Source organism: Metabacillus idriensis (genome assembly GCF_009674765.1).
Classification (GTDB): domain Bacteria; phylum Bacillota; class Bacilli; order Bacillales; family Bacillaceae; genus Bacillus_P; species Bacillus_P idriensis.
The window spans coordinates 1-57,671 of the sequence record NZ_WKKF01000009.1; the positions used below are offsets into that span (position 1 = coordinate 1).

Below are 57,671 nucleotides of genomic sequence, written 5' to 3' on the forward strand. Positions count from 1 at the left end.
TAACGTAGGAAAAATCGGCTTTCTCCATGTCGAAATTTGCTTAGCGTATGTTTTCCGCGTTTTGTTGGTAGGACCCCTAGATTAAGTCATAAGTTAGATTTTAAATTTACCGAGAATACTTACAAGGAGATTTATGACAGTTTGAGTAAGGATATTTTAAAAGAATCCAAGAAAGACTTGGAAGTGCATAGTTGGCTTAATAAAAATCCAAACTTCGTTGACAAGACAAAAATATTACTGGCTGGCATATGGACTTCCGTCAAGGCTGAGGTATTAATCTCGATTATTCGAAAGAAAGAACTAGCGAACGAATACGAAGAACAAATAAATAAAGAACTAATTGAATTTAAAAAGAATCAAAAGCACCCCTAATAGGGTGCTTTTGATTTTATGTAAAACTAACATGGATCTAATGTTCAATAAAACAAACTCTAAAATGATCAAACTTTTTTATAAAAATTCCATCTATATTCAAAGCTTTAGTATCTATTTTGATCGATCTTTTTTATAAATGGATTCTTTCCATTTGCCATAAAAATGCAGGTTTATGCGTTATTTTTGATCAAACTTTTTTCCAATGCTACAGAATACTGTATACAAATCTAGTTAACATAATGCTTGTTTAATTAACGTATTTTAGTTCAGCAAAGACAAAATAATTATTTTTTTCATTTATGTTCCAAAACACTATATAATAACGAATCACGCCAACCATCTTTAATTAATAGGTTTTCACGAAGCCTACCTTCCATAGTCATCCCGACTTTTTCTATTACTTTTTTTGAACCAATATTTCTAGGGTCACAATAGGCAAATATACGATGAAGATTAAATGTACTAAATCCAAATTCAATTAATAGTTTAGCAACATCGGTTGCGATACCACGCCCCCAATAATCTGGATTTATAATATAGCCTATTTCTCCGTTCTTATGATTGAAATCCCTAATATTAATCTCTCCAGCACCAATCATTTTTTCTTCTTTTTTTAGAACAATGGCAAACATATATCGCGTTCTTGGTTTTTTAGCTGCATCAACGAGAACTTGTTTCACAAATGCTTGAGATTCCTCTTCAGAATTTGGTCCCCAATCCTGATATTGACAAACTTTCTCCTTAGATGCATACTTATGTACACCTATCCAATCACTTTCAGTGAATTCCCTTAATAAAAGCCTTTCATTTGATAGATTTTTTTTAATAGATTCTATTTTAATCCACCTCCAAATTTCTATATTTATATTCTCACCCTTGTTAAATTATCCTGCCACGTAGTTGAAGATGATCCAGAAGGATCGAATGAATATTCTATACAAAACTAGTTTACATAAGCTAATTATAGGCATGAAAAAAGAATCTTCGATTGAAGATCCTTGGTAGTATTTTATAATAGTTAATCAAAATAGACAGGTTCTTGTGGATTATGTAAATGTTTAAAAGCCAATTTAATTTGTGATTCTGTATTTCGAGCTATTGATAATGATGGCAGTTCATTTTCAGCGAAAAACTCAACTGCACTAGTTTCTATTCCTTTTTTGGCTTGTCCACCGATTATTTCACATTGGATAAACATTTTATAAACGTGATAAGGAGAAGGAGGATGCGGATGACACTTCTTATCTAGTACCCCTAACAATTTAATCGCTTTTACATCAAATCCTGATTCTTCTTTCACTTCTTTGACTGCAACTTCACTTGGGGTTAATCCAATATCACCCCAACCACCTGGTAACGACCAATCTCCGTCAGTATTTTCTCTAACCATTAAGATTTTATTATCTTTAAAAACAACAGACCTAATATCTACCTTAGGCGTTGCATAACCGGTTTCATTGGCAAACAAATCCCTTATAATTGTCTTATCCATATCTGTATGTTGCGACAATATTTCTACGCTTATATTTCTTATTAATTCAAACCGTTCTAAATCATAAACGTCTTTAGAATAAGTTAATCCTGCTTGAGCAATCGATTGAAGTTGTTTCGCCCATTCAAGCCATCTATGTTCCATGATTATCACCACCCACTTATTAATAACCTAATATTACCACAAAGAAGAAGTAGTAGTTTTATTGTCATTTAATATGTATACCATATACAAATCTAGTTAACATAATCGTTCCTAGAGGAAGTTAACAAAACAAAAACCCCTTGATTACCAAGGGGTTTTTCGCTGTCCAAATTTATGGGTTATGCACGTTTTTATACAAGCCTGCCAGATCAACGTTTTCAGCTGCGGAAGAAGCCGGTTGGCTGCATAAAAAAGAGGGTGTTTATGCAAGGGGTTAAGTAACAATAAAATTGTTTAAAAAATGCCATCATGCTATTCAAGAATCTGGCCATTTAATGGAGTAAGACTCCCAAAAATAATGGATATTTATGTTATTATTGTTGGAGATTGTGAATAAGATTAACGGTGCAGAAATAGGGGGGTGAATGGATATGTTACAACAAGTAATAGATAAATTTAAGTTGAATGTGTTAACAATTGAGGATGTTCCGCAGTCTTTTAGTTCTGCAGTTTATAAAATCCAATTAATCGACCATCGTACAGTCTATATAAAAATTCCTTATTCCAAACCAAAGCTTGAACGTGAGTATACTGTACTTAAACGATTACGCCATGAGCTACCTGTACCACAAATGTTAGACTATTGGGAAGGTAATGAGGATGTCACTGGTGCTTTATTATTATCCGCAATCAACGGTGTGCCGATAACAGAGAAGGTGGATACAGATTTAGCTTATGATATCGGAGTACACCACGCAATACTGCATGCAATCGTTCCAAATGAACAGGATTTCAAAAGTCCTGTTTCCAATGTTTATGGTCAATGGTCTGAGTTTATTGAGCGACAATTCTATTCCTTTGCAGAAGATGTAAAAGAAGTTATAGATCCCTGTTTATACGAACAATCATTGAAGCATTTTGTTCGTCAACTGAAATTACTTCCTTCTCCAGACGGACCTAGTTTTATACATATGGATTTTCGACCAGGCAATATATTAGTTCATGAAAATCAAGTGGCCGGCATTATTGATTTTGAAAGTGTCAGAATTGGCGCAACCGAAATGGACTTTACAAAAATTAATCGTGATATTTTCATGAAATATCCTGGAACGAGGGATGCGTATCAAAAAGGCTATGAGTCCATTCGTCCACTTATTAACTTACAAGAAGTACTACCGTTTTATCGCTTTACTGATGCGTTTAATTCAATTGGTTGGTGTAAAAGAAGAGGTATCGAAAAGCATCAAACATTTTTACAGGAGAATTTAGCATATTTAAACGTTTTTTTATGAACGCGGGATAGTTGAAAGAGAATTATCAATCATTAATAACTGAGAATCCATTTATATGCTCTTTCTCATATTTCATTATTCAATAATCGGGCGCACTTCTTGAATAAGAAGGCGTCCTTTTTGAATTGGGCCATATTCTGGAGTAAGAAAGGAAATTTGATGATTCATCTTGAATTTGTAAGTTGTTCCAGAAAAGGGGAAGTTTAGTGGGATAAGTGACTAACATTTCTTACTAAAGAAAATAAAAAAACCAAGACAATGGGTGGGAGATATCGCTTGAATTACGTTAAAGAATTAAGAAACCTAGTTGGAAATAGACCTTTAATATTAACTGGTTCGGTTGTTTTGGTTCTTAATGATAAAAATGATTTGTTATTGCAGCACAGAAATGATGGTGGCTGGGGCTTACCTGGTGGTTTGATGGAATTAGGAGAAAGTCTGGAAGATACTGCCATAAGAGAAGTGAAAGAAGAAACAGGTCTTCTAATTTTTGATTTAAAACTTCTAGGGGTTTTTTCTGGTCCAGATTATTACTTTAAGGTTTCTAATGGGGATGAATTGTATTCTGTAACTGCCGTTTATTTAACCAAGGGTTTTAAAGGCGAAATAAATATAGATAAAGAGGAATCTTTGGATATACAGTTCTTTAATTTGAATAAATTACCTAAGGGATTAACCGAAGAGTATCGAAGTTACATAACTCCATTCCTTGAAAAAATAACTAAATAAAGATTGATTTTGTTTCTCAACAATCGGGCGCTTTTCTTTAGCATGAATTGCACTCTTCCTTGACCTTTTACTATCCATATTTTAGAATTAATCTAATATACTTTGAGAGCGATGAAGAAGAAGAGTAAGCTTTAAGAACACTTCAGAGAGCTGATGGTTGGTGAAAATCAGTGCGGGATTATTGTTGAATGGGCTTCTGAGCTACTAGACTGAAACAAGTAGTAGGTTTAGCGGACTGTCTTACCGTTAAAAGAGACTAAGTATCGAAACAAATTTACTGTTTCAGTACGGATAAGTGCGTTTACATTTGTAAACGAATAAAGGTGGCACCACGGGTTACTCGTCCTTGTTTTTGGGGATGGGTAGCCCTTTTTGTATTTAATTTTAATCTATACGAGGAGGTTATTATGAAAAAAACTATTTTAACTGGAATAAAACCTACGGGACAAATTCATTTGGGTAATTATATTGGAGCGATAAAGCCTGCCTTGGAATTAGCTGAGATACAAGATTATAAACCAGCATACTTTGTTGCAGATTATCATGGTCTAACAAAAGTTCATAATGCTGAAGAATTTCGACATTTATCATATGGAATAGCAGCAACATGGTTAGCATTGGGGCTTGATCCTGATAAGGTCATCTTTTATAGACAATCTGATGTTCCTGAGATATTTGAATTGAACTGGATTTTTAGCTGTTTTGCATCCAAGGGATTAATGAATAGGGCTCATGCATATAAAGCTATTGTTGATAGCAATAAAAACTCGCAAAAGGATTTAGATTTTGGTGTCAATATGGGATTATTCAACTACCCGATTCTAATGGCAGCAGATATTTTGATGTTTAAAACGGAAGTTGTCCCTGTTGGAAAAGACCAAGTACAACATGTAGAAATCGCTAGGGACATTGCTGAAAGTTTTAATAATAATTATGGGGAGACATTCTTGTTACCAGAGTACAAAATACAAGAAGATACAGCTGTTTTGCCTGGATTAGATGGTCGGAAAATGAGTAAAAGTTATAATAATACAATTCCTCTTTTTGAAGAACCAAATAAATTACAAAAACTAATTAATAAGATCAAAACTGATTCATTGCCACCAGAGGCACCGAAAGACCCTGATACTTCAGTTCTATTTATGTTATATAAAGAATTTGCTTCTCCAACTGAAGTAGAAAAAATGAAAGAACAATATTTAAATGGCATTGGCTGGGGTGAAGCAAAAAAGGAGTTGTTTAAAGTTATGGATAGATTTATAAAACAACCACGTGAGAAATATAATGAGCTTATGGCATCCCCTGAAACATTAGATGGAATTTTGAAAAATGGAGCAGAGAAAGCAAGATCAATTAGTGTTCCGTTCTTAAAAGAAATTAAGCGTAAAATCGGGTTTTATGCATAGTATATTGCGAACTAACGAGAATAATATAACTATTGTGGGAATTGTAAATTAAACAGATGGAATATTAGTAAAAAATGAGGTGCCATTTTTGCAGTACTTTCTTATTTATTCAATCTTCAGTTCCACAATTATGCTATTTAATGGAATATTACTGCCAAACAAAACTGGATATTTATGTTTATTTTGAAGTGGGATTGTGAAGGGATTTAATTAAACTATATAGCGAGTTTACTTTAATAAAGATGCTATAATTTTTTATAATTGCATTACATATGTATAATTTCTTAATAAGGATGGGAGATAATATTTGGAAATTTTGTTAATCAGGCACGGCCAATCAGAAGCGGATATATTAAAAGTACACGAAGGAAGAGCAGACTTTCCTTTAACAGAGATAGGTCGTAAACAAGTACAATTAATGGCAGAAAGAGTGAAAAATGAGTTTCCACCTGAAATTGTTTGGTCTAGCACCCTTCAAAGAGCAAAGGAAACTGCATCCTTACTTTCAAACAAAGTAGGTTGTCCTATACAATTTAAAGAAGAATTAATGGAATTTAATAATGGTATTCAAGCTGGTCTAACTTTCGAGGAAGCTAAAAAGTATCCTAATCCAAAATATCTTCATGATAGATTTGAAGAAGGTGAAACTCATATAGAATTTAGAATGCGAATAGAATCTATCTTCTCAAAAATTCTATCCTCTTCTCTACATAATAGAATTGCAATTGTTGCTCATGGTGGGGTTATAAACTGCCTCCTTCGTTCATTTTTTCATATGCCCGTAACTAAGGACTTTTATTTTAAAAATGGGGATACTGGAATTAGTTTTATTGAAATAACGGAGCAAGGAAAAGTAATTCATTTTTTAAATAATACTTCTCATTTAGATAAACTAGAATAAATTATATTTGGATCTCATGGAAGAATAAGGTTGTTAATGAATTTTTTATGAAAATTGATTCTGCAAGAACTTTAATCTAAAGTCACTTTTTATTAAACTAACCCAGCTAATAGAAGTTTTAGTGATCTTTAGCAATCGGGCGCCTTTCTTGAATAATAAGGCGTCTTTTTGTATTGGTCCATTTAATCGATATGGTTTATTGAGCTAACGAAGGCAGGATAATTGATGATATTATTAAATAAATCTGATTTTATTTAATTTGGATGCAAAATGATTCTATGAATTTTGTAGTCGCCAAGACGCTATTATGAATGGTGCGAATAGGGAAAGACCATGAATGATTGATTGGACAAAACCAAATAACCGTAAAGCGAGGTGCAGGAATTGACTTTTAGGCTGACTCAAGAGGAAGAGGATTGGTTTACCTCGTTTTTTAAATCAGACGAATTTTCTGAAGTACTGGCCACATTATGGGCTTTAGGTTCTTATTCAGACAATGGCTTTACCATTCGGCATGCGAATAGGGGATTGATTGAACGATTTTCTGAGATGGTTATGAAAACCCGGCCCATTCGTTCTCAAATAGCCTATATTCGAAGTGATAAAGATAGACCTTACGAGCAATGGGTTTGCTCAATGCATCCTCATCATCCTCTTGTCAGCAAAATGAAAGATATGGGGTGGCTGCCTGTTCAGGCTGAGAACCGCCCTTTTCCTTCAGGCGATTTGGATGAAGATGTTTTTTGTAAGGCTTACATCCGTCTTCGGCATACCCTGACCACAAGTTATTCGAAAGAAAAAAACTATCTACGGCCGCAGCTCTATATATACGGTTCACAAGAAGTGCTTCTTCGCCTGACATCGTTTTTATGTAAGCGTATAGGGACAAAGGAAAAGAAAGTCCAACATCATTCACAAACCAGCATCACGAAGACGATCATCTATAGTTCTAAAGTGGAGGTTCCACAGATACTGGAATACATAGAGGCAAATGGAACGTTAGAGAAATTTAGAAGCCTTAACTTTGGTTATCAATAGGCGTCTCTTTTTTTCATTTCTAACAAAATGTATAAATTTCATTCTACCTGTCAATAACAATACCAAGTTATTAGACAAGGGGAGTTGGATAAATATGAAATGCAGAGATTGTGGTAAAAATACCAGAGCAAGAGATAAAAAGAAACATGAAGAAAGATGGGGCTTGTGCTCCAATTGCTACAAGAAAGATAAGGATATGTTTAAAGTGGGTTTACGAATAGCAGCCAACCGATAGAAATTCATCGAAATTAGATTCGATGAATTTCAATACACTACTGTTTGTTTTCCTTTTTCCTTAATAAGAGTAGGGGATACCCAATATTCTTCAAAAGCTCCACCATGTTTTTTTTGTAAAAACTCAATTACATTTGGGGAATCAAGTGCAATTTTTAATAACTCATCGGATAAACGTGATTTAGACATACCTCCACACGCCAATGAGAGCTTATGAAGTTTGCGGTCGTATTCACTTGTCATGCTAACAGAAACTCTGCATACCCGCTTTCCACCTAATCCTCTGGTTTTAGCTTGTTCACTGACGCTTTTATATTCGTTCAAATTAAAACCCTCCATTGCGTCACTGACGCAGTATTTAAACTATATATATGAGGGCAGGGTAATTTTATAGAACACCCATTTAAATATTGAATGTTAAAAAACGACACGGAAACACAAAACTTAACTTTAATTTATTTGAATGAAATTTGGAACGCACCACAGTAAAATACGAACATTAGCAGCCATGAGTCATCCTTTGATTTGTTTTTTCCTTGTTGCTTATGACTTGATGAATACATAAGATTGACTAAAATAAAAAATATTTTCGTATTTAAGGAGATTGGTATAAACATTTTTTTCTAATCTAAGAGACTCTCTCTGCCTTTAAAAAAAATAATAACAGCCTCTCTTCCATAGATTTTTAATTACCTGAGACTGCGCCAGTGAGTAATTGCGTAACTGCGCACAAACAAGATAAATAGGGCATAGGGGATGAATAAACCTTATTGTTCGAGTCATATGATAGCGAGAAGGCAGCAATATACTATCCTACAAGCTGCCTTCTTGTTGAGAAGTATTCCTAAGGAAAACCGAATATTTTAGACAAAACAAAAAGCCCTTATTCGTAGTGAATATGGGTTTTTTATATAGGCTTTGTAATTGGTTACTGGTTTAAATCAATGGTTAAAGCAAAAGCAACAAGAGCATGATGAATTTTGGTCTGTTCCAAATTCGTAGGAATAGTGGACAAGCAGTGCCTAATATCCTCTATTAAAGACGTCAGGAAATGGCGTTACATAAGGAGGAGTTAAAATGACAAAAGAATTGGCTATTTATCTACTCGAGAGTAAGGACGTCTATTTATCGGATGAAGGTAAAAAAATCTTACTTGAGGTAAGGGAAGAAATTCCCTTACCTGAAATGAGGGGAAAATAAACTATGGTTTATCGTCCTACTGTTCGTTATCCCGATGTTTTTAAAGAATATGTGGATGATCTTTTTCGAGCAACAACTCTTGATCGTAACCAAATCATACGTGCAGCACTTTTTGCAGCAGCCATTTCACCATCGTTCGAATCAATTTTGCTGAAGCATAAAAAGAAAGACGTCCTTTTCCCCTCTAGTCCATGGTTAATGGATCACCACTGGGTATGGATGGAGCAGAACCCAAAACGGAAGGGAGGTAAGGACGTCAATGTTAACAATTCACGAACAAAAGAAATTGAAAGACAACTTAATTCAAATAAAGAAATTGGAATCCAGGAACATAACAGACGTGGAACAAAGGTTAAGAGACGAGAAGGGCAGATTCCTACCGAACGAATTAGAATTGCCAATCAAGGAGGTATCTTCATTAGAATCGGATAGATCAAGAAAAGTGATTAAGCTAAAAGATAGCTACAATTCATATTTAATAAAAGATCGTTGGTTTACTGACGAGGAAATTGATACCCGTATAGTAATATCCCATTTAGGGATATTGGCCATATTATTTTGAATACAAATTCTAAGTACATAATGATTTATTATGTAGCAAGATTTTAACAGAAAAACCATTCATCACTTTAACTGATGAATTGGTTTTTTTGTTCAGGACCTAATTCAAAAGTCTATCGTTATCATGCTCTGCATCACGAGGCTCAATGGCTTTTAAAATTCATAAGAAATCAGGATTAATCCTGATATTGATTCTCATGGCTACTGTAAAATAAACTAAACAAAACTTTATTTTAATTAACCTTAGGAAAGAAAAAACTGGTAATAAAGGAATAATTGAAAAGATAAATGAAAACTCGGTGATCATCAATATTACAGAAAATCACTCGCAGCAAGAGTTTGAAGGGAATAGAACTGAAGTTGCTCATAAAAATTATAGAATCCTAAAAATCCAATAATAAGATACTTATCACTAAGATAAAAAAGGACTCAACCTTAAGCCTTCAAGCTAAGGATTGGAGTACTTTTCTTGTTTTACTGATTACCCTTTGGAACCAAACGCCCCATTTAATTTGGAGCGTTTTTTATTTACCTACCGATCATACAAGGAAAAGAAATTTCCTGAATGATTATCAATTTTTTTTGAAAAAAATAGTGAAAGTAATCCTACAATCAGTACACAAATACCAATATAAACTGCGCTTACTTCAATAAAAGTCCACAAAAATAAATAAATGCTAAAGGCTAAGAAAAGCCATCCTACAACTAATAGGATATTCGAATATATTTTAAGCATTAGATTCAACCCTTCTATTTAAATTTTTTTATTTCATATTAACTATTATTCTATAAATTGAGAAGTTTTTCCCTAAAACTATTTTGTTCATTTTGAGTATACGAGGTTCGAATCTTCCCTCTTTATTTTTTCCAATAATAAACTGTTTTGTTATTTGTAATTTGTTGATAAAATCCTTTCTGTAAGAAAAAAGATAGAACACACAGGGGGATAATAATGTTTATAGCAAACAAAATGGAGGGAAAAAGGGCATTTTTGGCCATTCTTCTCATTTTCTTCGTAATATCAGGTCTTTTTGGTGTAGCGCCAGCCCAGGCTGCAACAATATCATCGGCTAATATTTCTGTTGATGGGAAGCTCATCAAGACAAGCTACTATATGCAAAATGGCCATCTAATGGTCCCAGATCTATTCTTCAAGCATACAGGTGCTAATGTTGATAAGAATGAAAAATATAATTCTATTGCTGTTGAGAGAAATAATATTGTTGCTCTGCCATTGGACAAGGCGTATATGGACTATTATGTGAAAGAAAAAAACAAATGGAACCGTGAGTACCTGGCTACGACAACAACTGTTATTAATGGCCGTCCTTACATTCCATTATTGGTAACAGCACAGAAATTGGGAATGACCGTTACCTATGATTCGAAAATTTCTAGAACTTTTATTCAAACAAACACCCCAGAAGAGAGCAAGCCGATCGCATATGAAAAGGCCGAAATTACTGAAAAGAAAATTGCTTTAACTTTCGATGACGGCCCAGACAAAATTATTACACCTCAGATTCTGGATATATTAAAAGAAAAAGGTGTACCAGCCACGTTTTTTGTAGTCGGAGAGCAAGTTTCCTATTATCCGCAGTTGGCTAAAAGGATGGTAGAGGAAGGTCATGCCATTGCAAACCATACATGGGATCACCCTGAATTATCCAAACTCTATACTGCCCAAGTTATCCAACAGATTACATCAACTAATGAAATCGTTGAAAGAGTAACGGGAGTAAAAGCTACTTTATTAAGACCGCCTTATGGCGACTTTACAGCTGCTGATGCAATGGTATTTGAAAAACTAGGATTTAAAAACATTCTCTGGTCCGTAGATACACTCGATTGGAGCGGTAAATCAGCGGATGAGATTTTGACGATTGTGAATAGGGACAAATCACCAGGAGGGATTGTCCTTCAGCACAACTTCCAAAATACCAAATTACAAGGCACAGTCGATGCGTTGCCGCAGATGATTAACCAATTAAGAGCAGAAGGCTATGAATTTGTAACAATTGACAGCTTATTAGCAAAATAATAGATTAAGATTTTTATATTAAATATAAATAGGTTGTATGGTTTACTCCTACGTCTGAAGATGCCCGATAAATGATGTTCTATGGTAATTCCAACCCTCGTTGACTTGAAATTAAAGTCCGAGGGTTTTTCTATTTGTGCATGTAAACATGGTGTAATTTCATCAAAAGATTTAAAGAATTAGGATTTGGGTTTGTAATACTTTTTTACCAAAAATTTATATATATCCAATATTTTTCATTCTAGATATAATTATCTGGACTATTCCGGATAGTACATAATTTAGAGAGGAAGAAAAACAGAATATGCCTTCATCGTTCAGGACCTTTTATCGCTATTTTGCGATAATCATTTCATTTTGCCTTCTTGTTAGTTTAGTAGGGCCAAGTTTCACAGAAGCAGCACCAGGGGAAGCGAAAAGGGCTCCTAAAAAGGAAACTTTAACTGCGGAAATTGGAGAAATACCTAATAAGCTTCCAAAACAAAAACTGGAGTTAACAAATAAACGCACTCCCTTTTCAACTAGGTATTTAAATCCTGACGGAAGTTTTACCGAAGAGATCTTTATGGAACAACAGTTTTATCAAGATCCTTCAGATAAAAAGTGGAAAAAGATCGATAATAAACTCAAAACCAGTACAAAAAAAGCGGGGAAATTTGAAAACATCGCAAATGATCAAAAGGCATGGTTTACGCAAGTAACTGGAAATGGAGAACTTGTTACTGTTGAAAAGAAAGATAAAAGTGTTAGCTTAGTTCCAGTGAAAGCTAAAAAAGTACAGGGGGCAGTTAAAGAAAATGAAATTAGCTATAAAGGGATTTTCGATAATGTCGATGTTCGTTACCGTGTACAAGGCAGCGCTGTAAAAGAAGATATTATTCTCAATCAATATCAAAACGAAAATACATTCAGTTTTGAGTTGAAGATGAAAGGTGTTATACCTCATAAAGAAAAAAACGGCACCATCGTTTTCAAAGATTTAAAGGGAAAAACAGTATGGTTCTTTGAAAATCCTTATATGACGGATGCAAAAGGAAAATACTCGGAAAAAGTCTCTCTTGATCTTCGTGAAGAAAATGGGAAAACGTTTGTAGATGTAATTGCCGATCAGGCATTCTTGAAAGATCTAGAAACCCAATATCCAGTCACGATTGATCCGACGATCAACAGCTGGGATGTGCTCCGTGATAATTTTGTTGCAAGCAGCTTCCCTGATTCTATTTACTCCAGCAATACCTATATGCATACCGGTTACAACAGCTACTTTGGAACGACCCGTGCCCTCGTAAGATTTTTTCTTCCGGCACTTCCAAGCGATAGTGTAATTGACAGTGCGACATTTAATGCCTATCAAACGAGAAATGATAGTCAACAAGTATCTGTCGATTTACACCGCGTTACAAGTGATTGGCCGTCATCTGTGACATGGAACACACAGCCAACTAATGCAAGCACTAAGGAATCAACTGTTACAAGCAGTTCATATAATGAATACTGGGGCTGGGATATTACAAAGCTTGCAAAAGACTGGTATAACGGTGTACAAGCCAATTATGGTTTGATGCTAAAACAGCAGAATGAAACTACTTCACCATACCGTACGTTTACCTCTGTAAACAATGGTTCAAACACACCTCGTTTAAGTATTAACTACCGCGTTGAATCAATTGGTTTGGAATCATTCTGGACGAATACGGAAGATGGTGTAAACCCTGCAAACGGAAACCTTGTTTATCAGGAAACCGATGTAGAGATTCAGGGACTTGGGCCAGTAGTAAGCCTAACCCGAACTTTCAATAGTCGAAAATCTTCTTTTAAAGGTTTATTCGGATATGGATGGATTACTAATCTTGAACGATTAATCGTTGATTCAGGAAGTGGACCAATCACTTTAATTGATGAAGATAATACGCGTCACATTTTTGGAGAAAAAGTTGGAGGCGGATATGAAGCAGCTGGCGGTATTTATCTTGATTTAGTCAAGAATATTGACGGAACGTATACGATTACCGAAACTGACGGCAATAAAACGAACTTTAACAGTAATGGAAAAATCAGCTCGATTGTTGACACAAATGCTAACACAACAACTTTCGTGTATGACACTTCTGGAAAATTAACAAAAGTTCGAGATGCGTCCGGACGGGAAACGACTATTACTTACGGCACAAACGGATATGTTTCAAGTGTAACTGATCCGGCAGGCAGGGCAACAAGTTATGAATACGATGCTTCTGGTAACCCCATAAAAGTGACTGATCCTGATGGAAAAGCAACAACTTTTACTTATGATGCGGATCATAACATCACAGGAATTACGGATGCTCGAAGCATTAAAACTACAATTGATTATGACACATCTGACCGAATCTCAAGCATTAGCCTTCCGATTACGATCGACGGTGTTCAGCAAACAAGTACGAGCACTTATTCTTATGATACGACCAATTTGGTTACTTCTGTGACCGATGGAGAAGGTCGTCGAGTGGATTACACGTATAATGCCAATGGCAATGTTGTACAGTTAACGGAAAATCCATTAGATACCTCCAATAAAGCGATAACTACTTTTACGTATGACAACAACAATAATTTGACACAGGTAAAAGATGCCAATATCAATAAAGCGAATGGAACAGCAACATGGGTATACACCTATGATACTAATGGAAACATTACCAGCATGAAGCTTCCGGAAAACCAAACGTCTTCTTACACTTACGATAGTCAAAACAACTTAGTAAAGGAACAGGACTTTAACAGTAACGTTAGTACGTCCGATTACGATACGAAAAACAATAATACGGAATCGACTGACGCGAACGTACAGACCTCTGCAAGCAGATATACAGCAAATGGAAATGTAGAATATGATACACATCCAATGTCTGCTACTGATAATCAGATAACAAACTCCAGTTTTGAAATTGATAGCAATACGGATAACTGGGCGGATAACTGGACGAAGGCAATAGAATCTGGAAAAACGGCTAACTTTGCTTGGTCGACTACAGCGAAATTTGGATCGAAAGCAATCAGTATTTCGAACCCGACAGGATGGGCGATCGCTAAAACAGATAAGTTGATCCCTTACGTTGAAGGAAATAAATATATTGTCAGTGGATATGTAAAAACAACAAGTACGACCAATACGGCAATCGTAAAGGTAGAATTTTTAGATTCTGCTGGAGGGTGGATTAGTGAAAAACCGGCTTATCAGTTAAAAGGAACGCATGATTGGACTCGTATTCAGGCTGTTGTCGATAATGTACCAGCGAATACGGCTAACATTCGAGTATCTGTTGGTCTTAATGCTGGAACTGGTACAGCTTATTTTGATGGCATCCAGTTAGAAAAAGGAACGGTTCTCAGCGCATACAACCACGTAGAAAATTCCAGCTTTGAACGGAATACCGGTACTGGCGATAAGGTTCCTTTCGGCTGGACAAACAGCACCAACCTATCTGCCAATGATGGAGTCTATCAAAATGGTACAGGCGAAGATAATGTTTATGTTGGAACATACTCATTTAAACTTACTGGTGAAAAAACAAAAAACAAATTTATCAAGCAACGCATTAATCTTTCCGGAGATGCCACTACGCCATTGACACTGTCTGGTTGGTCTAAACAAGTAGGTGCTGACGTCAACGGTGGAAGTTATAATCTTCAAGTCCAAATCAATTATACCGATGGAACAGTAGGGAATTTTGCTAATGATTTTAGCAAAACAACAGCAGATTGGCAGCATGTGGCTGCACAAGTAAAACCAACGAAAGCTTTCAATTCCGTTGATGTACTTTATCTCTACAATGATCAGTATGGTACTGCTTGGTTTGATGCGATGCGTTTAGAAAAAGGAGCTTCTCACACCTTTAACACCTATGACGCAGGTGGAAACTATCTCACCGAAGTGGACAATCCAGTTGGAAATAACGTGAAATTCAGTTATGACGCAGGTGGAAATAAAACAAGTGTTACCGATGGAAAAGGAAAAACCACGTCGTTTGCCTATGATAAACGTAATTTGCTTACTAGCATGACAGATGCTAATTTGAAAACAACGTCTTATGGGTATGACGCGGTTGGAAATAGAACTACAATAACAGATGCGAAAAACAATGTTAACACTTATGAATACAACGAATTTAATCAGGTTTCAAAGATCACTAACCCATTAAATCAAGTGATTCAATTAGGGTATGACAAGAATGGAAATACAAAAAAACTGATCTTCCCGAAGGGTGACACCGTATCCTACACCTATAACGGATTGAATCGGATGGACGGTATCTACCATAATGGCGTTAAACAGTGGGGATTGGGCTACGATGCCAATGGAAATATCGCATGGTATGCCGATAATACGGGTAAAACAACAAGCTTCACATATGATAAAAACAACCTTGTCACCCAACAGTCTGAAGGGGCGTCAAACAAGATTGATTATGCCTATGACAATAACGGTAATCCTACTTCATTAACAGTTACTTCAGGAGCGACTATAATTACCAATGGATATAGCTATAATTCATTGAATCAGGTGGCGGAAGTAACCCGAGACGGTGTAAACCAAGCGAAATTCATTTACGACGAGCGTGGAAATGTCATTTCTACCAGAAAAGGTAATGGTACGTATACTGCTTTCGAATATGATGATGCTAACCGTTTGAAGTCTATGAAAAATTACAATGTTGCAGGAGCATTATTAGATACCTATACGTACTCCTATGATGCTAATAATAACCACACTAGTGTGATAACAAATGCCGGAACGGTTTCTTATCAATACGATTCGTTAAATCAGTTGATACAGGAAACATTGGCAGATGGATCTTCGAATTCTTACGAGTATGATGCAGTTGGTAACCGTACGAAGAAGGTTGTAACTCAAGGTGGAAATATAACGACAACCAATTACACGTACGACGATGCTAACCAACTTATTTCTGTCAAAGGTCAAGCCTATACGTACGATGCGAATGGAAACATGAAAAATAACGGAGCAAGAACGTTTATCTATGACGTAGAAAACCGTCTTATTGAAGTGAAGAATTCTGGTGGAACATCTTTGGCAAGCTTTACCTATGATAAAGATGGAAAACGATTAAGTATGACTACTACGAGTGGAACGATCTACTACCACTACAGTGGGGATAAAGTGATTTATGAGACAGATGCTAATAACAACATTGTAGCTTCCTATACATGGGATGCCCAAGGTAATCCGGTTAGTATGACGAAAAGTGGTGCAACCTACTATTACCATGTAAATGGACACGGTGATGTCACAGCACTTACGGATGCAAATGGTGTTACAGTAGCTCAGTACCAATATGATGCTTGGGGAAACATTACGTCTCAAACAGGAACGATGGCTTCGTCTAATCCATATAGATATGCTGGTTACCGATACGATGAAGCTACTGGGTTATATTATCTAATGGCTCGCTATTATGATGCAAAAGATGGTAGATTTATTACAAGAGATACTTTCCATGGGTTTGAGGATGATCCACAATCCCTAAATTTATACACCTATACTAAGAATAATCCAGTAATGTATGTAGACCCAGATGGACATAATCCAATTGCTATAATTGGTCTTATTCTTAGATTTGCGACGCCTTTAATAAAAAAATACGGTACAAAATATGCTGCAAAAATAAGAAATTATGCGGCAAAGTTATTTAAAAATTTAACTGATCGATATAGAATTACTTCCAGTACAAATGCAATAGTGGTAATTCTCGACAAAAAAGATAATAATAAAAGAATATTTAGTTTAGATTATCATAAAAATATACCTTTGAGAAATAAAAGAACTAGAAAAAAGGAACAAGATATACCAGTTTGGCATTATCATATGAAAGATCCAAGGGTTCATTATGTATTTAGGTGGTCTATACGATCAGGGTATGAATTGTATTATAATAATTATTATTATCGATATGTTTGGTAAAGGGGATGGGAATGGGATTAATAAGTGTTCAATTAATTAACGATAAGCCAAATATTGATTATCTTTTATTAAATCATAAAGGAAATGAAAGAATTTATAGGATATCTCCTTTTTTAAATCCAGATCCGGAGATTTCAAAAAGTATACTAATTGACTTTCTAGATGAAATAGGTCATTTCCCCGTATACTTATATATAGAAGGTTTCCATGATTTAATAGATAAATTTCAATATAACAATTTTGACTATAAAATATTTTATGTAAATAATTACCAAAAAAGTGAAAATGATTATATATATAGTCCACCTATCATTAGAATAAAACTTGCAAATAAGGAAGATTTGCAAAAAGTTATTTCCCAAACATATAACTTAGCAATTGCAAATTTCCCATATATTCTTACTTTTACTGAATTTTTAAATTTTGATCTTAAAAAGCAGGATTTTTCAGATCAGATAATTGTCCCAAACTTTGATTTTAAAGCGTCGACCTCGTATATTTGGATAGGTTACGATGGATTATTTTGGGATTTTGTCACAAATCAACCTTTTTATGTAGATTTAAATAATTTCATCAAACAAATCCCTAAAAATTTTAAAATAGGTGAGATAATCACGGACTGAAATAGAAAATGTAAAACTTTAGTTAAAAAATATAAAAAGCCTAACTTTTTCTTTAAAGAGAAAGTTAGGCTTTTTTCATTTTTCTTTATGTAGGTAAAGGAAACTCGATAGTATTATCATTTGGTTAATTTTTTTATATTTTTTAATTATTCGCTTAATAAAAACCTAATTAGAATTTTTGTTCATTATAAGTATACCCTTTTACAACAGTTTAGAGTTCAGGAAATACATGCATGAAATTGTTCGATTAGGGTTGTTCAAGAAAGATGTTCTATAACCGTTCGCAAAAGTACAATTAGATGACCCATAGGTTTAGTTTGCATGAACACTTAAAAAAGACGGTTCCCTTAACGTAAATTTGCTAAGCGTACAATATTTCCGAAAAGTTGGAGTACCCCATAAAGAATTAGAAGTTCAATATCCAATATGTTAATAATACCATTACATTTTACCTGGTAAAAAAGTATAATATAGAAGTCTATTAGGTTATTATTAGGGGGATAATATGAAGAAGTCACTTGCATTATCTGTCTTATTTGCGCTATGCCTTCCATTTGGGATAGCAAGCGCTGCTGAAACACCACCTACTTACCGCATTTCAGGTATGGACCGCTTTGAAACATCTGCTAAAATTGCCTTTGAGGGCTGGGAGTCTTCAGATGTAGCTGTTCTTGCTACAGGACGCGATTATCCGGATGCACTTAGTGCAACACCACTTGCTTACAAACATGATGCACCACTATTGTTAACAGATAAACATACATTAACAAAGAGTGTTGCTGCTGAACTGAAAGAGTTGGGTGTAACGAAAGTTTACCTAATTGGGGGTACTGGTGTTATTTCTGCAGAGGTTGAGAAAGAACTAAAAGCAATTGGAGTTAAGACGATTACAAGAATTGCTGGAACTGACCGCTACGGTACTTCTGTTAAAATAGCTAAAGAAGTCGGCATTACAGATAGCATTGTAGTAGCATCAGGCGAAAACTATCCAGATGCGCTCTCTATTGCACCGCTTGCTGCTATTGGGCAATACCCGATTTTACTAACAAGAAGTGCTGATCTTCCTGGATCAGTTAAAACCTATTTGAAATCGTTGAATACTAAGGGAGCACTTGTTGCAGGTGGCAATTCAGTTGTTTCGGACAATGTACTAAAATCTCTTCCAGACCCATTAAGGCTTGGAGGATCGACCCGATATTCAACAAATAGCCAAATTATTGATTTTGGAGTCGAAAATGGCTACTTTGATATGGATTATCCTTTTGTTGTAACAGGCACAAACTTCCCAGATGCTCTACCAGCATCTGCACTTGCAGCTTCATGGTTTAACGGCGTTATCTTAACAGATCCTGTTGAACCTAAAAATGTAACGAAAGAAACTGTAAAAGGTTATGCAGATCTAGTTGAGGAATATCAAATTATCGGTGGAGAAAAGGCGCTACCTAACGGAACGGTTGAGAAACTGTTCCAATAATGAAGAGTGATTTTGAGGCCCTGATACAAAGTATCAGGGCCTCAAAACGTAAATTCTATTTTGTTCAGCAAATTGTCCGTTTAATGGATTAAGAGATGATATATTAGGAAGTAATACAAATGCAAGTAGAACTGAACTATTCTATCTACATGCTTTTATTACAAATGAATTAATTTGATTGGATTAGGAAGCTCTTCAGGCAGTTTTAATCAATGTAGTTCGGTAAATGATAAAGACTTTTTGGATTCTTTTCTAGGTTGATAAATAAAGGACTAGCTGATTTCCAACCAATTGCATACGATCCTAACCGTGGATAGTAAGTTTTGTATGCTTTAATTCCATTCATCAGTTCTTCCTTGTATGATTCCTTGTAGGGCTCTTCAATACCCTTTGTTTCATACTTCCCATAGTTAATATAAAATTTTACGTCTTTATTTAATCTCTCTTCGTTGTATAATTCATTTAGCGCTTCTCCAGCAACTCTATGATCATTGTGAAGATCATAATAGCTATATGCTCTATGTACAGCGTTAGGATATAAATTTTCATAGTCCATTATGATCTTTCTCATATCTTCCTTTGTAACCTTGCTATCAGGTATGTTAAGATAGTGAATATTTTTGCTCAAAACACCCAAGGCCTTAGTTGATCTTCGAAACTCTCTATCTCTTTTCTCGCCGAATTCCTCTGGAGTCATCTTCAATTGATTTAATACACTTGAACCTTGTCCATCCGTATATAGAACCACTATCACATTGTATCCTACCTCAAGGTGATGAAGGATCCCAACGCCCATAGATAATAATTCGTCATCTTGATGAGGTACATAGAAAATAGCAGTTGGTTTTCCGTCTGTGTTTCCTTGAATTCGAGTCTTTTCCCGTGCCTGTACTTGTACAGCTAATGCCATTGAAAAGACAAATACCATTAATAGCATAATAGAAACATATTTACTCATTTTATTCTCCTCATGTCGCCGCCGATGGTTGGTTTGAAGAGAAATTCTTATTATAACTATTTTATTAAAAAAACATTTTTTAAATAAAAATTCCTTCACCTTCTAACCCCTTAATAAGTTAACCACAATTAATGTGATACTTTCAATAATGAATTTTTGCCAATGTCATTTTAATATTTGCTAATATGAATCAATTAAATCCCAGAATAATAAAGATGTTTACTTTTAAATAATTACAAGCAGTGATAAGGAGTCTGACGAGAGTGACTATTTTAAAACTAAGTTATTTCAGAGTCGTAAGCACCTTTATTTAAAAGATAAAATAAACAACCCAAAATAGCTCCTAGAATTAGTTTGTTAATTATCGGAAGTAATTGTAACTTAGTATGAAAATATGTTATAAATTTGTAATGATTTGATATTTGAGAGGAGAACACCATGTACCAAGTTCGAATACTAGAAGGCTTACTCAACCCAATTACACATTTTGAAAAGCTGCATCAATCAGAAAAAGTAAAAGGGCTTTCGCTTAGAATAGCCACACTGATTGGATTAAGTCTGTTCCTTGCAGCAGGCAGCGCTTATTTAGGCATACATACGGAAGAAATTATGAAATTGATGGATACGATTGGAAGGGAGAAGCTGGAATTCGCTAAGCTCTTATTTGGAATTGGCGGGCTTTTATCAGGGCTGCTATCCCCTGTGTTTACTATTCTATTTTTTACGTTAGTATATAGAGTGTTTTTTTATGATATTGGGTGGATAAAGCTTTTTACTATTGGATTGTTTCCGGCATTTCTTTTATTCATAGAAAAAGTGCTGAACTTTCCGCTATTCTATTTTTTGGGCATCGATTCTGAATCCTCTCCATTCGGTTTTGGAGTTCTTATTCAGTTGATTTCTGAACAGGCATTCCTTGTGAATGCGCTGAGTCATATCACGATTTTTATAATATGGAGTGCCTGGATCCAAATTATAGCTCTTAAGAAGATGTCGGATAAAATGATGAAATCAATCGTAGGCATTGTGATATTTGCCTATTTTATCTATATATTGGTCACAGCTTCATTTGTTTTATTGACGCAAAACCTGGGAATTTCGCTGTAGGGGGACATATGAAAAAGCAAACGTTAATCGGTATCATTACTACTATAAGTCTAGTATTCGTCATTATAAATGTAAGCATCATCTTGAACAAAGATCACATAAAGCGTTCAAAAGCATTAAATTCGTATTCCAATACTGAAAGCGGAGACTTAAAAAAACTGCTTTCTACTAAAGGTGTAGTGATTCCTTCCACACATTATTCGATTCAATATGATAAAACGTTAGGTACGATTAATGAAGTGATGGTGTCTGAGGGAGATGCGATTTTGGCAGGGGACATTCTAATTAAATATCAAACTGGCCACATTGAAGCTGAAATTGAGGGGCTAGAACAGCAGATCAGCAGATTGACTGAACGGCTGAGTTCAGCTGAATCTGATTTGTCTTCTCTAGAGCAGCAGCTGAGTGAGGCGCAGTTTGACTCCAACCCTGATCTCTTTGATGCTGAAAATAATAATGATAATAGTGAGAATGAAAATAGTAATAGTGAAGAAGTGATAAACATTCAAATTGGCGACAAACAGGATCAAATTGAGGATCTCAATTTGCAGGTGGACGTGGTGAATCAGAAAATCACCCAGCTGCAGGGGGAGAAAGCGAAATATACGATTACCAGCAAGATGGATGGAACTGTAACTGATATAAATCAATATGCACAAAATGAAAATGACACCGTAGTCTCAATTAATTCGAACCAGCCTTATCTCATTGAAGGAAAGCTTTCAGAAAAACAAGCGGTCAAAGTGAAAGAGGGACAAAAAGTAATCGCATCCGTAAACGTTTTGCCTGATCTGAAAAAAGAGGGTACTGTAAAAGAATTGAAAATGGATCCAATCGGAGTGCCATCCGTTGAAGAAAAAGAAAGCTTTTATCCATTTCGAGCTGAAATGATCGAAGCTGACGAAACCTGGCATCACGGCTATCACATCAGTCTTGATATCGTTCTTGATGAGCGAAATGGAGTTGTTGTCATACCTGATTCCGTTATTCAAAAAAAGGCAGGAAAAACCTATGTTTATGTTGTTAAAAATGGAAGACTGGAAAAAAGAGAAATAAATCTTGGACTAGAGGTAAATAACCGAAATGAGGTGCTGCAAGGATTAGAACAAGGTGAGAGAATCGTCAGCCATCCAACAAAAGATTTAAAAGATAAGATGGAGATATTCATGCCGATTAATCATCGTTATGTTGAGAAGAAAACACTGAAAACATTTACTAGTGAACAGAGAATTCGGCTTGTTTTAAGAGGGATTATTCATTAGGCATAAATAGATAAAAAGAATCATGAATAAATATAATTAGATGTGTACCCTTTGGGTAATTTGTTATAACTATATACATTGTACGCGAGACCTAATGTTAACTAGGTCTCTTTTTCTTTTATATTTGAATATTCCATATAATTTTAATGGGTGAAATTAGTATAATTTCATATTTTTATAGAAAATTTATAGATTAATATCACATAACTTCTAATTAATGTTTATTTAATTCCACTTTATTCTATATGTCGCTTTTTGTCGAATGATAGTTATGTGATTTAATAGTCCTAGCGATTAAAATCATCTAGAAGTGAAAATTTCACTATATAAAAAAAGGGAGCAAGTCGATGAAGAAAACGAAAAGGGCCTCAAAGATTATTATTCAGCTCATGGTATTTGTTTTACTGTTTACATCTGTTGATGTAACAGTTTTTTCGAAAACAAATGATCAAGTAGTTGAAAATACAGAAAAAGCAGAAAAGAGTAAGGCGTCACAGGACGATAAGAAAAGTGTAAAGATAACTAAAGAGAGAAATGAGGAACTGAGGACTGAGATTCCTTCTCTTCGTACCGAAACAGCTAAAGTTTATGAAAATCCAGATGGTACTCTTACATCAGAAATTATGTTAGAACCGATTCATTATAAAGATGGAAAAGAGTGGAAGGAGATTGATAATACAGTCGTGCCTTCCTCTAGTGGAACAGAAGTTGAAAATAAACAAAACAACTTTAAGGTAAAGTTCCCTAAGAATCCTGTCAAAAAAGGGTATACTCAGTTATTTTCTTATAAAGTTCTAAACAATGAGATCCTTTTTGGCATCGATCAAGTAGGGGAGAGTGCAAAAGAACATACAAAACCTCAAAATGTTCAACTCAATAGCAGTGAAAATCAAGTGAGTTATAAAGACCTCTTTAAAGACGTTGATTTTGACTATGTCGTAGATGGTTCAAAGGTTAAAGAGAATATAGTGTTGAAATCCTACCAAGGAAAAAACACTTTTGACTTTCACATTAAAGGGAAAAATATTTCCGCTAAGAAACGAGCAGACGGGCTCATCGAGTTTTCTGAATCTAAAACAGGTAAGTTCTTGTTTGTGATTCAACGGCCTTATATGTTTGATTCAAGTGGTGAAAAAGGTTCTGAAGGAGCATTAACCCATAACGTCACTCAAGATATTACACAAGTCAATGACGGATATGTTCTGACTGTTACAGCAGATGAAAACTACTTAAAAGATCCAAAACGGGTTTTCCCGGTAACCATCGATCCTTGGATTGATGTATTTGATGCAAAGGATACATATGTATCTGATAAAAACCCAACAACAAACACAAGTAATGAAACATTAATCTATGTTGGGAATGATGCTGCTAGAGGAAAAACAAGATCTTTATTAAAGTGGACTTTGCCTACCATTTCAAATGCCGTTGTAACAGGTGGAGAAATTGGACTTAGGCAATACAGTTCATATTCAGATGAAACTGTCTATGCACATAAGTTACTTGCACCATATGTTCCAACAACCGTGACATGGAACACACAGCCAAATTATGATAAAACACCTGCCCAATTCAGAAGCAATTTTGAATGGGGGAAATATAATTACTTTCCTATCGATGATATGGTGAAAGAATGGAACGCTAATTCTTCATCTAACCATGGTGTCATGCTAAAATATTCCGATGCGACGGAAGGGACCTCGGGAAGGAAGGCATTTCACTCACAAGAAAGTGTTGAACACACCGAAACAACGTTCACAAAACCTAAGCTTGTCGTTTATTACCGTGCGAAAGAATTACTTGGTATTACGGATTATTGGGAATATACCCCTGATTTATTCCAGGGCGAAGGGACAGCAGTTGTAAATGTCATAAATGGAAATATGGTCTATGACATTGGATTACTATCACTCCCAGGAAAAACATCAGCATTTGATTTAAAAATGGTATATAACAGTCGTTCTACCTATCAAGATGCCTATGGTTATGGTTGGACGTTTAATGCTGGGCGAAGGCTGATTCCTTCTCTTGATAAAAAGATCGTAGAGTATATTGACGAAGAAGGAACAAGACTACATTTTGGAAAACAGCAGCACGACAGTGCAACTTCATATACTCCACCTGAAGGAGTCTTTTTAGAGTTAAACAGCACAAGTGATGGTGGATATACCATCAAGGAAACCGATGAATCGGTTCTTACGTTTGATTCTTTAGGGCGAAATACTAAAATCGTCGATGAAAAAGGCAACACCATCCTGTATACCTATGATGGGACGTCTAATCGCATCACGAAAATTAGTGAGCGATATGGTACGGAAACAACAGGAAGAGATCTGGTGTTAACGTACAATGCATCTGGACTTTTGGAGAAAATCGTTGATTTTAAAGGAACAGCCACAACGATCCTTTATAACAATCTTAATGGAAAAAGCAGATTGGAAAGCATTACCTACGCTTCCAACCGGACAGAAAAGAAGAAAATTACATTCACTTACAATGATGCGAGTCAACTCGTAGGGGTTGAGGATGCGAATGGCAATAAAGGGTCTGTGGAATACGATGTTTCTAATCGAGTGCAAAAAATCATTGATCCAAGATCTGCAGACATCTTTGCGCAACTATCCTATCCTTCCGTAACAGAAACGATCTTTACGGATGCGAAAAATCTTAAAACCTATTATAAAAATAGTGGAATCGATAATCAAACCGTAAATGTTATCGAAAAAAGTGAAGATTACCAAGGACCTACTCAAGCGACAACGCAATATGAATGGAAGAAAAACAGTATTGTAAAAGAGGTAGAACCTAATAAAGTGACAGGTGCTCCAGATCCTTCAATTGCGAATACAGCGACTTATGATGAAAAAGGGAATTTGACGAGCTCCCAATCACCAAATAACTTATCTACCGATAGTACGTACGATAGCAAATCTAATATCACAAAGGATACTGAGAACGGAACTACGTATGAATATGTCTACGATTCAAAGAGTAATCTCATTTCAACCTCGGACCATTACCGCGTCGTGGATTATAATGACTATGATAAATATGGGAATGACGTGATGTCGGTATCAGGTACACGTATTACCCATAACCGTATCCAAAACTCCAACTTTGAAGGTGTTGCGACCAACGGAGAAGCTGAAAGCTGGAGCCGACGCTCGATCGGAACTTATCAGGTTGATGGCAGTACAGCCAAACATGGAAAAAAATCAGCAAAAATCACCCTTTCTGCATCAGACAGTGCAGGGTACTTTACCCAAACCATCCCTGTGCAAAAGGATGAACCAAGCAAGTATTACACCGTGGGAGCAAACGTGAAAACGTCTAATCTAACAGGTACAGGCGCGCAAATTCGAGTCTACCCTCTTAATGCGTCAAAACAAACCATGTCAGATGAAACAGGTAAGACCATTATTTTCACAACGTCAGCCTTAAAAGGAACGAATGACTGGACAAGGATTTCGGATTTCTTCCAGCTACCAAAAGATACAGCTTACATTCGAATGGATCTATTGGTCACTGGAACAGGAACGGCTCATTTTGACAGTACGCAGTTTTTATATGGTGCGACGCTTGATAATTATTACAGCAATGAATACGGCAGCATGGAATGGGACTATGATAAGTCAACCGATTACAGCAAGCTGTTTGCCCTTGGGACAGGGGACGGACTAACAACGGAAATGTCTCGTAGAGGTGACTCTTCTTTTAAATTAAATGGCGTAAGTACAATTGGTCGCTATTTTGGTCAATATGTAGACGTGCAAGGAAAAAAAGGAGATCCTCTCACAGTTTCTGGTTGGTCCTATGGCACGGATGTGAATCTAACAGGTGAATATGAATTACGATTATGGTTTATGTATACTGATGGAACAGAAGAAATGGTCAGTCTGCCGTTCAAAAAAGATATACTGGATCAATGGCAATTTGTGAAGCAAACGTTTCGAGCTACAAAAGATTTTAATCGAGTAAAAGTATATGGTGTTTTCAATAAACAAAACGGAGCTGCCTTTTTCGACAACATAAAAGTAGAAGAGAATGGATCAACTACTATGGATGAGTATTCACCAGACGGAAACTTCAAAGTGAAAAGCATTGATGCATTAAATCAGCAAGTAACATCGGCATATGATAATAATGGGAACGAAGTGTTATCTACAGATGAAGTGGGTCGGAAAACATCCTATCAGTATGACTATTTAGATCGACTAAAGGCGACAATCCTTGTGAAAAGTTCAGAAAGTGATCCTGAAAGTATTAAAGTATCGTATGAACATGATGCACAAGGAAACATTAAAACAAGAACTGAACCACGTGGAAATCAAACAACATTTGAATACAATAAAGTGAATCAAGTCATAAAAGAAACGGACCCTTTAAATAAGTTTATTCGATATGATTATGATGAAAATGGCAACCTCTTAAAGGTGGAAAAAGGTAAGGGATCAGGTACCACTGAAACGGTTGTAGTAAAAGAAGAATTTAAATATGATCGTAAGAACCGCATTATAGAAAATTCAGTTGGCGGTAACACTCTATATACCTATGGATATGACCGTGCGGACAATCAAACGACTATAAAAGTTGCAACAGATTCTCTGCCATACGCATTTGCGTACGATGAAAATAAGCGTTTAATTGCTGCAGAAGAGCCTGGCGGTTACAAACTTACTAATGGATATGAAAACAATACAAGTTCACCAAATCATGGACAACGAAAATCTCTTTCTGAAACGATAAATGGTGTACAAGAAACAACAACCTATCAATATGATATTCTAAAACGATTGACAAAAATTGAAGGACCACAAAAAAGAACGACAGAATTCTTTTATGATGAGAGCAATCAGCCTATTCGTATTAAAAATGGATCTTTAAATAGTTATTATGACTACGATGAAGAGGGTAATTTAAAGCGCCAATCTTCACTAGGAAATAAGCCATTGACACTTGTGCATTCCTATTTCGCTGATGGGGATCTAAAGGACATAGAAGTGAATGGGAAAGCACAGTCTTACACGTACGATTTTGCGGAAAGGCTAGAATCATGGAAACATGATGGAACGACCACTTATTACTCGTATGATAAGTCTGGGAACTTATTAAATCCCAACGAGAAATCCCTTACATTTAATGGTGCAAATGAAGTCGAAGGATATACGTATGATGAGTCAGGAAATCTATTAAGAGATAGTAAGTATCAATATGAATGGAATCAAGAAGGAAACCTTAAGAATGTTAAAGATCTGACTGGTTCCGTTATTTCATCGTATACCTACCATCCAGATGGTTTACGTAAGTCAAAAACAGTCAGTAATATGACCTATCACTATCATTACGATGATACAGAATTGGTAAGAATTACAGATGATCAAAAGAAAACAATTTGGTCCTTTACGTGGGTAAATGGAAAACCTGTAAGCTTAACAAATAAAAATGGTAATACATTCTATTATGTAACAAATTATCATGGAGACGTATTGCAAATTGTGGATGGTAACGGTGTTGAGGTTGCAAGCTACAGTTACGATCCATGGGGAAATGTTCTATCGAAAAATGAAAATTCCGAATTAGATCAACAACCTTTAGGCTATGCAGGGTACTATATGGACAAAGAGACTAGCTTGTACTATCTCCAAGCTCGTTATTATGATCCTGAAACAGCGCGATTCATTTCAAGAGATCAAGATCCAGGAGATGGGGATGACCCAATCACTCAAAATGGGTATACGTATGCAGATAGCAATCCGATAATGTTGGTAGATCCAGATGGTAATAGAGCCAAACATCCATATGACTTGGTTAAAGTATATATTTTTGTATATACTGGCAGTAAATATGTAAGAACTGCTATATATATTTACGCTAAAAATGCTACAAAAAAATATATAGGTAAAATATCAAAAAAACTTGCATTAGAATACAAGGAGAAGTACAAGAAAAAAAAGAAAGATAAGAAAAAAAATGGTACACCAGGCAATAACCAAGCTCAAAACAAACAGTTTAAAGCAGTGGTTAATAAATATAAGCTTTCGAAATCAAAGGCAAGAGAGCTGCATGACGCAATAACAAAGAGAAACTACAGCTATAAAGAAATAGATGAAATTGCTAAAGAAATAAAACGAGGAACTTGGTAAAATGGAATAGGAGTTGAAGAAATGAAATTAGAAATTGAAAATACTTTTCAGAATATAATTGGTTTTCCATTAAATGGATCATCAAGATCATTAGATATGGCTAAATTTAATTTTGGTAAGTTAATTCAAGGGTTTGATAAATGGGGCAATGTAACTATAGAGGCAGAATATTCATTGCACGTTCAGTGTAGTTGGAGACTATCAAATCAAAATAAAATAATAACTGCTTCAAAAGATATATATATACCGAGGTCCGATATAGATTTTGAAGATGATGATTTTGAATGGGAAGAAGAAGGTATGAATAGGTTTGATGAATTAATTGAATCTTTCTTAGCTGAAAAAAAGTCAAAAATATACGTTAGTGATACAACAGCAGATAATCTAGGTGGAATTAAAGTGTTTTTTTCAGATGGAACTGTTTTGGAAATTTTTCCGGATGAATCTACAGAAGATGAATTTTGGAGACTTTTCAAACCTGGTAAACTAGATTCACACTTTGTTGTTACTGGTCTTGGTATAGAAAAAGATTGTTAATATCTCTATCTAAATTATAAAAGATTATTGAAATAAGCCCCTGTAAAGTTACTTGGAGGGGATATAAGTATCCCATAGGGATAATGCCAAAATCGAGAGAAAATTTTCAATAAAGAGATCCCGTTCGAAAAAGTACACTTTTTCGAACGGGTTATTTTTTTATTTTTTCATTTCTTTTTTTCGTTCGTTTAAGTATAAAATAATTATTCGAACGTTCTCTATTTTACATACACTTTTTTGAACGGATTTGATAGAATTAGAGATAGAAAAGGGAAGAGGAGTAAAAAAATGGATATTAGAAAATTTGGTTACATACGAGTCAGCAGCAAAGATCAAAATGAAGGACGTCAGTTGCAGGCAATGTTAGAAAATGGATTAAATGAACGAGATATCTTCTTAGATAAACAAAGTGGAAAAAATTTCAATCGAGAACAGTATCAGCTGCTGAAAAGAATGATTCGTAAGGGGGATGTTCTTTACATTCATTCTTTAGATCGCTTTGGACGGAACAAAGAGGAGATTCTTCAAGAATGGAATGACATTACTAAAAATATTCAAGCAGATATTGTAGTGATGGATATGCCGTTACTAGACACTACTCAATATAAAGATAGCCTAGGTACATTTATTGCTGACTTGGTTTTACAAATACTTTCCTGGATGGCTCAAGAAGAAAGAGACCGTATTCGAAAACGGCAGCGTGAGGGAATTGATGTTGCATTGCAGAAAGGTGTTGTGTTTGGGCGACCAAAAATACAGGCTACAGAAGACTTTTATGAAATCTATACCAGATGGAAGGCCGGAGAGATGACAGCTGTAAAAGCTATGGATGCAATAGGTGTTAAAAAGACTACTTTTTATAAGTTGATTAAGGAATATGAAATCACATTATAGCAGTTCACTATATAATAGAAGAAACTCGACAAAGTATCAGCCTTTGCTAATTGAAAGGCTTGGTTTATTCTTTTGAATATATCTCTATACAATGGAATCTGGTAAAATGAAAATAAATGTCAAAGGAGAAAATGTTCGCACAATAGGCAGAAGTTGTTCAAAGATGTACTTTTATAAATTGAGAATAGAGGCGTTAAATATAATGGAATACAAAGGTGTCTTAGAAACAACCATAAAAGAAACTTATCCCAAATATCTTCAAGAGAAAGTTAAAAAAAAGCTAGAAGCTAATCATATAGCTTCTTCTACTGATGATTTATTTACCTCCTCTGGTGAGAGTACTAAGCTGTCTGAGCAGTCCCTTACACAGCAGCTAATTACTGTTTTAAATGAAAAACCAGAAGAAACTATAAGTTGTATTCAGGATTTAGAGTATTTTAATTCCTATAAGTATTCCACTTTATTCAATTTAAATAATTATAATGAGACATTATTGGAGAGAATGATTGAAAACAACTTAATTCTTCGCTATGATGAAGGACAGTGCGATTTTTGTACAGATTTCCAAGGATCTGATAGTATAAAACCAACTTTTAGAGTAATAAATGAAGAATTGGTTTGTTTAAAATTCAGTAATCAAGTAACAGGTTATCTTCCTATTAGCGATAATAATAGCAGGACGATAAAATATCCCATTATGGTATTGATTCATAAGAGTCTAAATACAGTTGAAATTCGTTTAGATAAGATTAAAGGTTTTTTGAAAAACGGCGACGAATTCTTCTATAAGAAACAGATCACATTTATAAAAGAGTGGTTAGAGAGCTACCTTAAATTAGAAATAAATCCGGTTAACTTACCTCCCGTAATAGAGTTTATGAGGCCAAAACTAACTGGTAATGGCGAAGTTAAAGTTACTGCTCAAGCAATGGACTTAGCTACTGGTGCCAAAGCTATTCTAGATACAGGAGTTAACGATGAGTTTGTATTGCCTTTACTAGGGGAATTAAAGAATTTAATACAAGAAAATTTTGACCTGTTTGATTCCAATGAACAGACACAACAGATTAAGGTTTTATTAAATAACTTCATTCTAGAAACCGAAGAAACAGCATTACTTCCATGGATATCATTAACTTGGACAAACGAAATTAAGTCTAAAGCTGTAAAAGTAAAGTTTTCTTTCAACCCTGAATATACTTTGCTCCAATACTATGGCAATAATGCCGAAATGGAGAGAATGAATAATGTTACAAAATACATTATCGATAATCAAACAGAATATCTTAAACAACAAGTTAACTCCGAATAAAGCGGATATATTTATTAAATTACTATCAAGATATGATAATAAACGAAATAAATATATTTATCCTGGTGTTATTATAAGGCATCTAGGAATTACCATGAGAGAAGCATATTTAATTCTTAATGAAATAGAGCAATTGAAAATAATTGAGAAGGTTTATGAAGTGTTCTGTCCAAAATGCAAATATTCTACAGGTAATATATATAATAGTATTAGTGAAATACCTGATGAATACAATTGCGATGAATGTGAAACAGAATTCCAAACGCTAGACGGGGTTATAATTCTTTATAAGGTGATTACTGAATGATAGAAGGTAAGGGTTACCATCTCAAAGAATTTATTTTAGCATTTGCAGACGAAAAAATAAATGATGTTGCTCAAATCCTGACTTTTACTGGGGAAGATCAGAAAAAATACATAAAGCTTCTTGAAACCTTTAAAGAAACTAATAGCTCACAATCATCTACAAAAGAAAAGGGAAAGGCATTAGAAGAGATTGTTCAGTTTATTTTAGATAAATCAGCAGTTTTTGAAGTATACTCTAATGTGCGCACAAGCTCTAATGAAATAGACATCCTAGCAAGACTTAATGCTAAAGGGAAATATTTCAAGGGGCAAGGCCTGCTAGACTTTCATGATTCATTCCTATCTGAATGTAAAAACTATAACAAAAAAGTTGATGTAACTTGGGTTGGGAAATTTTATTCTCTAGTAAAGTATACTAAGAATAATTTAGGTATACTTTTCAGCTATAAAGGTCTTTCTGGGGATAAATGGCATAACGCAGTCGGCCTCACAAAAAAAATTTATCTTTTAGAAGAAGATGAACGTTATATAATCGATTTTAACTATAATGATTTTAAAAAACTTTCCGAAGGGAAAAGTTTTATTGAACTTATTACAGAAAAAATCTTCAATTTAAAGAATGATACCTCTATTCAAAGCTTTATTTCTGAACATCCTAATCAAAAACTTTTTCCAAAATAAAAGGCAGATTATTTATTAACGGGTTAGGTTGATGATTACAATAAATTAAATAGCATACAAAAAGAGGTCTAACTCACATATGAATTAGATCTCTTAGTTGATGTTTAAGGGATATTAGGCATTCTGAAGATATAGACCTCACGCTATAATTATTTAGATAATGAAAAATAAAAAACAAACAGGCACAATAAAAATAGCTAAGAAAGAAATCTTAGCTATATCGGGGGAGGAAGGTTCTTTTAATATCGGTACTTAATAGTGAATTCAGGATCAACTTGATAATAGAAGCTTACTACAGATAAGCCATTACTAAAGGAATGTGAATCATCATCTACAATTACCGTTCCTGAAATATCTTTACCATTGGTTTGATCGTAATCGCAAACTGCTCCAGCAGGTAATACAGCTGTTAAACGAACTGTCCCTCTTGGCATATTAAAGCCTTTAAAAGGTATGGTCTGATAGATGTAATAATGACCGTCCAAATCATCTGGATAAATAGAATAAGTATAACTGAGGTGATATACACCTGAAGAAATTTCCTCTAATTTAACAGGATCCATATACATTGCAGATAGTCCTAATAAGGCATCTGATCTGACTCCTTCAATGGAACCATTTGCAACTTGAAGAGCATAATCCTGTACTTCCTGAACTACTACTGACTTTGGAATTGGTGCAAATTGGACTTTTCCCGCCTTGAAAAATTCCAAATCTTGCTCTGGAATTTTCTTCAATCCAGGTACAAGAAATTCTTCGTTTTCAGGTAAGGAACTCTCGAGTTGAAAGTAAGTTTCTACCCTGACCGTATCATATTGCTTCCCGTATCTTGATGTAGGGGTAATAGTTAACACTGTATCTTGCATTAAACAATTATACATATTCCATTCTCCTCTCCTTTACTCCCCATTCAATTATATAACATAATAGTAAAATAATCCCTTTAATTGTAAAATATTTATAATTGGTATGTCTTATCATTTCAATTTTATTTATTAGGTGATTTGTAACTTAATCGGTCGTTTTTGTTACATGATAAGTAACTTTATAAAAACATCCATAAACTCAGGAAATTGATGTAACAAAAATATGTAACAAAACAAAATGTAACATTATGATATTTTTATAGTTTTTGATACAATAGAATAAAAAAAGGAGACATTAAACTGTGAAATTTGGATATATGCGTGTGTCAACCATAGATCAGAATCTCGACAGGCAAAAAAGTCAGTTGGAAGATTCAGGATGTCAGAGGATTTTCTTTGAAAAAGTTACGGGAACGAAAAGAGACCGACCTGAACTAAATCGTATGCTCGAGTTCTTAAGAACGGGTGATGAAGTGGTGGTTACAGATCTTACCAGGTTATCAAGATCTACAAAGGACCTTATTGAAATCACTGAAAAAATTTCCCAAAGAGGTGCTCATTTAAAAAGTCTTAAAGAAGCATGGCTGGATACAACAACGGCTCATGGAAAAATGCTTTTTACAATTTTTGCAGGAATTGCTCAGTTTGAACGAGACCTGACTTCAGAACGTACGAAAGAAGGAATTCTTGCAGCAAGAAAAAGAGGAAAGTATCCGGGAAGACCTAAAGCCGATATTGAAAAAATTCAGTATGCTCTCTATTTAATTGAGCAGGGTCATACTCAAATGGAAGCTGCTGAAAAGGCTGGTATTTCACGTATGACACTCTATAGAAAAATGCAGGAATTACAACTTAGATAAATGCACTATATAATAGTAGAAACTCATCATTTTTCAAATAATAAAATGCTAGATAATTATTCTCTGTTTAAAATTTGAAAATTCAAAAGGATTGTTCTTAAATCTTGACGTTGCACATAGGTTGTAATAAACAACTAGAAAGTGCGGTGTTATATGTTTACTGTTGAAATGATTAAACGTGAATCGGAAAAGGGCTTATGTAAACTCACAATAACTGGAATATTTCATGCTATTAAAGACTTGAATGTTACCAGTCCAAACTTTTAATTATTACAAAAAGAAAAACTAAAGAAATAGTGCTAGAGGATATGTATTTGTTTAATGACTTTAAAAATTCTTACGAATCCGTTAAAGGAATGTATAGCTCTAAAATTGAAAAATCTGTTGTTCAAGCCGCTATGAATGTAATATATCATGGGAATTTAGATTAAATATACTCTTATCTACTAGTGCTAAGGTGATTACGGATCTGTACAGTTTAATTAACACTTAAATAAATAACCTGCAGCATTACAAACGTTAAAAATACCTTTAAAAAACATCAGTAGGGAGGGGATGTTTTTTAAAGGTGCGTCCTATTAAATTTTTTCACTTTTTTACTACTGAGAGTTTAACAACATATTAGAAAGATTTTCAACAAACCTGTGATAGGTTTAAACTGGTTCTCTTAATACTGGAAGAGTTAAACATCGAATACCACCGGCACCATTTTGGAGATTATTAATATTTACACCTATGAAATTCATATTCTTAAAGGTTTCTCTATAAAACTCCAGAATCTCCTGACTAACTAAAGCAGTTGTTTTGTCTAAATTAATAAAATTTGTATAGTCAATTAAGTATTCTTTATTAGGCAACCAATAAATTGAGTACCCATGGCGATGAACAAAATTATCAATAGTAGTAAATTGAACTTCAGGAAGCTGATTTACAGCATTATTTTTATAGATAGAAACGGGAATGAATTTTAGAAACGGAGCTGCTAAAAATTGGTTTTTTCCGAGAATATTACAAACTACATCTAAATGAAGAGATTCAATAGTCTTTGGTAGAGAAATAAATGCTACTTCTTCTAATCCTAAATCAAATAAAAACTTTGCTAAAATGTATTGATTTACATTGGATCTGTGTCCAACATTTATTATTACGCAATTTTCGTTCAAAATCATAAAGTCACCAAATTCAAGTGAAACTTCTTCTGGAAGGTGACAAACATCTTTAGAATCAAAAAGGTCAGAAAAAAAATCTTGTGAATACATAAAATCTGGACGTCTAATTTCGCTGTCTGATCTACCTAGAATCAACTTGTCACCAAAAACTCCAGCGACATCTCTGACAAAGATACGATTTACTAGACGATTCCATAAATCGTTGTTACTTTCTGTACTAATATCGTGAACTGTACAACCAAAATTCATAATTTTCGACTTCAATGTGAAATGTTCCTCAATAGCTGCTAAACTATCAAAATTATTCTTAAATCCTACTGCAGACACTTCAGAACCACTTACATCTATTTTATTGGGAGAACATAAAATTACTTCTCTCAATGTTCCTATCTCAGAATTACAGAATGGTTTTAAATTTAATTTAATCATTTAAACTTCATCCCTTTCAATATGCGAGTGGTAGATTTTTTAGGGAAAAGAGACAGATAGTACAAACATTTCCATTTATACTTTATTTTACCTGGTTAAAATGTTTTGAAATAGTGATAATATATCTAATTTTTAAAAAATATATACTATTTTTCTTTATTAATTAAAAACGAATTAGCGAAAACTAAGTTATAAAAAATTCTTTAATATATAATAGAACTAATTAAATTAATATTTTGAAGATTTAAGAATAAAATAAGTGAGGTTTATAATACTTATGGAACAAGTGATATTATTTTGTTTACCGTATGCAGGCAGTTCAGCATCAATTTATTACAAATGGAATAAGTATTTAGATGATTCAATTCTTCTACATCCAATTGAATTAAAAGGGAGAGGTAAAAGGATAAAGGAACCGTTTTATAATTCAATCGAAGAAGCGATTGAAGATGTTTATACACAAGTAAAGCCATTTATAGATAGACCTTTTTCATTTTATGGTCATAGTATGGGAAGCGTTTTAGTCTATGAATTATGTTGTAAACTCAAAAGAGAACAGAATCAGTCACCAAAGAACATATTCGTTTCGGGTAGAAAAGCACCCCAATGCACTAATAAAAGTAATAAGATTCATTTATTTGATGATGAAGATTTTAAAAATGAAATCAGAAAGTTAGGTGGTACGCCAGAAGAAATAATTCAAAATGAAGAGTACTTCAATTTTTTTAAGCCAGTTATAAGAGCGGACTATAAAATAATAGAAGAGTATAAGTACCAAGGGGAAGACTTTAAGCTTGATTGTAATATTATGGTTTTAAACGGAAAAGAAGATAATATTACAGAAAAAGAACTCTTTTCATGGCAGGAACTAACTAGTAAAGAATGCGAAATTCTTCATTTTGAAGGTGGCCATTTTTTCATTAATGATCATACAGAAGAGGTTGTTAAAGTAATTAATAATAAATTTAAAACAGCAAACTACAGGTTAATGGATTGGAATAGATAGGTTAATTATAATCCCTCAAACGCAGGCTCTAATTATTCTTCAATGTCTGAATTTAACCTAGAGTTTGAGGGATTCGTAAAAGTCTCAATCAAAAAGTGTTTCAATATCTTCTTGACTAATTTTGGCTCCTTCAAAATCCGATGGTGTAAAATGCACACAATCTTTACTTAAGGTATAGTCAATAATTTTATTTAAATTAATAAGAAAAAGCGATAAAAATTTATTCATCTCAACATCTGTATATAAATGTTGACTATACCGGATAGATATATCTAACTGTTCGTTTATAACCATGCAATTTATTTCAATATCAGTTGTCAACTGATTGGAGAGGTCAACATTGCCGACTAACTTGTTTTCTCTGAAAATATAATAATCATTTTGACTCTCCTTATCAAATTGTCCCATATAATTCAATCTTATTTTACTAGTTTCATCACTCTTAATTTTTTCTAGTATATATTTTAAAACTCCATAACCTATCCCTTTATTTGGAACCTTTCTTATTTGCTCTTTCACGTGAGAAATTACTTTTCCAATTTCATTTTCAATTATTTGTATTCTTAGTGGATGCATTACTGTGAACCATCCTATAGTTCTTGAAACGTCAACATGTTCAATGTGTCTACCATGGTTTTCAATTTCATAAGTAAAATCAGTAAGGTTAGCCCAATCTTGGACACATAATGCTAAAGCGGTCAATATTAACTCAATAGCTTCGGTATTATAAGCTACATTAGCGCCTTTTAAAAGTTGACTTGTTTTAATCATGTTTAGGTTACCTTCAATACATCGGCTTAAACCATAGGTGTGATCAGCTAATTTATATTCTTTAGCTGGATGTATCTTTCGAAACTCCATGTCATTCCAAAAATCTAATTCTTTTAATAATTGATTGGATTTAGAATGAAGTTGAATTTCATCAGCGAACTTCTGAAACGAAGCTGTTTTTTTAGGAAGGATATAGTCCTTATTCTCTTCTAGTTGCTGATAAGCATAAAATAGATCCTCTAGAATAATTCTCCATGAAATACCATCAACAATAATGTGGTGGCCGGTAATAAATAATTCCTGGTTACCTTTCCCGAAATCTATTATGGCTGCTCTTATTAAAAGGCTATAATTTATATCAAAATTTGCTTGAAGGTTGTGTATAATTTTTTTGATTTCTTTCTCACGCAAACCTAATTCAATCATTGAAACATCGTAATATTCTACTTTAAAACTTTTATCCAGTGATTGCCGGTTATAAAATAATTTTTGATTATCAGCAAGATTTAGTCTTAGAGAATCATGATGCTCAATGACTGTTGTGAAAGCCAATTCTAATGTAGGTATACTAAGCTCTTTTTTTAGTTGAAGCGATATAGATTGGTTGTAGTGATTATTATTAACGAAATTATTTTTCAAAAACCATAATATAATAGGTGTAGGTTTTACATCTCCAGAGGCAATTCCTTGATCATTTGATTCAATTTTCTTTCGAGTAAATTTAGAAATTCGGAAAATGCTTCGGTGTGTCATTATATCCTTTACACTTAATTCAATATCGTGATTACTTAATTTTGATACCACACGTATTGCTTTTATTGAGTCGCCTCCTAAAGCAAAAAAATCATCATGAATACCAACCTCCTCAAGGCTAAAGACTTCGGCCCATATTTCCACCATGAGTTTTTCAATGAAGTTAGTAGCATCATCCGAAAAATTTTTAATAGAGAGTAGAGTTGAAGGAACAGGTAGTTTTTTAATATCTACTTTACCATTAGTAGTAAGTGGTAAAGATTCAATTTTTATAACATTCTTTGGAATCATATATTCTGGAAGTTGAGAGCGTAAAAAATTCAACAAATCATCTTCAACAATATCTATATTAGATAAATAATAAGCATATAAAAGTTTATCGCCATTCATATTTTCTATGATATTTACATAAGAAGCTTTTACATCAGGATATCGTAATAGAGTGCCTTCAATTTCACCTAATTCAATCCTGTGCCCATTTAACTTTAACTGGTTGTCCTCTCTGCCCAGGTAGTTAATGGTCTTTTTCTCTGTCCACATTCCAATATCTCCGGTTTTATACATCTTTTCACCAGGGAGGTAGGGATTATTTAAAAACCTTTCTGTTGTGAGTGAGGAATTATGTATATATCCCTTTGAGACACCATCGCCTGAAATATAAATCTCACCCTTCATATTTACCGGAACAGGCTTTAGGTACTTATTGAGAATATAAATATATACATTATCAGAGGGAATTCCGATAGGTATTGAATCATCAATATCACTGGAGTAATCATATTGATGAATCATACAGCCTACCACTGTTTCAGTAGGGCCGTATTCATTATATATTTCTATAGCATTATTGAATTTTTCATAAATATCCTTTGCAAGTCTGGTTTTTAAATCTTCTCCTCCTACTATTAATTTTCTAACGCTTGTTTTATCAATATTAGTTTCTCGAATAAGTGTGAGGTGAGCAGGTGTAAGTTTAACTACGGTAGTTTTTTTGTCCCTCATAATATCAAAGAGCCTAAATTCTCCATCATTTTTATAGATATTTATACTATTTCCACTTATTAAAGGAGTGAAAATGGATGTAATAGTAAGATCAAAAGCTATAGACGAATAAAGGGCAAAGACTTCATTATTACTTGATACATATTTTTTATACGCCCACCATGAGTAATTCACAAGCCCTTTTTGAAGTACCATTACTCCTTTTGGTTGTCCTGTTGATCCAGAAGTATAAATAATATAGGCAAGGTTTTCTGGTTTGCTATGAATTAATAGATTAGTATCGTCTTCTAAAAACAGTGACTTATTAGTGATATCATATATTTCCTTCTTGAAAGATATTTCGTCTGGTATAATGCAATTTTTTAATAATAGAACGGCGTCAGAGTCTTCTAACATGAAATTTATTCTGTCTATAGGTGAGCTAGGATCTATAGGTAAATATGCAGCTCCAGATTTCAGTACCGCAAGTATTGCAATTATTAACTCAAATGAATGGTGCGCATAAATTCCAACAACATTCTCCTTTTGGATTCCTTTCTTTTTAAGAAACCTTGCCAGTTTGTTTGCTGAAATATTTAACTCAGAATACGTAATTTTTTCATCTCCAATATAACAAGCTACATTATAAGGAGTTGCTTGCACTTGTTCTTCAAACAACTGGGTGATGCTTTTATCTGAGGGATAGCTTGTTTGAGTGTAATTAAGATTATAAATGAGCTCGTTTTTCTCATTTGATGACAACATCTCAATTTCCGATATTTTATTGGTAGGGCTTTTTAAAATGAACTGGATAATGTTAATTAAATACTCATACATCTTCTCAATTTGTGAATGATTATATTTAAATAAATTATAATCAAAATCCACCTTTATTTTTCCTTCTTTATTCCACTCGGAAATTACTATTTGAAGGCTGTATGGTTGACGTCCATTAAAGACTTCTTGTGTTTCATATGTACAACCGTCAAATGAATTATTAAATTTTGTATTATAGTAGTTGATACATACGTCGAACAACCCACTATATCCGTTTTTAAATAGTTCTAAGTCACTAGAAAGAAGATCATAAGGGTATTTCTGATGGAAATAGAATTTTTTAAGTTCCTTAATCGTTTCTTTAATAAACTCAAGAACTTCTAAGGTCTCATCTACCAGAATACGAAACGGCATAGTACTGGTAAACATTCCGAACGTTTTTTTTTCTTTTTTTCCAGATCTATTCAGGACTGGTGTACCTACCACTAAATCTTTCTCTTCAGTAGTGTAATGCAAATACATAAGATAAGCAGATATGAATAAGGAATTAATAGAGAGCTTGTGCTCCACTATAAATTCTTTAATCTTAATAGAGTTTTCTGTATCTATTAAAAAAGAATTTCTATGAGCTGAGTTTTCAACATTCGTATGAGGTTCTATATTATTGGGTAATGTTTGGAATTTATCTTTCCAAAACTTTTTATTTTTATGAAACCGATTTGAATTTAAGTATTTTTCTTCTTGAAGGATGACTTCACTGTATGAATATTTTTCTTCGTCTTCTAGTAATTTCTTATTAACAATCAAGCTATAATACTCAGAAATTTTTTCACCAGCTATATTCAAGGACCAGCCATCAGCTATAATATGATGAAATTTACCTACATAACCAAATTGATCTTTATTTAACTTGAAGATAGAAAAATAAAACAAATCGGAGTCCAATAAGTTAAATTCGCTTTTTTTGATTTCTGTGAGCCAGTTTTCAAAATCAATTATCGGGCTATCCGAAGTGCTAAAATCATAAAAATCTATATCCACTTTTTCATATGTATGAAAATACTGCATTGGATTGACCGAATCTTCTTTAATTCTAATTCTTATGCCATCATTTTTTTTTATAAAAATATTAATTGCTGCCTTTAGGGTCTTCACATTTATTTTTTTGTTAATATTCACTAATCCAATCAAATTGTGCATTGAAGTTGTACCATGTATCTTTTCGTTATACCAAATCCTTTTTTGAGCATGTGTAAGATTGTACATTTTTATCTCCTTCTTCAGTAAAAATATTGAGGTTAAAGACCAGAAATTATTTAAAACAGGTAGTTTTTATCCATATGAAAATGATATTCGGTATGTTAGACTCCAAAATGAGTAACATAGAAAACTTTTCCTTATTATCCAAAAAAAGCTGTGGCTAATTATTATTGATGCTACTTTATTCAATCAAAACAATCAAGAATGATTTGAATATTACAAATAATTATTAAGGTTTAAAGATAACCCACATGTATGAAAAATTATAAAATGTGAGCGGAGTGAATAAATTTTGGAGAGGCAATTCGAACGGAAATTGAATCTGGAAAAAAGATTAAAACAACACAGAATCCCAGGTATTGGAATTTCTGCGTTTAGTGACAGTTGTGTAAATTGGTCTTTTAGTATGGGAGTAGTTGAATCAGGTACGAAAATAAAGGTTAATAAGGATACACTCTTTAATGGTTGTTCCATTAGTAAAATGGTCTCATGTCTTGGTGTCCTTCGTCTCGCACAGCATGGAATTGTAAACTTAGAAGAAGATGTGAATAAATACCTTAAATCATGGAAAGTTAATGAGAATTCTTTTACTGATAAGAAAAAAGTAACATTATTAAATTTATTGGCACATCAATCAGGATTTATAGATCCAGATGGGAGTTTTGAAGCATTTAACAAAAATGATATATATCCTTCATTGGCAAATATCTTAGCTGGTAAAACTAGTTACAATTCTGAAAACTTATATGTTAAGTACGAACCAGAAACAGAATTTATATACTCAGATGCAGGATTTTGTATAATAGAACAAATTATTGAAGATGTAACAGGAAAGACATTTTCAGTAGCAATGGAGCATCTCATTTTTAAGCCACTAGGCTTAAGGAGAACTTTCTTTTGGAAATATAGTGATAATGAGATTTTAAAAAGAATGAATATTAAGAGGTGTGATATAGGTGTAGGTCATACTGCTAATGGCTTACCTATAGAAGGAAAACAAGTTCATTATCCAAATTTAGCAGGCTCAGGAATATGGTCCACACCTGCAGAAATGGCGATAATCACCATAGAGATTATTAAGGCGTGGAATGGAGAATATTCTTCTATTCTTTGTCAAGAATCAGCTTGTAAAATGCTGGCTGGTTTTGGTTGTGACAAGTTTGTAGGCCTCGGCATTTTTGTCCCCCAAAAAAATGGCAAACTAGCTATGGTCTCTAAAGGGTGGGGTGTTGGTTTTCAAAGTATTCTCATAGCTGATCCAAATTTAAAAAGAGGTGTAATAGTCATGATAAATTCAGATCCAGGAAAACCCCAAGAAGAATCACTAATTGGTGAAATTATTAATGAGATAAATGATTTCTACGGTTGGTCTTTATTTTTATAATGGTATATGCGCTATTAATATCTCTGAAAAATATAGATAATACGGAGGGGAAAGGATCTTCCCTTGTGTTATCTATGCCATTAGTGTAAAATATGTTTAAAATTGTAAAAATTTGCGTTTGGTTTTAGAATTGTTTAGTAATTACTATATTTGTACTAAAATGAACGGGACCTTACGATCTTCTTCTAAACTTCATCTGAATTCTATTTTTCTAGAACGGTAGCATAGATCTAATCTATTAAGTCCACTTTACAGTAGTTTTAAACTGAATATTTCGAATAGTCATTATTATTTTCCGTGTAATTTAGATAAAAATATTAAATTATATAGATGATTTGGAGAGTGGGATTATGAGGTTTTTAAAAAAATGTGGAAAACTAGCTGTACTTACAATTATAATTTTGTCAGCTATACTAAGCCCACTTAACACTAGTGCAGCTACCCAAACGAGCGACCAAAAAATCAAACGGATTGAAGAGTTTATTCAAAAAAACATGAAAAAAGGAAACATTCCAGGAATGACAGTTGTCATCGTGGAAGGGGACAAAACAGTTTATTCGAAAAGTTTTGGATATGCTGATAAAAAGAACAAAGTTCCTGTAACTTCTGAGACAAGTTTTGAAATCGCATCTACTTCAAAAGCTTTTACTGGACTTGCTTTGTTGAAACTCCAGCAAGATGGGCTCCTAGAACTAGATGATCCTGTATCTAAATTTTTCCCCGGGTTTAATGCAAAATATAAGGGAAGTAATTTTGAAATTAGTCTTCGGCAACTCCTGCACCACACAAGTGGCCTCCCATGGTATACCATCACAAATATTCCTATATCCCAAGAACCTAATGCTTTAGAAGAAGTTGTGCGTAATGTAAATGGTGTTGAATTAAATAAACGTCCGGGTGAACGATTTGAATATGCCACGATAAATTATGCAATTGTTGGAGCAGTAATTCAAGAAGTTACTGGTCAATTGTTTGAAGATTATATGGAAAAGAATATTTTTAAACCCTTAGGACTCAACAATACTACCTTATACCCTTCTGAGGTAGAAAAAACCCTCGCAGTGGGTTATAAAAATGGTTTTTTCCAAGCGAGAGAATATCAAGCTCCCGTTTTTAGGGGGAATCTTCCTGCTGGTTACATCATAATGGATGGCAATGATCTAGCTAAATGGTTAAAGTACCAATTGGGTAGTTTTCAGTCGCCTTTAAGCCCGTTAATAATGCAAACTCATGTACCTGATAGGACAGTTCCACCAAGCAAATTTGACTTTTCATCATATGCAATGGGATGGGCTGACTATCAAATTGGAACGGGAGAAGTTTCAAAATCTGGTTTAAATCCAAATTACTCAGCTTATATGGTTTTCCGAAAAAAGGACCAGTTGGCAGTGGGAGTTTTAGCTAATAATGGAACGACACTAACATACATAACGGGGCATGGAATTCTAGATATATTATACGAAAATACACCTACATCTCCATATGAACCTGACCAAAGTACTGATAGTGCTTGGTCAATTATTGCTTTATTTGCAATCGGGTATGCTTGTGCAGTGCTATTTGCAATATTTATTAGCTTAATAGATATCATTCGCAAAAAACGTATATGGGAACCTTTAAATTTGAAAAAGACGCTACATGGCTTAATATTATTTATTTGTTTAGTCCCATTTGTATATGGTCTATATATTATTCCTGAAGCAATGCAAGGCGTTTCATGGACAACGGCTATTGTTTGGTCACCTTATAGTTTCTTAATCGCTGCCATATCTGTTTCACTAGCTATAGTATTGAGTAGTATATACTTTTTACTATCAACACTGTTTCCTGCAACAAACAGTAATAAAAATTCTATTCCATTACTAGTTATGATGAGTTTGTTAAGTGGTATAGCTAATGCAGTTGTTATATTCATTATTAACTTTTCTATAGGAAGTGAAATTCCTGTTAGGTATTTGTTGTACTACTTTGGTTTAGCCTTGGCAATTTATATATTTGGTCGAAGATTGATTGAAGGTAAATTGGTCAAAATTACTTATAACATAATCTATCAGAAGAGGATGGAATTAATTGATAGAATATTAAAATCTTCTTTTCATAAATTGGAAAGAATAGATAACGGAAGAATATTTGCCACTCTTAATAACGACACAGAACTAATTGGTTACTCAGCGAATGTAGTTGTAGGGTTTGTCACAAGTTTATTAACTGTAATATGTTGTTTTGTATATCTTGGTACTATTTCTATGTGGGGAACTTTACTTTCAATAGCAGTCATAGCAGTCATAGCTGCTTTGTATAGCATAGTTAGTTCTTCTGCTAATCGTTATTGGGAAGAAGCCAGAGATACACAAAACGTTTATCTTAAACTAATTGATGAAATGCTTAAAGGCTATAAGCAGCTAAGCATGCATGGCAAGAAGAAAGCAGAATTTAGTGAGGACGTTCGAGTCAGTAGCAAACAATATAGAGATAAGCGTATTATTTCTAGGATTAAATTTACAAACTCATTAATAGTTGGAGAAACATTGCTTATTTTAATCTTGGGTGTTGTGACTTTCTTATTTCCAACTGTATTCCCAGATATTAAAGACTTTACACTCATAAAGTTTATTATTGTCTTTTTATACTTGATTGGTCCTATTAATGGGCTATTACAGGCAGTTCCTGAAATAATGCAAATTAAAATTTCATGGAAAAGAATAAATGAATTTGTTAAAGAAGTTCCTATGGAGAACGAGAAAGAGCCAATAAAGAATAATCTGTCAGAAGTTGACTTGTTTGTTGAGGAAATTGGTTTTCATAACCTTACATTTGAGTTTAATGATGTAGAAAAAAACTTTGTTATAGAACCTACTTCTTTTGTTGCTCGAAAAGGCGAGATTATATTTATTACTGGAGGTAACGGCAGCGGCAAAACTACACTTGCGAAATTAATGACTGGCTTATATCCACCTGAAGAAGGTTATTTAACAATTAATGGTAAAAGTGTCGATTCAAGTGCTGTAGGAGAGTATTATTCAACAGTATTCTCTGATTTCCATTTGTTTGACAAATTGTATGAAATTAATAGTGCTGAGAAACAAGAAGAGATTAATCGTTATTTAAAGTTACTTCATCTTGAGGAGAAAGTTACGATAAACGATGGTTCATTCAGTACAGTGAATCTTTCCACTGGTCAAAGAAAACGATTAGCTTTGTTAATCTGTTACTTAGAAGATCGACCAATCTATTTATTCGACGAGTGGGCAGCTGATCAAGACCCAGAATTCCGAAAAATTTTCTACCAAACACTCTTACCAGAGATGAAAGAGAAGGGGAAAATTGTATTTGCTATTACCCATGATGACAATTATTTTCATGTGGCTGATCGAATGTTAAAGATGGAAATGGGGAAATTGAAGGAAATAGTACCTGAAGTATCTTACTAAAATTTACCCTTGTAAAAAAATAAAACAAGAAGTGGGTTCTTATGCGAAATAACATATATGTTAAAGGCGCAAAACAACACAACCTAAAAAATATTACAGTAGAAATTCCTCGTAATCAATTGGTTATATTTACAGGAGTAAGCGGATCAGGTAAATCATCGCTTGTTTTTAACACTATATATTCAGAGGGCCGCAAAAGATTAATGGATTCATTGTCATCCTATGAAAGGATGAGTTTAAAAAAACCAGGTGAAAGTTTAGTAGATTTAATAGAAGGGCTTTCACCAACAATTGCTATCGAACAAAAAACGGTATCAAAAAATTCACGTTCAACAGTCGGTACTCTTACTGATTTATATTCTTATGTACGATTATTGTTTTCAAGAGCAAGCTCAGCTTTCTGCCCATATTGTAAAGAAGAATTGCCTGTCCTATCTAAGAAGAAAATCATTGATTACGTCGTGAATTTACCATATGGATATTCGATAGATATATCGGCTCCAATTCTGTCTGAATCTTTTGATGATTTAACAGTGATATTAAATAATTTGAACCAAAAAGGGTTTCATAAAGTAGTTTTAAATGAGCAAATCCTTCAAGTAGAAGAAGCGTTAGATTTACTTACTAATATTAAGAAAAAAAAGAATATCTCAATACAGGCTCATTTGGGTAATATCACCATTAAACCTCAAAATGAAAATATAATAAAAACAAAAATTGAGAAAGCATTAGAAATAGGTATGGGATTAATCAGTATCAAAGCAGATGGACGTGATAGCACTATTTTTCATGAAATTGCATGTAAGTCATGTAATGTCTTAGTAAGTGAAATTTCGGCTAGTGAATTCTCTTATAATTCTCCATATGGTGCTTGCACTACATGTACCGGACTAGGAACGCAGTATTATGTTGATAAAAACCTTGTTATTCCTAATAAAGATAGAAGCATTTCAGAAGGAGCAATAAACATAATTGGGTGGCAATTTGATACTGAGAAATTTCACAAGAATAGGAAAATTCTAGAGGGGCTTGCAAAAGAATATAAATTTGATCTAAATACGGCTGTAAAAGATCTACCAACTGAATTACTGAATGTGGTTCTATATGGTACTAACGGGAAAAAAATTAGAATTGAAAACCCTTCGCAGGGTGGAAAAGATATGTATGAAAAATTTTCTGGAGTAATCAATTTAATTTATGATCGCTTCAATTCCAATGCTAAAGACGATATGAGCACAATTAAAGAAGAGGACAAAACTGTCATACGTGAACGTCCTTGTCCTAATTGCGGAGGAACAAGGCTCAAGGCTCAAAGGCTTTTATATCGTATAAACGGTCTGACGATTAATGAGTTAACCAACATGTCGGTAAATAACTTAGTGGAATTTTGCGAGGATAGCATTCAATTTAATAATGAGGTTTCTAAAAGCTATTCGTCAAAAGCTATTCCTATATTGAAAAATATGAGGGAACGATTAATTCTTTTGAATGACATTGGACTTGGATATTTAACTTTAAATAGACCGGTGAACATGTTATCAGGTGGAGAGTCCCAGAGAATTCGATTAACGACTCAATTAGGCTCCGGACTTATGGGGTTAATTTATATTCTAGATGAACCAAGTGTTGGGTTGCATCCTAAAGATAGTGAAAAGATGATTTCTATGCTGACAAAGTTAAGAGATTTAGGTAATTCGTTGATTGTAGTAGAGCACGATGATGATATTATCTCAAAAGCGGATTATCTTATTGATATAGGACCAGGTGCAGGCTCCCAAGGAGGAGAAATAATAGCACAAGGAACAGTTGAAGAAGTGATGCGGAATCCCTCTTCATTGACAGGGCATTATTTAAGTGGAAAAAAAAGAATTTCAATTCCTTCTAAAAGAAGAGGGATTGAAAACACTGACAACTATCTAGAAATTACAGGAGCAAAGAAAAACAACTTGAAGAATCTGAATATTCGTATTCCACTAGCGCGGTTTGTTGGGGTTACAGGTGTTTCAGGTTCTGGAAAAAGCACATTAGTAAATGATGTTATATATAAAGAGTTATTATCCATAAAAGAAGGCCAATATAAGTCGGATTCTAATTCGAAAGTTAGAGGTGTAGAAAACATTGACGATGTAATTTATATTGATCAAATGTCTATAGGAAGAACACCTCGGTCTAATCCGGCAACTTATATCGGAATATTTAATATCATCAGACGTCTTTTTGCCAAAACAGATGCAGCTCAATTATCGAAATACAAGGAATCTCACTTTAGTTTCAATACACCAGGTGGTCGGTGTGAAGAATGTTTGGGACTTGGGATCATAGTAACGCAAATGCACTTTATGCCTGATATCGAGATGATTTGTGAGTCTTGTCATGGCAAGCGTTACAACGCTGAAATTTTGAACATTACCTATAATGGAAAAAACATAGTAGAAGTTTTAGATATGAGCATTAAAGAAGCAGCTCAATTTTTCTTAAATCAACCTAAAATTTACACAAAATTAGATCTCATGAGTCAAATGGGACTTGGATACATGAAGTTGGGACAATCGGCTACGACTTTATCTGGCGGTGAGGCTCAACGTATTAAGTTAGTTTATGAATTAAGTAAATTAACAACGGGTTCAAGTAATTTGTATATCTTAGATGAACCGACTACAGGTTTACATTTAGATGACATTCAACGCTTGCTAGACATATTTCAAAAATTAGTTGGCGAAGGACATACTGTTCTCGTAATTGAACATAATTTACAACTTATTAAAACAGTAGATTACCTTATCGACCTAGGTCCAGGTGGTGGAGTAAATGGTGGTAACATTGTTGCTACAGGAACTCCTGAAGAGGTTTCAAAAAACGCAAATTCCTATACGGGGCAATATTTACGAAAAATATTAAATGGAAATTAGGAGGATATATGGATACTCTTTATAATAATTTACGAATACTCCCGATTGGTCCATTAAATCATTATCTTCAAAAAAGGTATAATGACTTGCCTTGGGTAAGAAAGCTAGGATTGGATCATATTAAATTAAAAGGTGATTTCTTATTAATGCATGCTTGGAAACCTGGATGCATAATAATATCACAAAACCAAGCAGAACAGTTAAAATCCGTAATTAAAAATGGTGAGACAGAGACTTCTGGTTTACCTCAAATGCCAACTGAATGGTTAAATAGTGAAAAACAGGAACCTATCATAGAAGGGATCTTAACTAAAGTATTGGTCCCAGGTCTATTTGAAATACTATTAAATGAAGATTTAGATATTAAAAGTCAACAAGCTAGGCGTTTGAGAACTATTTTAGAAGGGCTATCTGAGAATGTACCTATTTTCCCAGCTATTCAGAATGAGTATGAACTCCGAAATTTTTTAGTAGATATTGAAAGTCAAAAACCAAAGACTGTTGTAGAAATAGGAACAGCTAGTGGAGGAGTATTCTATTGCTTAAGTCAATTAGCAGATGAGGAAGCTTTGTTGGTTAGCATAGACTATCCGGGGGGACCATATGGTGGTGGTCAGGATGAAAATGAAATAAAACTCTATTCAAGCTTTGGTAAGCCTAAACAAGAGTTTGCCTTTATCAGAGATAGATCTTTCCATCATTCTACAAAGCAAGATTTAATAAGGATTTTAGGCGATAGAAAGATTGACCTTTTGTTTATAGATGGTGATCACTCATATGGCGGTGTTAAATCGGATTTCAACATGTATAAAGATCTTGTTGCTCCAGAAGGGGTAATTGCATTCCACGATATTAATTCTCGACCTGAGAGTTGGGGAAGGGGATTTGATGTAGGACTGTTTTGGGATGAATTGAAATTAAATCATGGTAGTACGAAAGAAATTATTGATCCTAAAGGCTGTAAAGAACCTGCATATCTTAATCAAGACCATAATAATTTATCGTATGGTATCGGAAAGATTTCAATTTAAAATTTTTTAGAAGTTTAGAAGGAAAGGAGGTAACTAACCTTAATGGGACATAATACAATTTCTAAATCAAACGTGCAAGATGTGTTAGGGCTAACATCCATGCAGGAGGGCATGCTTTACCATTATCTTCAAAACCCAGAATCAGATCAGTATTTTGAACAATTTAGTTATTCACTGAAAGGTTCTTTTAATATGTCCGCGTGTTTAAGTGCTTGGAAATGGACCATACAACAAAATGAAATGCTCAGGACTATTTTTCGTTGGGAGAAAATTAACAATCCTGTTCAAGTTATCTTAAAAGATCGCTTAATATCTTTTGTGTTTCATGATCTTGTCTCATTCCAAGAGCAGGAAAAAGCTTTAATAGCAGATCAACTTCTTGAAAAGGATAGAATGGAACGATTTGATTTGGGAGAAGGCCCATTGTTTAGAATTATGATATTAAAGCTGACGGAATATAGCCACTCCATTGTCGTCAGTAACCACCATATACTGTTTGATGGGTGGAGCAATGGTATATTAATGGAAGAATTTTTACAAGCATACTCTTCATTCCACGCTGGTGAGACGCCAATGGAAGTTGCTAAGCCTCCATTTAAGGAATATGTGAAATGGCTTTATAATCAGGATAAATCAGTTGGAGTAGAGTTTTGGGAAGAATATTTGAAGGGGTATAAGTATAAACCCTTATACATATCGAACTTTATTAAGGAAACTGATGTTAAAGGTACCGCAAATGAAAATTATATTATCCCTCAGGCAACTATGAACGATATTCGAAAAGTTGCTAAGGATGAGGGGGTAAGTATAGGGACAATCTTTAGTGCTGCATGGGGAATTTTATTACAAAAATATATAGATCATGATGATATTGTGTTTGGTACTACAGTTTCTGGGCGTTCAAGTAATTTACCAGGGATAGAACGGATGGTAGGTCTCTTAATGAACACAGTTCCTGTGAGAATACGCTTAGACAGATCAACAAAAGTAATAGACTTATTATTGGATGTACATCATTCAACTAAAAGCCGTCAACCATACGAGACGGTCCCGTTAGTAGATATTCAAACTGTTACCAATCAAAATCCAACTATGGTTTTGTTTGATACACTTTTAGTAATTGAAAACTACCCTTTGAATGTGTCTGTTAACAACGGGCTTAAGCTCGAATCATATAAAGGTCATAGCAGAACAAATTATCCTCTAGTGCTCGCTATAAACAATTTTGAGGAAACAGAGCTGAATTTTGTTTATCAACAAAAAAACTTTAACAAAACAACAATGGAGTTACTTAAAGAACGCTATGTTGGAATACTTAAAAGATTAATTGTGGACAGAGATCAACTAATTGATGAAAATTTTAATCTGACGAATATTGAAGAGAATATGAACGAACTTTTAGGGATTGAGTTTAATTATTAATTTCATCCGCTAAGTTTTGAAGAGTAACAAATATATAAGTTACATGCCTTATCTAGGAAGTAACTGTCGATATTAAATAACTTCAATTACGTTAATACAGGTTCGGGGGTAAGGGGGGGCATATGGACACACATTTTCAATTAAAATCTCAGATAAACGAAGAATATTGGTTAAAGAAATTATCTGGTAATCTGCCACGGGATGTATTTCCAAAGAATGAATATAAGGGACATGAAAAAAGAGTAGTTAATAGAGAGATTATTGAAGTTCCAATTTCCACTGAAACTACAAATGAATTTAATAGAATTTCCAATGGGTCTAAATTAGGTCGTTTAATTTTGTTTTTAACTACCGTGTCAGGGTTACTTTATCGCTATTCTGGTGGTGGAGAAATCTTACTTGGTACTACGAAGTTGTTGAATGACAAGCATGATAATGAAGATGGTCTTCTTTTTCTTAAGTGTCAAGCTCAGGGAGATAAAACATGGAAAGAACTTAACGAAGCAATGAAAAAGGAAGTCTCCCTTACCTTTAATCATAAGGATATCCAGATCAATAAAATTATAAATACTATCGAAAATTCACTAGGAAGAGAATCAAATGAACTTTGGCAAATTGCATGTATAGACGATAGGTTGCAGATTGTTGATAAGGAGTTAGAGCGTTTTAACTTAGTTATCAAATTAGTAGATCAGGAAGGGAATTTGAAGCTGCGGTTTGAATACAATCCGTTCGTTTATTCTCAATCAATAGTCAAATCCTTCAGTGAAAATCTTCTATACTGTCTTGATGAGTTTCATAAGAATATACCATTTAAACTTGCTGAAGAAAAAATGGATCTACTTGCTCCAAATGAACGAAATTTTCTTTTGACTGAGTTAAATCAAACAAACATAGACCTAACAAATGTCTCGTTGCTACATCAACTTCTTGAGGAACAAGCTAAAAAAACACCAGACAAGATAGCTGTAGTAGAAAATGAAAAAAAAATCAGTTATAGAGTGCTAAATGAAAAAGCGAATCAACTTGCCAGAACTCTAAAAAGTGTTGGCGTTGGATCTGAGTGTGTAATTGGGGTGATAGTTCAACCAACTGTTGAAGTCATTATTGCAATTTCAGCAATATTAAAAGCAGGAGCTGCCTACTGTCCAATAGATCCAGAATTTCCAAAAGATAGAGTATTACAAATTTTTACTGAAAGTGGAATAGATGTATTACTCTCCCCTAAAGAATATCTGTCTTTATTCACCTTTGAGGGTAATATGATAAATATTTCAGACCCTGATGTTTATATAGGTGATAACACAAATTTGATACCCTCTTCCCTTCCAAATAATCTGGCTTATGTAATATATACTTCTGGTTCAACAGGTAAACCAAAAGGGGTTATGATTGAGCACAGAAACATTGTTAATCAAGTATTAGGCTTAACGCAACTTTACTCGTTTGATGATACTCAAAACCACATATTAATGGCACCATTTACATTTGACCCTTCTATACAGCAGGTTTTCTTACCATTGTCTACAGGTGGAACACTTCATTTAGTACCAAATAGAGTGAAAACCGATCCTAAGAGCTTTTGGGAATTAATACAAACCTCTGAAATCAATGTTATTAACACAGTACCATCACTTATGGAATTATTACTGGAGCAAAATGATTCAGTGAAACATCAGATTCAATACCTAATTCTTGCCGGAGAAGTATTTACTTTCGATTTGGCTAAAAGGTTAGAACAAAAGCTGAAAATTGAGAAGTTAATTAATATATACGGACCAACTGAGGCTACTATTAATACAACACTTTATGAATTTGATTCTAAAAGTTGTAATAATCAAGTGGTGCCTATTGGGAAGCCGCTACTAAACTATCAGGTTTATGTATTAGATTCACAACATCGTTTATTGCCATTTGGAGTCATGGGAGAGTTATTTATAGGTGGAACTGGTCTAGCTCGTGGTTACATGCATAATCGTGAATTGACGGAAACGACTTTTGTGACTAATGCTATTAGTAATAAGAGTGAAAAATTGTATAAAACTGGAGATTTGGTAAGGTGGCTACCAAATGGAAATCTAGAATTTGTTGGCAGGAAAGATCAACAAATAAAAATACGAGGGATGCGGATTGAGTTAGGTGAAGTGGAAGTTGTTTTATCTAATAGTCCTTGGATTAAAGAAGTAGTGGTCACTAAACATGAAATTGAAAATAATACTGAATTAGTGGCATTTTATACTTTAAATAAGGTTGGAGATTATAAAGGGGAAAAAGTTGATGCTAAGGTACTCAAAGACTACTTGAAAAAACACTTGCCAGGCTATATGATTCCGTCTCATTTTGTTTATCTTGACGCGATGCCAGTTACCTCTAATGGTAAAATCAATAAAAACGCTTTGCCTAAAGACAAAATTGGTGAAAAAGTTAATCGGGATATGGTCTCTCCACGTAATGGTGTAGAAACTACCTTAGTGGAAATATGGGCAAAAGTATTAGGTGTAAAAGACGTTAGTGTAAACGATAGTTTTTTTGATGCAGGAGGTAATTCACTTACCATTTTACGCCTCCAAAGTACAATCAATAAAGCTTTTGATTTAAATCTATCAATACCTGATTTATTCACTTATCATTCTGTTACTCTACAAGCATCTTTCATTCAAAATCATAGGAAAATAGTCAATTCACAAAAAAAGAAATCAAACACTGACCACATAAATGTTATGCGAGATAGTGATGTAGCAGTTATTGGCATGTCCTGTCGCTTTCCATTAGCAGATGGGTGTGATGAATTCTGGGACAATCTTTCTCAAAATGTAGATACTATCCGTAGCATTCCAGAAAAAAGGATTCGTGATGTTGTAGGTAAAGAAGCAGTTGCGAAAGAAAATCAAGTAAAGTTTCCGCAAGCAGCATACTTAGAAAAAATTGACGGTTTCGATTCACAATTCTTTGGTATATCACCTAATGAAGCAAGAATGATGGATCCTCAGCAACGTTTGTTTTTACAAGTAGTCATGGATTCTATTTTAGATGCTGGTTATTCAGAGAGTGATCTATACGAATCAAAAACTGGTGTTTTTGTAGGTGCGGGTAAACCGAAATACAATGAATTAGTTCCAGAAGGAGAGCCCTCTGCCATACCTGGAAATTTATATTCAGTAATTGCTGGAAGGATCTCATATGTTCTTAACTTACATGGCCCATCAGAAGTGATTGATACAGCATGTTCATCTTCTCTAATGGCCATACATCATGCTGTGAGAGAAATTAATTCTGGGAATTGTGAACTTGCTATTGCTGGTGGAGTAAATCTATATATGTCAGCCGTGGAACAAACAGTATACGAAATGGGAATTGCCTCTCCTGATGGTCGTTCTAAATCCTTTGACGCTAGTGCTGATGGTACAGGGGGAGGAGAAGGAATCGGCTCTGTATTGCTAAAATCTCTTGAAAAGGCAATTGCTGATGGAGACCATATATATGCCGTAATTAAGGGTACAGCAGCAAACTCGGATGGACGTACAAATGGAATTACTGCTCCTAGTGCTATTTCTCAGACTAATGTAATAGAAGAAGCATGGAGACATGCTGGAATTGACCCAAGTACAGTTTCTTATATAGAAACTCATGGGACAGGTACAAGACTAGGCGACCCAATAGAATTTGAGGGTATTTCAAATGCATTTAAAAGATATACGGAACGCAAACAGTTTTGTGCTATAGGATCTGTAAAAACCAATATTGGACATCTAGATTCAGCTGCTGGAATCGCAGGGTTTATTAAGACTGTTCTCTCACTTTCAAAGAAACAAATCCCTGCATCGCTACATTTTGACAACCCTAACCCACATATTGATTTTATTAACTCTCCAATCTATTTAAATGGAGCGCTGAGGGAGTGGCAACCAGAGAGTGGTATTAGAAGAGCTGGTGTAAGTTCTTTCGGATTGAGTGGTACGAATTGTCACGTGGTACTCGAAGAATACCACACTAAAACAGAAGCCCCTTCAATGAAGGAAGAATATCTTTTTGTGTTATCAGCTAAATCCCATGAAGGACTACTAAACTACGTTGAAAAATATATAAAATTTCTTGGGAAAACCAATAATGATTTAAATGATATTTGCTATTGCACAAATATCAGTCGTGGAGAATATTTACACCGATTAGCCATTGTTGCCAACTCTTTGGAAAATCTTAGAGGAAAATTAGGTATTTGGTTGAAAATGAATGACTCAGTAGTTGATTCTAGTAAGTTGCATAATCAAAGAATATATTTTAATCGCATAGGTGAGGATGGAGTTAACACAATTCATTATTCTACGCAGTCTAATGATTCATTTGCTGCAATAATAAAATCATTTATAGCAGGTGACCTAGTAGATTGGAAAAAGCTCTATGCAGATCAAAAATATAGACGTATATCTCTTCCAACTTATCCTTTTGAAGAGAAAAGATTCTGGATTGAAAATTCAACCGTGGTAACAAAAAATAAGTTAACTCCTAAGGAAGCAAAAGGGGAACTTAGTAACTTTTGGAGTATTACCGAATCTGTTTTTGCACTGGGTGAAAATATATTGGTTGAAAGCGGATTTAAACAACCGGAAGGTTATAAAAAATCTGTTGAACAATTTGCTGCAAACTTAATATTTCATTTTTTTCAAAAGTTTGGGATGTTAATAAATACGGATCGTACATACACCCAAGAAGAAATAATGAGTGCAATTGGAGTGATTCCTCAATATGAACGACTTTTCAACTACTTGTTAAATTACTTACAAGAATATGGTTATATTCAAGTTCAACATGAAGCAATCGTGCTGAATGAAAATGTGGATCACTTAAATGGAGAAATTTCTGAATTCAAATATTTGAATGAATATCCTGAATTCTCCGGAACCTTTAAAATTCTAAAATATTGTTTAGATAACTATCCCGACGTTTTAACAGGAAAAAAATCACCTCTAAGCGTACTTTTTCCTGATGGAACTTCGAATTTCTTGAAAAGCTTTCTTAATAAAGGGAGAACATGGGGAGATTTGTACGAGAGTATGGCCATTAATGCTATAAAACAACATATCTTTGCAAATCAAGGAAAACCATTAAAAATATTGGAGGTTGGTGCAGGATCTGGAACTATTGGTAGAGTTTTATTTTCTGAGATTTCAGGCCAAGATGTTGAGTACTACTATACAGATATTGGCCGTTCCATATTACTAGATGCTCAAAAACAATTTAATCAATATCCATTTGTAAAATACAAAGAGTTTAATATTGAAGAAGATCCTTTTTCACAAGGTTTTGTTCCTGACGAATTTGACATCATTATAGGATTAAATGTAATACATGCTACTCGAAATATACGAACAACTCTCTCTCAGTTAAAGAAAGTCATATCACATGATGGAGCACTATTTATTATTGAGAAGGTTCACAATGAGCCTGCTGAAAATTTAGTTTGGGGTATGACAGAAGGTTGGTGGCTTTTTGAAGATACTGATTTACGCACGCATTTACCTTTAATTCCTGTTAATCAGTGGGAGTCAGTTTTAAACGAACATTTCCAAGAAGTTAAGAGTTTTCCTTTAAAGAAGAACAACCAAGTTACAGCTGAGACATCTTTGATTGTAGGGAGAATGGATAAAAAGAGTGTCGTAAAATCTCCTCAGGATTTGATGTACAAAGTGAGTTGGGTAGAGAAAGATTTAATATATAACAACAGTGTTATCTCCAATGGATCTTGGTTGATTTTCAACGATCACTTGGGAGTTGGTGATGAACTAAATAATAGACTTAGCCGCTCTAACAATACTGTAATAATTGTAGAGGAAGGCATTGAGTATAAAAGAATTAATAAAAATCATTACTTGATAAATCCGAATTCGTACGAAGATTACAAACAACTGCTACTTGACTTAGAAAATAACAATATTAGCATTTGTGGAATTAT

The 57,671-nt window shown here is 34.0% G+C and carries 35 protein-coding genes and 1 other annotated feature (1 of these 36 running past the window's edge); of the genes, 28 read left to right on the top strand and 7 right to left on the bottom strand.

The window, feature by feature from the left end:
- Positions 1 to 141: 141 nt before the first annotated feature.
- Entirely contained in the window at positions 142 to 372 is a 231-nt protein-coding gene (locus GJU41_RS19460) for a hypothetical protein (protein ID WP_154319287.1), read from the top strand.
- Positions 373 to 668: 296 nt separating this feature from the next.
- Here GJU41_RS19460 and GJU41_RS19465 read toward each other — a convergent pair whose 3' ends face one another.
- Positions 669 to 1,241 (bottom strand): GNAT family N-acetyltransferase, encoded by a 573-nt coding sequence (locus GJU41_RS19465; protein WP_346265505.1) that lies wholly within the window; start codon positions 1,239 to 1,241, stop codon positions 669 to 671.
- Between the two features lie 152 nt (positions 1,242 to 1,393).
- Positions 1,394 to 2,011, bottom strand: a complete 618-nt coding sequence (locus GJU41_RS19470) for an NUDIX hydrolase (RefSeq protein ID WP_154319288.1) — start codon at positions 2,009 to 2,011, stop codon at positions 1,394 to 1,396.
- A gap of 425 nt (positions 2,012 to 2,436) precedes the next feature.
- Between GJU41_RS19470 and GJU41_RS19475 the strand changes: the two genes are divergently transcribed.
- The 5 genes from GJU41_RS19475 (at position 2,437) to GJU41_RS19495 (ending at position 7,377) form a co-directional block, all read left to right on the top strand.
- Positions 2,437 to 3,303, top strand: coding sequence for a phosphotransferase family protein (locus GJU41_RS19475; RefSeq protein WP_154319289.1), 867 nt, complete (start codon positions 2,437 to 2,439; stop codon positions 3,301 to 3,303).
- Positions 3,304 to 3,579: 276 nt separating this feature from the next.
- A complete protein-coding gene (locus GJU41_RS19480; protein WP_154319290.1) occupies positions 3,580 to 4,032 on the top strand; it encodes an NUDIX hydrolase in 453 nt (150 codons plus the stop codon).
- A 102-nt stretch (positions 4,033 to 4,134) separates the two neighbouring features.
- Positions 4,135 to 4,383 (top strand) — a binding site (T-box leader).
- A gap of 56 nt (positions 4,384 to 4,439) precedes the next feature.
- Entirely contained in the window at positions 4,440 to 5,438 is a 999-nt protein-coding gene (locus GJU41_RS19485; RefSeq protein WP_154319291.1) for a tryptophan--tRNA ligase, read from the top strand.
- A gap of 307 nt (positions 5,439 to 5,745) precedes the next feature.
- The gene (locus GJU41_RS19490) at positions 5,746 to 6,339 is read left to right on the top strand and encodes a histidine phosphatase family protein (protein ID WP_154319292.1); all 594 of its coding nucleotides are present in this window, start codon (positions 5,746 to 5,748) and stop codon (positions 6,337 to 6,339) included.
- 384 nt (positions 6,340 to 6,723) lie between these two features.
- Positions 6,724 to 7,377, top strand: coding sequence for a hypothetical protein (locus tag GJU41_RS19495; RefSeq protein ID WP_154319293.1), 654 nt, complete (start codon positions 6,724 to 6,726; stop codon positions 7,375 to 7,377).
- Between the two features lie 264 nt (positions 7,378 to 7,641).
- On the opposite strand, the gene GJU41_RS19500 is transcribed toward GJU41_RS19495, so the two are convergent.
- Positions 7,642 to 7,935, bottom strand: coding sequence for a hypothetical protein (locus tag GJU41_RS19500; protein ID WP_154319294.1), 294 nt, complete (start codon positions 7,933 to 7,935; stop codon positions 7,642 to 7,644).
- A gap of 753 nt (positions 7,936 to 8,688) precedes the next feature.
- On the opposite strand from GJU41_RS19500, the gene GJU41_RS25295 reads away from it, so the two are divergent.
- The 7 genes from GJU41_RS25295 (at position 8,689) to GJU41_RS19530 (ending at position 19,472) form a co-directional block, all read left to right on the top strand.
- Entirely contained in the window at positions 8,689 to 8,811 is a 123-nt protein-coding gene (locus tag GJU41_RS25295; RefSeq protein ID WP_263596932.1) for a hypothetical protein, read from the top strand.
- Between the two features lie 3 nt (positions 8,812 to 8,814).
- A complete protein-coding gene (locus tag GJU41_RS19505; RefSeq protein ID WP_154319295.1) occupies positions 8,815 to 9,243 on the top strand; it encodes a hypothetical protein in 429 nt (142 codons plus the stop codon).
- Positions 9,244 to 9,608: 365 nt separating this feature from the next.
- Positions 9,609 to 9,770 (top strand): DUF2187 family protein, encoded by a 162-nt coding sequence (locus tag GJU41_RS19510; RefSeq protein ID WP_346265506.1) that lies wholly within the window; start codon positions 9,609 to 9,611, stop codon positions 9,768 to 9,770.
- A gap of 554 nt (positions 9,771 to 10,324) precedes the next feature.
- A complete protein-coding gene (locus GJU41_RS19515) occupies positions 10,325 to 11,413 on the top strand; it encodes a polysaccharide deacetylase family protein (RefSeq protein WP_154319296.1) in 1,089 nt (362 codons plus the stop codon).
- 304 nt (positions 11,414 to 11,717) lie between these two features.
- Positions 11,718 to 17,375, top strand: coding sequence for a DNRLRE domain-containing protein (locus GJU41_RS19520; protein WP_154319297.1), 5,658 nt, complete (start codon positions 11,718 to 11,720; stop codon positions 17,373 to 17,375).
- 11 nt (positions 17,376 to 17,386) lie between these two features.
- Positions 17,387 to 17,998: a hypothetical protein gene (locus GJU41_RS19525; RefSeq protein WP_154319298.1), complete on the top strand. Its 612-nt coding sequence runs from the start codon at positions 17,387 to 17,389 to the stop codon at positions 17,996 to 17,998.
- A gap of 505 nt (positions 17,999 to 18,503) precedes the next feature.
- Positions 18,504 to 19,472, top strand: coding sequence for a cell wall-binding repeat-containing protein (locus GJU41_RS19530; protein WP_154319299.1), 969 nt, complete (start codon positions 18,504 to 18,506; stop codon positions 19,470 to 19,472).
- 205 nt (positions 19,473 to 19,677) lie between these two features.
- On the opposite strand, the gene GJU41_RS19535 is transcribed toward GJU41_RS19530, so the two are convergent.
- Entirely contained in the window at positions 19,678 to 20,529 is an 852-nt protein-coding gene (locus GJU41_RS19535; protein WP_154319300.1) for a PIG-L family deacetylase, read from the bottom strand.
- A gap of 339 nt (positions 20,530 to 20,868) precedes the next feature.
- Here GJU41_RS19535 and GJU41_RS19540 point away from each other — a divergent pair, with 339 nt between their 5' ends.
- The 7 genes from GJU41_RS19540 to GJU41_RS19570 all read left to right on the top strand — a co-directional run bounded on the left by GJU41_RS19540 (position 20,869) and on the right by GJU41_RS19570 (position 32,672).
- Positions 20,869 to 21,537, top strand: coding sequence for a hypothetical protein (locus tag GJU41_RS19540; RefSeq protein ID WP_154319301.1), 669 nt, complete (start codon positions 20,869 to 20,871; stop codon positions 21,535 to 21,537).
- A gap of 8 nt (positions 21,538 to 21,545) precedes the next feature.
- Entirely contained in the window at positions 21,546 to 22,799 is a 1,254-nt protein-coding gene (locus GJU41_RS19545; protein WP_154319302.1) for an efflux RND transporter periplasmic adaptor subunit, read from the top strand.
- 347 nt (positions 22,800 to 23,146) lie between these two features.
- Entirely contained in the window at positions 23,147 to 28,942 is a 5,796-nt protein-coding gene (locus tag GJU41_RS19550; RefSeq protein ID WP_154319303.1) for a DNRLRE domain-containing protein, read from the top strand.
- 21 nt (positions 28,943 to 28,963) lie between these two features.
- Positions 28,964 to 29,479, top strand: coding sequence for a hypothetical protein (locus GJU41_RS19555; RefSeq protein ID WP_154319304.1), 516 nt, complete (start codon positions 28,964 to 28,966; stop codon positions 29,477 to 29,479).
- A 288-nt stretch (positions 29,480 to 29,767) separates the two neighbouring features.
- The gene (locus GJU41_RS19560; RefSeq protein WP_154319305.1) at positions 29,768 to 30,373 is read left to right on the top strand and encodes a recombinase family protein; all 606 of its coding nucleotides are present in this window, start codon (positions 29,768 to 29,770) and stop codon (positions 30,371 to 30,373) included.
- A gap of 202 nt (positions 30,374 to 30,575) precedes the next feature.
- Positions 30,576 to 31,685, top strand: coding sequence for a hypothetical protein (locus GJU41_RS19565; RefSeq protein ID WP_154319306.1), 1,110 nt, complete (start codon positions 30,576 to 30,578; stop codon positions 31,683 to 31,685).
- A 303-nt stretch (positions 31,686 to 31,988) separates the two neighbouring features.
- Complete coding sequence (locus GJU41_RS19570) at positions 31,989 to 32,672, top strand: restriction endonuclease (protein ID WP_154319307.1); 684 nt, start codon at positions 31,989 to 31,991, stop codon at positions 32,670 to 32,672.
- A 239-nt stretch (positions 32,673 to 32,911) separates the two neighbouring features.
- Here GJU41_RS19570 and GJU41_RS19575 read toward each other — a convergent pair whose 3' ends face one another.
- Complete coding sequence (locus GJU41_RS19575; RefSeq protein WP_154319308.1) at positions 32,912 to 33,553, bottom strand: hypothetical protein; 642 nt, start codon at positions 33,551 to 33,553, stop codon at positions 32,912 to 32,914.
- Positions 33,554 to 33,840: 287 nt separating this feature from the next.
- Between GJU41_RS19575 and GJU41_RS19580 the strand changes: the two genes are divergently transcribed.
- Positions 33,841 to 34,398, top strand: coding sequence for a recombinase family protein (locus GJU41_RS19580; protein WP_170292845.1), 558 nt, complete (start codon positions 33,841 to 33,843; stop codon positions 34,396 to 34,398).
- A gap of 653 nt (positions 34,399 to 35,051) precedes the next feature.
- On the opposite strand, the gene GJU41_RS19585 is transcribed toward GJU41_RS19580, so the two are convergent.
- Positions 35,052 to 35,996 carry an arginine deiminase family protein gene (locus tag GJU41_RS19585; RefSeq protein WP_154319309.1) on the bottom strand — a complete coding sequence of 315 codons (945 nt, stop codon included), beginning with the start codon at positions 35,994 to 35,996 and terminating at the stop codon, positions 35,052 to 35,054.
- Between the two features lie 277 nt (positions 35,997 to 36,273).
- Between GJU41_RS19585 and GJU41_RS19590 the strand changes: the two genes are divergently transcribed.
- Positions 36,274 to 37,002, top strand: a complete 729-nt coding sequence (locus tag GJU41_RS19590) for a thioesterase II family protein (RefSeq protein WP_154319310.1) — start codon at positions 36,274 to 36,276, stop codon at positions 37,000 to 37,002.
- Between the two features lie 84 nt (positions 37,003 to 37,086).
- Here the strand turns inward: GJU41_RS19590 and GJU41_RS19595 are convergent, their stop codons facing one another.
- Entirely contained in the window at positions 37,087 to 41,550 is a 4,464-nt protein-coding gene (locus GJU41_RS19595) for a non-ribosomal peptide synthetase (protein WP_154319311.1), read from the bottom strand.
- A 286-nt stretch (positions 41,551 to 41,836) separates the two neighbouring features.
- On the opposite strand from GJU41_RS19595, the gene GJU41_RS19600 reads away from it, so the two are divergent.
- The 6 genes from GJU41_RS19600 to GJU41_RS19625 form a co-directional block, all read left to right on the top strand.
- Positions 41,837 to 42,928: a serine hydrolase domain-containing protein gene (locus GJU41_RS19600; RefSeq protein WP_154319312.1), complete on the top strand. Its 1,092-nt coding sequence runs from the start codon at positions 41,837 to 41,839 to the stop codon at positions 42,926 to 42,928.
- A 350-nt stretch (positions 42,929 to 43,278) separates the two neighbouring features.
- On the top strand, positions 43,279 to 46,359 hold the full coding sequence (locus tag GJU41_RS19605; RefSeq protein ID WP_154319313.1) for a cyclic peptide export ABC transporter: 3,081 nt from the start codon (positions 43,279 to 43,281) through the stop codon (positions 46,357 to 46,359).
- Positions 46,360 to 46,400: 41 nt separating this feature from the next.
- Positions 46,401 to 49,268, top strand: coding sequence for an excinuclease ABC subunit UvrA (uvrA, locus tag GJU41_RS19610; RefSeq protein ID WP_154319314.1), 2,868 nt, complete (start codon positions 46,401 to 46,403; stop codon positions 49,266 to 49,268).
- A gap of 8 nt (positions 49,269 to 49,276) precedes the next feature.
- Positions 49,277 to 50,299 (top strand): class I SAM-dependent methyltransferase, encoded by a 1,023-nt coding sequence (locus GJU41_RS19615; protein WP_154319315.1) that lies wholly within the window; start codon positions 49,277 to 49,279, stop codon positions 50,297 to 50,299.
- Between the two features lie 42 nt (positions 50,300 to 50,341).
- Positions 50,342 to 51,721, top strand: coding sequence for a condensation domain-containing protein (locus GJU41_RS19620; protein WP_154319316.1), 1,380 nt, complete (start codon positions 50,342 to 50,344; stop codon positions 51,719 to 51,721).
- Between the two features lie 122 nt (positions 51,722 to 51,843).
- Positions 51,844 to 57,671 carry the 5' portion of a non-ribosomal peptide synthetase gene (locus GJU41_RS19625; protein WP_154319317.1) on the top strand. The gene runs 1,678 nt beyond the window's last position, so 5,828 of the gene's 7,506 nt are visible here — the first part of the coding sequence; it begins with the start codon at positions 51,844 to 51,846; its stop codon lies off the right edge, out of view.

What these genes read in the sequence shown, in the direction of transcription:
- GJU41_RS19525 (WP_154319298.1), top strand. Translation starts at nt 17,387, where the DNA reads ATGGGATTAATAAGTGTTCAATTAATTAACGATAAGCCAAATATTGAT.
- GJU41_RS19575 (WP_154319308.1), bottom strand. Translation starts at nt 33,553, where the DNA reads ATGTATAATTGTTTAATGCAAGATACAGTGTTAACTATTACCCCTACA.
- GJU41_RS19565 (WP_154319306.1), top strand. Translation starts at nt 30,576, where the DNA reads ATGGAATACAAAGGTGTCTTAGAAACAACCATAAAAGAAACTTATCCC.
- GJU41_RS19555 (WP_154319304.1), top strand. Translation starts at nt 28,964, where the DNA reads ATGAAATTAGAAATTGAAAATACTTTTCAGAATATAATTGGTTTTCCA.
- GJU41_RS25295 (WP_263596932.1), top strand. Translation starts at nt 8,689, where the DNA reads ATGACAAAAGAATTGGCTATTTATCTACTCGAGAGTAAGGACGTCTAT.
- GJU41_RS19570 (WP_154319307.1), top strand. Translation starts at nt 31,989, where the DNA reads ATGATAGAAGGTAAGGGTTACCATCTCAAAGAATTTATTTTAGCATTT.
- GJU41_RS19590 (WP_154319310.1), top strand. Translation starts at nt 36,274, where the DNA reads ATGGAACAAGTGATATTATTTTGTTTACCGTATGCAGGCAGTTCAGCA.
- GJU41_RS19470 (WP_154319288.1), bottom strand. Translation starts at nt 2,011, where the DNA reads ATGGAACATAGATGGCTTGAATGGGCGAAACAACTTCAATCGATTGCT.
- uvrA (WP_154319314.1), top strand. Translation starts at nt 46,401, where the DNA reads ATGCGAAATAACATATATGTTAAAGGCGCAAAACAACACAACCTAAAA.
- GJU41_RS19605 (WP_154319313.1), top strand. Translation starts at nt 43,279, where the DNA reads ATGAGGTTTTTAAAAAAATGTGGAAAACTAGCTGTACTTACAATTATA.
- GJU41_RS19475 (WP_154319289.1), top strand. Translation starts at nt 2,437, where the DNA reads ATGGATATGTTACAACAAGTAATAGATAAATTTAAGTTGAATGTGTTA.
- GJU41_RS19615 (WP_154319315.1), top strand. Translation starts at nt 49,277, where the DNA reads ATGGATACTCTTTATAATAATTTACGAATACTCCCGATTGGTCCATTA.
- GJU41_RS19545 (WP_154319302.1), top strand. Translation starts at nt 21,546, where the DNA reads ATGAAAAAGCAAACGTTAATCGGTATCATTACTACTATAAGTCTAGTA.
- GJU41_RS19550 (WP_154319303.1), top strand. Translation starts at nt 23,147, where the DNA reads ATGAAGAAAACGAAAAGGGCCTCAAAGATTATTATTCAGCTCATGGTA.
- GJU41_RS19560 (WP_154319305.1), top strand. Translation starts at nt 29,768, where the DNA reads ATGGATATTAGAAAATTTGGTTACATACGAGTCAGCAGCAAAGATCAA.
- GJU41_RS19620 (WP_154319316.1), top strand. Translation starts at nt 50,342, where the DNA reads ATGGGACATAATACAATTTCTAAATCAAACGTGCAAGATGTGTTAGGG.
- GJU41_RS19540 (WP_154319301.1), top strand. Translation starts at nt 20,869, where the DNA reads ATGTACCAAGTTCGAATACTAGAAGGCTTACTCAACCCAATTACACAT.
- GJU41_RS19505 (WP_154319295.1), top strand. Translation starts at nt 8,815, where the DNA reads ATGGTTTATCGTCCTACTGTTCGTTATCCCGATGTTTTTAAAGAATAT.
- GJU41_RS19515 (WP_154319296.1), top strand. Translation starts at nt 10,325, where the DNA reads ATGTTTATAGCAAACAAAATGGAGGGAAAAAGGGCATTTTTGGCCATT.
- GJU41_RS19530 (WP_154319299.1), top strand. Translation starts at nt 18,504, where the DNA reads ATGAAGAAGTCACTTGCATTATCTGTCTTATTTGCGCTATGCCTTCCA.
- GJU41_RS19595 (WP_154319311.1), bottom strand. Translation starts at nt 41,550, where the DNA reads ATGTACAATCTTACACATGCTCAAAAAAGGATTTGGTATAACGAAAAG.
- GJU41_RS19485 (WP_154319291.1), top strand. Translation starts at nt 4,440, where the DNA reads ATGAAAAAAACTATTTTAACTGGAATAAAACCTACGGGACAAATTCAT.
- GJU41_RS19585 (WP_154319309.1), bottom strand. Translation starts at nt 35,996, where the DNA reads ATGATTAAATTAAATTTAAAACCATTCTGTAATTCTGAGATAGGAACA.
- GJU41_RS19520 (WP_154319297.1), top strand. Translation starts at nt 11,718, where the DNA reads ATGCCTTCATCGTTCAGGACCTTTTATCGCTATTTTGCGATAATCATT.